Annotated in this window: 52 protein-coding genes and 1 pseudogene (2 of these 53 only partly in view); 32 read left to right on the top strand and 21 right to left on the bottom strand. The window is 73.4% G+C overall.

Annotation, left to right across the window (positions count from 1 at the left end; all coding sequences use genetic code 11):
* Window positions 1–282, top strand: partial view of a biotin carboxylase N-terminal domain-containing protein gene (locus ACH4E7_RS25480; RefSeq protein ID WP_396251353.1) — the end only. Its footprint begins 1,692 nt before the window's first position; 282 of the gene's 1,974 nt are visible here — the last part of the coding sequence; its start codon lies beyond the left edge, outside the window; the stop codon is at window positions 280–282.
* 13 nt (window positions 283–295) lie between these two features.
* Window positions 296–1,468 (top strand): acyl-CoA dehydrogenase family protein, encoded by a 1,173-nt coding sequence (locus tag ACH4E7_RS25475; protein ID WP_396251352.1) that lies wholly within the window; start codon window positions 296–298, stop codon window positions 1,466–1,468.
* A gap of 30 nt (window positions 1,469–1,498) precedes the next feature.
* Here the strand turns inward: ACH4E7_RS25475 and ACH4E7_RS25470 are convergent, their stop codons facing one another.
* Window positions 1,499–2,194 (bottom strand): class F sortase, encoded by a 696-nt coding sequence (locus ACH4E7_RS25470; protein ID WP_396251351.1) that lies wholly within the window; start codon window positions 2,192–2,194, stop codon window positions 1,499–1,501.
* A complete protein-coding gene (locus ACH4E7_RS25465) occupies window positions 2,181–2,585 on the bottom strand; it encodes a hypothetical protein (protein ID WP_396251350.1) in 405 nt (134 codons plus the stop codon). Before ACH4E7_RS25465 ends, ACH4E7_RS25470 begins: the two co-directional genes overlap by 14 nt.
* A 222-nt stretch (window positions 2,586–2,807) precedes the next feature.
* Between ACH4E7_RS25465 and ACH4E7_RS25460 the strand changes: the two genes are divergently transcribed.
* The 3 genes from ACH4E7_RS25460 (at window position 2,808) to ACH4E7_RS25450 (ending at window position 7,763) form a co-directional block, all read left to right on the top strand.
* Window positions 2,808–4,409, top strand: a complete 1,602-nt coding sequence (locus tag ACH4E7_RS25460; RefSeq protein WP_396251349.1) for a 4-coumarate--CoA ligase family protein — start codon at window positions 2,808–2,810, stop codon at window positions 4,407–4,409.
* A 122-nt stretch (window positions 4,410–4,531) separates the two neighbouring features.
* Window positions 4,532–5,152 carry a TetR/AcrR family transcriptional regulator gene (locus tag ACH4E7_RS25455; RefSeq protein ID WP_396251348.1) on the top strand — a complete coding sequence of 207 codons (621 nt, stop codon included), beginning with the start codon at window positions 4,532–4,534 and terminating at the stop codon, window positions 5,150–5,152.
* Window positions 5,153–5,297: 145 nt separating this feature from the next.
* Window positions 5,298–7,763 (top strand): SpoIIE family protein phosphatase, encoded by a 2,466-nt coding sequence (locus ACH4E7_RS25450; RefSeq protein WP_396251347.1) that lies wholly within the window; start codon window positions 5,298–5,300, stop codon window positions 7,761–7,763.
* 84 nt (window positions 7,764–7,847) lie between these two features.
* Here the strand turns inward: ACH4E7_RS25450 and ACH4E7_RS25445 are convergent, their stop codons facing one another.
* The 5 genes from ACH4E7_RS25445 to ACH4E7_RS25425 form a co-directional block, all read right to left on the bottom strand.
* Complete coding sequence (locus tag ACH4E7_RS25445) at window positions 7,848–9,413, bottom strand: MFS transporter (protein ID WP_396251346.1); 1,566 nt, start codon at window positions 9,411–9,413, stop codon at window positions 7,848–7,850.
* Window positions 9,410–10,036 carry a TetR/AcrR family transcriptional regulator gene (locus ACH4E7_RS25440; RefSeq protein WP_396251345.1) on the bottom strand — a complete coding sequence of 209 codons (627 nt, stop codon included), beginning with the start codon at window positions 10,034–10,036 and terminating at the stop codon, window positions 9,410–9,412. The genes ACH4E7_RS25445 and ACH4E7_RS25440 overlap by 4 nt, the downstream gene beginning before the upstream one ends.
* Window positions 10,037–10,186: 150 nt before the next feature.
* Window positions 10,187–10,579, bottom strand: coding sequence for a cell division protein SepF (locus tag ACH4E7_RS25435; RefSeq protein ID WP_396251344.1), 393 nt, complete (start codon window positions 10,577–10,579; stop codon window positions 10,187–10,189).
* Window positions 10,580–10,849: 270 nt separating this feature from the next.
* Window positions 10,850–11,365 (bottom strand): DinB family protein, encoded by a 516-nt coding sequence (locus tag ACH4E7_RS25430; RefSeq protein ID WP_396251343.1) that lies wholly within the window; start codon window positions 11,363–11,365, stop codon window positions 10,850–10,852.
* A gap of 52 nt (window positions 11,366–11,417) precedes the next feature.
* Window positions 11,418–12,137 carry a TVP38/TMEM64 family protein gene (locus ACH4E7_RS25425; protein ID WP_396251342.1) on the bottom strand — a complete coding sequence of 240 codons (720 nt, stop codon included), beginning with the start codon at window positions 12,135–12,137 and terminating at the stop codon, window positions 11,418–11,420.
* 299 nt (window positions 12,138–12,436) lie between these two features.
* On the opposite strand from ACH4E7_RS25425, the gene ACH4E7_RS25420 reads away from it, so the two are divergent.
* The 3 genes from ACH4E7_RS25420 to ACH4E7_RS25410 all read left to right on the top strand — a co-directional run bounded on the left by ACH4E7_RS25420 (window position 12,437) and on the right by ACH4E7_RS25410 (window position 15,227).
* Complete coding sequence (locus ACH4E7_RS25420; protein ID WP_396251341.1) at window positions 12,437–13,696, top strand: sensor histidine kinase; 1,260 nt, start codon at window positions 12,437–12,439, stop codon at window positions 13,694–13,696.
* Complete coding sequence (locus ACH4E7_RS25415) at window positions 13,681–14,328, top strand: response regulator (RefSeq protein ID WP_396251340.1); 648 nt, start codon at window positions 13,681–13,683, stop codon at window positions 14,326–14,328. Before ACH4E7_RS25420 ends, ACH4E7_RS25415 begins: the two co-directional genes overlap by 16 nt.
* A 92-nt stretch (window positions 14,329–14,420) precedes the next feature.
* Window positions 14,421–15,227, top strand: a complete 807-nt coding sequence (locus ACH4E7_RS25410) for a TIGR04222 domain-containing membrane protein (RefSeq protein WP_396251339.1) — start codon at window positions 14,421–14,423, stop codon at window positions 15,225–15,227.
* 6 nt (window positions 15,228–15,233) lie between these two features.
* On the opposite strand, the gene ACH4E7_RS25405 is transcribed toward ACH4E7_RS25410, so the two are convergent.
* Window positions 15,234–16,454 (bottom strand): MFS transporter, encoded by a 1,221-nt coding sequence (locus tag ACH4E7_RS25405; RefSeq protein WP_396251338.1) that lies wholly within the window; start codon window positions 16,452–16,454, stop codon window positions 15,234–15,236.
* 164 nt (window positions 16,455–16,618) lie between these two features.
* Between ACH4E7_RS25405 and ACH4E7_RS25400 the strand changes: the two genes are divergently transcribed.
* The 9 genes from ACH4E7_RS25400 to ACH4E7_RS25360 all read left to right on the top strand — a co-directional run bounded on the left by ACH4E7_RS25400 (window position 16,619) and on the right by ACH4E7_RS25360 (window position 25,987).
* Window positions 16,619–17,803 (top strand): ROK family transcriptional regulator, encoded by a 1,185-nt coding sequence (locus ACH4E7_RS25400; protein WP_396251337.1) that lies wholly within the window; start codon window positions 16,619–16,621, stop codon window positions 17,801–17,803.
* Window positions 17,804–17,888: 85 nt separating this feature from the next.
* Complete coding sequence (locus tag ACH4E7_RS25395; protein WP_396251336.1) at window positions 17,889–18,305, top strand: molybdopterin-binding protein; 417 nt, start codon at window positions 17,889–17,891, stop codon at window positions 18,303–18,305.
* A 56-nt stretch (window positions 18,306–18,361) separates the two neighbouring features.
* Window positions 18,362–19,144, top strand: coding sequence for a glycerophosphodiester phosphodiesterase (locus tag ACH4E7_RS25390; protein ID WP_396251335.1), 783 nt, complete (start codon window positions 18,362–18,364; stop codon window positions 19,142–19,144).
* Window positions 19,141–20,229 (top strand): winged helix DNA-binding domain-containing protein, encoded by a 1,089-nt coding sequence (locus ACH4E7_RS25385; RefSeq protein ID WP_396251334.1) that lies wholly within the window; start codon window positions 19,141–19,143, stop codon window positions 20,227–20,229. Before ACH4E7_RS25390 ends, ACH4E7_RS25385 begins: the two co-directional genes overlap by 4 nt.
* An 80-nt stretch (window positions 20,230–20,309) precedes the next feature.
* Window positions 20,310–21,392 carry an AI-2E family transporter gene (locus ACH4E7_RS25380; protein ID WP_396251333.1) on the top strand — a complete coding sequence of 361 codons (1,083 nt, stop codon included), beginning with the start codon at window positions 20,310–20,312 and terminating at the stop codon, window positions 21,390–21,392.
* Window positions 21,393–21,467: 75 nt separating this feature from the next.
* Window positions 21,468–22,340, top strand: a complete 873-nt coding sequence (locus tag ACH4E7_RS25375) for a virginiamycin B lyase (RefSeq protein ID WP_396251332.1) — start codon at window positions 21,468–21,470, stop codon at window positions 22,338–22,340.
* 257 nt (window positions 22,341–22,597) lie between these two features.
* Entirely contained in the window at window positions 22,598–24,355 is a 1,758-nt protein-coding gene (ctaD, locus tag ACH4E7_RS25370; protein WP_396251425.1) for a cytochrome c oxidase subunit I, read from the top strand.
* Between the two features lie 148 nt (window positions 24,356–24,503).
* Window positions 24,504–25,037, top strand: coding sequence for a hypothetical protein (locus ACH4E7_RS25365; protein WP_396251331.1), 534 nt, complete (start codon window positions 24,504–24,506; stop codon window positions 25,035–25,037).
* A gap of 233 nt (window positions 25,038–25,270) precedes the next feature.
* A complete protein-coding gene (locus tag ACH4E7_RS25360) occupies window positions 25,271–25,987 on the top strand; it encodes a response regulator (RefSeq protein ID WP_396251330.1) in 717 nt (238 codons plus the stop codon).
* Window positions 25,988–26,115: 128 nt separating this feature from the next.
* Here the strand turns inward: ACH4E7_RS25360 and ACH4E7_RS25355 are convergent, their stop codons facing one another.
* The gene (locus ACH4E7_RS25355) at window positions 26,116–27,819 is read right to left on the bottom strand and encodes a GAF domain-containing protein (protein ID WP_396251424.1); all 1,704 of its coding nucleotides are present in this window, start codon (window positions 27,817–27,819) and stop codon (window positions 26,116–26,118) included.
* Window positions 27,820–28,141: 322 nt separating this feature from the next.
* Between ACH4E7_RS25355 and ACH4E7_RS25350 the strand changes: the two genes are divergently transcribed.
* Window positions 28,142–29,005 carry a universal stress protein gene (locus tag ACH4E7_RS25350; RefSeq protein WP_396251329.1) on the top strand — a complete coding sequence of 288 codons (864 nt, stop codon included), beginning with the start codon at window positions 28,142–28,144 and terminating at the stop codon, window positions 29,003–29,005.
* A gap of 192 nt (window positions 29,006–29,197) precedes the next feature.
* Here ACH4E7_RS25350 and ACH4E7_RS25345 read toward each other — a convergent pair whose 3' ends face one another.
* The 5 genes from ACH4E7_RS25345 to ACH4E7_RS25325 all read right to left on the bottom strand — a co-directional run bounded on the left by ACH4E7_RS25345 (window position 29,198) and on the right by ACH4E7_RS25325 (window position 32,090).
* Window positions 29,198–29,320: a hypothetical protein gene (locus ACH4E7_RS25345; protein WP_396251328.1), complete on the bottom strand. Its 123-nt coding sequence runs from the start codon at window positions 29,318–29,320 to the stop codon at window positions 29,198–29,200.
* Window positions 29,320–29,466: a hypothetical protein gene (locus ACH4E7_RS25340; RefSeq protein ID WP_396251327.1), complete on the bottom strand. Its 147-nt coding sequence runs from the start codon at window positions 29,464–29,466 to the stop codon at window positions 29,320–29,322. The genes ACH4E7_RS25345 and ACH4E7_RS25340 overlap by 1 nt, the downstream gene beginning before the upstream one ends.
* Before the next feature lie 256 nt (window positions 29,467–29,722).
* Complete coding sequence (locus ACH4E7_RS25335; RefSeq protein WP_396251326.1) at window positions 29,723–30,124, bottom strand: NTP pyrophosphohydrolase; 402 nt, start codon at window positions 30,122–30,124, stop codon at window positions 29,723–29,725.
* A gap of 167 nt (window positions 30,125–30,291) precedes the next feature.
* On the bottom strand, window positions 30,292–30,702 hold the full coding sequence (locus ACH4E7_RS25330) for a PPOX class F420-dependent oxidoreductase (RefSeq protein ID WP_396251325.1): 411 nt from the start codon (window positions 30,700–30,702) through the stop codon (window positions 30,292–30,294).
* A 29-nt stretch (window positions 30,703–30,731) separates the two neighbouring features.
* Complete coding sequence (locus ACH4E7_RS25325; protein ID WP_396251324.1) at window positions 30,732–32,090, bottom strand: D-alanyl-D-alanine carboxypeptidase family protein; 1,359 nt, start codon at window positions 32,088–32,090, stop codon at window positions 30,732–30,734.
* 158 nt (window positions 32,091–32,248) lie between these two features.
* Between ACH4E7_RS25325 and ACH4E7_RS25320 the strand changes: the two genes are divergently transcribed.
* Entirely contained in the window at window positions 32,249–32,446 is a 198-nt protein-coding gene (locus ACH4E7_RS25320) for a hypothetical protein (protein WP_355673405.1), read from the top strand.
* A gap of 27 nt (window positions 32,447–32,473) precedes the next feature.
* Here the strand turns inward: ACH4E7_RS25320 and ACH4E7_RS25315 are convergent, their stop codons facing one another.
* Window positions 32,474–33,247 carry a TetR/AcrR family transcriptional regulator gene (locus tag ACH4E7_RS25315; RefSeq protein WP_396251323.1) on the bottom strand — a complete coding sequence of 258 codons (774 nt, stop codon included), beginning with the start codon at window positions 33,245–33,247 and terminating at the stop codon, window positions 32,474–32,476.
* Window positions 33,248–34,312: 1,065 nt separating this feature from the next.
* On the opposite strand from ACH4E7_RS25315, the gene ACH4E7_RS25310 reads away from it, so the two are divergent.
* Together ACH4E7_RS25310 and ACH4E7_RS25305 are read left to right on the top strand one after the other, a co-directional pair.
* The gene (locus tag ACH4E7_RS25310) at window positions 34,313–37,801 is read left to right on the top strand and encodes a S8 family serine peptidase (RefSeq protein WP_396251322.1); all 3,489 of its coding nucleotides are present in this window, start codon (window positions 34,313–34,315) and stop codon (window positions 37,799–37,801) included.
* A 184-nt stretch (window positions 37,802–37,985) separates the two neighbouring features.
* Window positions 37,986–38,954, top strand: coding sequence for an alpha/beta fold hydrolase (locus ACH4E7_RS25305; protein ID WP_396251321.1), 969 nt, complete (start codon window positions 37,986–37,988; stop codon window positions 38,952–38,954).
* Between the two features lie 20 nt (window positions 38,955–38,974).
* Here the strand turns inward: ACH4E7_RS25305 and ACH4E7_RS25300 are convergent, their stop codons facing one another.
* Both ACH4E7_RS25300 and ACH4E7_RS25295 read right to left on the bottom strand, forming a co-directional pair.
* Window positions 38,975–40,402, bottom strand: coding sequence for a VWA domain-containing protein (locus tag ACH4E7_RS25300; RefSeq protein WP_396251320.1), 1,428 nt, complete (start codon window positions 40,400–40,402; stop codon window positions 38,975–38,977).
* On the bottom strand, window positions 40,399–41,289 hold the full coding sequence (locus tag ACH4E7_RS25295) for an AAA family ATPase (protein ID WP_396251319.1): 891 nt from the start codon (window positions 41,287–41,289) through the stop codon (window positions 40,399–40,401). Before ACH4E7_RS25295 ends, ACH4E7_RS25300 begins: the two co-directional genes overlap by 4 nt.
* A gap of 203 nt (window positions 41,290–41,492) precedes the next feature.
* Here ACH4E7_RS25295 and ACH4E7_RS25290 point away from each other — a divergent pair, with 203 nt between their 5' ends.
* Window positions 41,493–41,855, top strand: coding sequence for a hypothetical protein (locus tag ACH4E7_RS25290; protein WP_396251318.1), 363 nt, complete (start codon window positions 41,493–41,495; stop codon window positions 41,853–41,855).
* Between the two features lie 79 nt (window positions 41,856–41,934).
* On the opposite strand, the gene ACH4E7_RS25285 is transcribed toward ACH4E7_RS25290, so the two are convergent.
* A complete protein-coding gene (locus ACH4E7_RS25285; RefSeq protein ID WP_396251317.1) occupies window positions 41,935–42,606 on the bottom strand; it encodes a Tat pathway signal sequence domain protein in 672 nt (223 codons plus the stop codon).
* A 446-nt stretch (window positions 42,607–43,052) separates the two neighbouring features.
* Here ACH4E7_RS25285 and ACH4E7_RS25280 point away from each other — a divergent pair, with 446 nt between their 5' ends.
* From ACH4E7_RS25280 to ACH4E7_RS25270, 3 genes are all read left to right on the top strand, one after another.
* Window positions 43,053–43,805: a TetR/AcrR family transcriptional regulator gene (locus ACH4E7_RS25280; protein WP_396251316.1), complete on the top strand. Its 753-nt coding sequence runs from the start codon at window positions 43,053–43,055 to the stop codon at window positions 43,803–43,805.
* Window positions 43,806–43,941: 136 nt separating this feature from the next.
* Complete coding sequence (locus tag ACH4E7_RS25275; RefSeq protein WP_396251315.1) at window positions 43,942–44,598, top strand: DUF6230 family protein; 657 nt, start codon at window positions 43,942–43,944, stop codon at window positions 44,596–44,598.
* Between the two features lie 2 nt (window positions 44,599–44,600).
* Window positions 44,601–45,140 carry a DUF6114 domain-containing protein gene (locus ACH4E7_RS25270; protein WP_396251314.1) on the top strand — a complete coding sequence of 180 codons (540 nt, stop codon included), beginning with the start codon at window positions 44,601–44,603 and terminating at the stop codon, window positions 45,138–45,140.
* A gap of 136 nt (window positions 45,141–45,276) precedes the next feature.
* On the opposite strand, the gene ACH4E7_RS25265 is transcribed toward ACH4E7_RS25270, so the two are convergent.
* Window positions 45,277–46,377 carry an NAD(P)-dependent alcohol dehydrogenase gene (locus ACH4E7_RS25265; RefSeq protein ID WP_396251313.1) on the bottom strand — a complete coding sequence of 367 codons (1,101 nt, stop codon included), beginning with the start codon at window positions 46,375–46,377 and terminating at the stop codon, window positions 45,277–45,279.
* Window positions 46,378–46,551: 174 nt separating this feature from the next.
* On the opposite strand from ACH4E7_RS25265, the gene ACH4E7_RS25260 reads away from it, so the two are divergent.
* Together ACH4E7_RS25260 and ACH4E7_RS25255 are read left to right on the top strand one after the other, a co-directional pair.
* Window positions 46,552–47,445: a helix-turn-helix domain-containing protein gene (locus ACH4E7_RS25260; protein WP_396251311.1), complete on the top strand. Its 894-nt coding sequence runs from the start codon at window positions 46,552–46,554 to the stop codon at window positions 47,443–47,445.
* 124 nt (window positions 47,446–47,569) lie between these two features.
* On the top strand, window positions 47,570–48,826 hold the full coding sequence (locus ACH4E7_RS25255) for a globin domain-containing protein (RefSeq protein ID WP_396251310.1): 1,257 nt from the start codon (window positions 47,570–47,572) through the stop codon (window positions 48,824–48,826).
* Between the two features lie 20 nt (window positions 48,827–48,846).
* Here ACH4E7_RS25255 and ACH4E7_RS25250 read toward each other — a convergent pair whose 3' ends face one another.
* On the bottom strand, window positions 48,847–50,250 hold the full coding sequence (locus ACH4E7_RS25250) for a selenium-binding protein SBP56-related protein (RefSeq protein WP_396251309.1): 1,404 nt from the start codon (window positions 50,248–50,250) through the stop codon (window positions 48,847–48,849).
* A 272-nt stretch (window positions 50,251–50,522) separates the two neighbouring features.
* Here ACH4E7_RS25250 and ACH4E7_RS25245 point away from each other — a divergent pair, with 272 nt between their 5' ends.
* From ACH4E7_RS25245 to ACH4E7_RS25235, 3 genes are all read left to right on the top strand, one after another.
* On the top strand, window positions 50,523–51,494 hold the full coding sequence (locus ACH4E7_RS25245) for an alpha/beta hydrolase (RefSeq protein WP_396251308.1): 972 nt from the start codon (window positions 50,523–50,525) through the stop codon (window positions 51,492–51,494).
* Window positions 51,495–51,547: 53 nt separating this feature from the next.
* Window positions 51,548–52,342 (top strand): spermidine synthase, encoded by a 795-nt coding sequence (locus ACH4E7_RS25240; RefSeq protein ID WP_396251423.1) that lies wholly within the window; start codon window positions 51,548–51,550, stop codon window positions 52,340–52,342.
* 178 nt (window positions 52,343–52,520) lie between these two features.
* The gene (locus ACH4E7_RS25235) at window positions 52,521–53,357 is read left to right on the top strand and encodes a class I SAM-dependent methyltransferase (protein ID WP_396251307.1); all 837 of its coding nucleotides are present in this window, start codon (window positions 52,521–52,523) and stop codon (window positions 53,355–53,357) included.
* A gap of 511 nt (window positions 53,358–53,868) precedes the next feature.
* Here the strand turns inward: ACH4E7_RS25235 and ACH4E7_RS25230 are convergent.
* Window positions 53,869–54,879 (bottom strand): hypothetical protein, encoded by a 1,011-nt coding sequence (locus ACH4E7_RS25230; RefSeq protein ID WP_396251306.1) that lies wholly within the window; start codon window positions 54,877–54,879, stop codon window positions 53,869–53,871.
* A gap of 16 nt (window positions 54,880–54,895) precedes the next feature.
* On the opposite strand from ACH4E7_RS25230, the gene ACH4E7_RS25225 reads away from it, so the two are divergent.
* Together ACH4E7_RS25225 and ACH4E7_RS25220 are read left to right on the top strand one after the other, a co-directional pair.
* Complete coding sequence (locus tag ACH4E7_RS25225) at window positions 54,896–55,153, top strand: hypothetical protein (RefSeq protein ID WP_396251305.1); 258 nt, start codon at window positions 54,896–54,898, stop codon at window positions 55,151–55,153.
* A pseudogene (locus ACH4E7_RS25220) lies at window positions 55,150–55,228 on the top strand (DUF6531 domain-containing protein) (its annotated part continues 2,102 nt past the right edge of the window); the annotation flags it as partial. The gene ACH4E7_RS25225 and the pseudogene ACH4E7_RS25220, both read left to right, overlap by 4 nt.

Here is a 55,228-nt window from a genome sequence, read left to right as displayed (position 1 = left end):
GGCGGCACCGCGCTCACCGCCCTGCCGCGCTTCCCCGACCCGACCGCCCAGACCGACCCCGGCGCCCTGCTCGCCCCGATGCCCGGCACCGTGCTCCGCACCACCGTCGCCGTCGGGGACGCCGTCACCGCCGGACAGTCGCTGCTCGTGCTGGAGGCGATGAAGATGGAGCACCGCGTCACCGCCCCCGCCGACGGCGTCCTCGTCGAACTCCTCGCCACCCCCGGCCGGCAGGTCGAACTCGGCACCCTGCTGGCCGTCGTCCAGACCACCGAAGCCTGAGGAAGGACCCCGCATGTCCGCCATCGGCAGTCAGCTCCTCGAAACCCCCGAACGCAAGGCCCTGCGTCAGGCCGTCGGCGACCTCGGCCGCCGCTACGGCTCCGCCTACTACCTCGCCAAGGCCCGAGCCGGCGAGCCCGCCGAGGAACTCTGGGCGGAGGCCGGGAAGGCCGGCTACCTCGGCGTCAACCTGCCCGCCGAGTACGGCGGCGGGGGCGGCGGCATCACCGACCTCGCCATCGTCCTGGAGGAACTCGGCACCGCCGGCTGCCCGTTGCTGCTGCTGATCGTCTCCCCGGCGATCTGCGGCACGGTGATAGCCCGCTACGGCACCGAGGAGCAGAAGCGGCACTGGCTGCCCGGACTCGCCGACGGCAGCCGCACGATGGCCTTCGGCATCACCGAGCCGGACGCCGGCTCCAACTCGCACCGGATCTCCACCGTCGCCCGCCGGGACGGCGAGGACTGGCTGCTCACCGGCCGCAAGGTGTTCGTCTCCGGCATCGACCACTCCGACGCCGTGCTGTTCGTCGCCCGCACCGAAGACGCTCGCACCGGCAAGCTCAAGCCCTGCCTGTTCGTCGTCCCGCGCGACACCCCCGGTTTCGAGTACCGGGCGATCCCGATGGAGCTGGTCGCCCCCGAGAAGCAGTTCCAGGTCTTCCTGGACGACGTCCGGCTGCCCGCCGACGCCCTGGTCGGCGACGAGAACGCCGGTCTGCTCCAGCTGTTCGCCGGGCTCAACCCCGAGCGGATCCTCACCGCCGCGTTCTCGCTCGGTCTCGCCCGGCAAGCCCTCGGCAAGGCCGTCGAGTACGCCAAGACCCGCACCGTCTGGTCCACCCCGATCGGCGCCCACCAGGGCCTGGCCCACCCGCTGGCCCAGTGCGCGGTGGAGATCGAGCTGGCCCGGCTGATGACCCAGAAGGCCGGGCTGCTCTACGACGCGGGCGAGGACCTGGCCGCCGGGGAGGCCGCCAACATGGCCAAGTACGCCGCCGGGGAGGCCGCCGCCCGGACGGTCGACCAGGCGGTGCAGACCCTCGGCGGCAACGGCCTGACCCAGGAGTACGGGCTGGGCGCGCTGCTGGCGGCCACCCGGGTCGGCCGGGTCGCCCCGGTCAGCCGGGAGATGGTGCTCAACTTCGTCGCCCAGCACACCCTGGGCCTGCCCAAGTCGTACTGACCGTCCCGAGGCACCGCTGTCCGGGCCGGGTCACCGCACGGAGCTCAGGTGGGCGAACACGACGGTGTTGGACTCGTACCCGGTGCGCGGGTCGAACCTCCCGCCGCAGGTGATCACCCGCAGCTCGGCCCGGTCGCCGGCGCCGCCGTACACCTGGGCGTCCGGGAAGTCCTTCTTCGGGAACACCCGGACGGAGTCGACGGTGAACACCGCGGTGCGCCGGTCCTTGCGGACCACCTCCACGGTGCCGCCCGGGCGCAGCAGCCCGAGCCGGTAGAACACCGCCGGCCCGCTGCGGTTGTCGGCGTGCCCGACCATGATGGCGTTCCCGGCGGCACCGGGCGCGGCTCCGTCCCGGTACCAGCCGGCCAGGTTGCGCTGCTCCATCGGAGGGGTGTTCAACTGCCGGGAAGCGTCCAGCCCGAGGCCGGTCACCGGTGCGTCGACCTTGATCGCGGGGATCCGGATCCGGGTCGGCGCGGAGGCGGCCAGCGGCGGGTGGACGGGCACCGGCGGGGTCGGCGTGGCGACGGGCGAGGCGGCCGCGGCCCGGGACGGTACGGCGGCCACCGGGGGTGCGGGCGGCAGCGGCGGCCCGTGCCGGTCGGCGCTGCCGTCGTGGACCAGCCAGAAGCCGACCGCCGCGAGCGCCAGCGCGGTGACCCCGGCCGTCAACGGGCTGGGGCCGCCGCGCGGCGCGCGGGTGGGGCGGTCAGGACTCGGCATTGCGCCCGGGGCGGCGGCGCATCGCGCGGACGGTCAGTCCGCCCGCTCCGGCGACCAGCGCGACGCCGCCGATCACCTCGGCGGCGTTGGCCCCGGAGGTGCCGCCGCCACCGGTGCCGACGCCGCCGTGCGGCTCGTGACGGGTCGGCGAGGCGCTCGGCGAGTGGCGGGGGGAGTGCGAGGGTGAGTACGAGGGCGAGTGCGAGTACGAGGGCGAGTGCCTGGGCGAGTGCGAGGGCGAGTGCGAGGGCGAGTGCGAGTACGTGACGTCGCCGTTGTCGTCCGGCGCGGCCAGCGCGGCCGGGGCCCCGCCGAGGGTGAGCGCGGCCGCCACCGCGGCGGCGGCGAACAGTCGGCGGGCGGACGGCAGGGAGGGGGAGGTGGGTCTCACGAGGGTTGCTCCAGGGTCCGGGGCCGCACTCGGGGGCGGGCGGCCGTGGTCCAAACCGTCCGGGCGGGCGCCCCTGGGAGCAACCGTGCCACGCGTGTTCCACCCCGGTTCCCCACAATGGCCCAGCCACCCCCCTGACTGTCCGTATGCTCCTGAGCACGCCCCCGAGTCGACCCAGAGCCGGTTTTGTTGCCGCATCAACTTCCTTGCTGGAGGCTTACCTTGGTGTTTCGAAGCGAGTTCCCGGACGTCCCCGTGGTCGACCTGCCGATCCATGACGCGGTGCTCGGCGCCGCCGCCGAGTACGGCGAGCGGCCGGCCCTGATCGACGGCCTCACCGGGGAGCAGGTCAGCTACGCGCGGCTCGCCGCCTCGGTCGAGCGGGTCGCCGCCGGGCTGGCCGAGGCCGGAGTGCGCAAGGGCGACGTGGTGGCCCTGTTCAGCCCCAACTCGATCGTGTACCCGATGGCCTACTACGGCGCCACCCGGGCCGGCGCCACCGTGACCACGGTGTCCTCCCTCTCCACCCCGACCGAACTCGCCGGCCAGCTCCGCGACAGCGGCGCCCGCTGGCTGATCACCGTCTCCCCGTTCCTGCCGACCGCCGGTGCGGCCGCCGACCTGCTCGCCGCCGACGGCCGCGCGCTGACCGAGGTCATCGTGCTGGACGGCGCCGACGGCCACCGCTCGCTCGCCGACCTGCTGGCCGCCACCGGCCCCGCCCCCGAGACCACGATCGACCCCGGCCGGGACGTCGCCGTACTGCCCTACTCCAGCGGCACCACCGGCCTGCCCAAGGGCGTGATGCTCACCCACCGCTCGATCGCCACCAACCTCGCCCAGACCGACGCCCTCTACCGCCCCGCCGTCGGCGAACGGGTGCTCGCCGTGCTGCCCTTCTTCCACATCTACGGCCTGGCGGCGCTGCTCAACCAGCCGCTGCGCTGCGGCGCCACCGTGGTCGTGCTGCCCCGGTTCGACCTGGAGCAGTTCTGCCGCGCGATCGAGCAGCACCGGGTGCAGGCCCTGGTGGTGGCCCCGCCGATCGCCCTCGCCCTGGCCAAGCACCCGGTGGTGGACGGCTTCGACCTCTCCTCCGTGGAGTACCTGCTGTGCGCGGCCGCCCCGCTGGACCAGGACCTCGCCGACTCCTGCGCCCGGCGCCTGGGCCTGCCGCACCTGCTCCAGGGCTACGGCATGACCGAGCTGTCCCCGGTCACCCACGTGGTCTCCCCGACCGAACGCGCCCCCTCGCCCGGCTCGGTCGGCCGGATGGTCCCCTCCACCGAACTGCGGGTCACCGCCCTGGACGGCACCGCCGAGGACCTCGGGCCCGGCGAGCGCGGCGAGCTGCTGATCCGCGGCCCGCAGGTGATGAAGGGCTACTTCGGCCGCCCCTCCGACACCGCCGCCGTGATCGACGCCGAGGGCTGGCTGCACACCGGTGACATCGGCTACGTGGACGAGCGCGGCTACCTGCACATCGTCGACCGGGTCAAGGAGCTGATCAAGTACAAGGGCTACCAGGTCGCCCCCGCCGAACTGGAGGCCGTACTGCTCGGCCACCCGCAGATCACCGACGCCGCCGTGATCGGCGTGCCGGACGCCGACGGCACCGAGTGCCCCAAGGCCTTCGTGGTCCGCGCCCCCGGCAGCGCCCTGACCGCCGAGGAGGTCACCGGCTACGTGGCCGGGCAGGTCGCCCCCTACAAGAAGGTCCGCGCGGTGGAGTTCGTCGACGCCGTCCCCAAGTCCGCGGCCGGCAAGATCCTCCGCCGCGAACTGCGAGCCCGCGAGGCCGCGCGCGCCGAGGCCGCCTCCTGACGCCCCTGGACCCCGATCCGACCTCCCCCGCCGGTCAGGACCCACCCGGCGGACGAGGACCGCGGCCCGTCTGTGAGGATCGAACCGCCGCGCCCCGACCGGAACAGGAACCGCCACCCGCCATGACCAGCCACCCCGTCGTCCGCACCCCCCAGCAGGACCGCAGCCGCGCGACCCGGGCCCGGCTGCTCGCGGCCGCCGTGGACTGCCTGGCCGAGCTCGGCTGGCAGGGCTCCACCGTCACCGTGGTCGCCGAGCGCGCCGGTGTCTCCCGGGGCGCCGCCCAACACCACTTCCCGACCCGCGAGGACCTCTTCACCGCAGCCGTCGAGTACGTCACCGCCGAGCGGCTGGCAGCCGTCCGCGCCCACGCGGACGAACTGCCGGCCGCCGGCTCCGACCGCACCCGGGCCGTGGTCGACATGATCGTCCGCCTCTACACCGGCCCGGCCTTCCGCGCCGCCCTGCACCTGTGGACCGCCGCCGCCACCGAGAACGCCCTGCGCGAGCGGATCGTCGCCCTGGAGGGCCGGGTCGGCCGGGAGGCCCACCGGGCCGCCGTGGAGTTCCTCGGCGCGGACGAGACCCGCCCGGGCGTGCGCGAATCGGTGCAGGCCACCCTCGACCTCGCCCGCGGACTGGGCCTGGCCAACCTGCTGACCGACGACAGTGTTCGACGTTCCGGAGTGATCCGGCAGTGGGCGGGCCTTCTGGAGAGTACGCTGCGCCCGGTACACCCATGACGCCCGTACAACCGAAGCGGCCGGACGCCCCTGACCAAGGGGTCGCCGGGCGGCCGATGTCCGTGCAGTCTGGAGAAGAAACCCGGCCGGCACGGACCGCGAGGCCCACCCGGCCGGGCACGAGCCGAACCGGGGTGCTGCCTGAATGCACGGACACGAGTGGGACGCGACCGACGCCGCCAGCCTCGCGCGTGGCGGCGCCTCCGCGCGCCCGGAGGGCCACCGCCTGGTCCCGCTCGCTACGGCCCTGCTGCAGAGCGACGGCCTGATCCTGCACTGGAGCGAGGACGCCGAGGCCCTGCTCGGCCACACCGCGGAGGAGGCCGTCGGCAGCTACGCCGCCGAGCTGCTCACCGACGACACCGACCGCCCCGAGATCCTCGGCCTGTTCCAGCAGATCATGTCCGGCACCGGCACCTCCTTCGTCTTCCCGGTCCGCCACCGCGACGGCCACCGGGTCGAGCTGGAGTTCCGCACCTATCCGATAGCCGGCCCCAACGGCACCCTGCTGCTGCTCGCCACCGCCTCCGACACCCGCGCCCTGCACGAGGTCGAGGCCGACCTCGCGGTGCTGGACGGCATCTTCGGCCGCTCACCGATCGGCATGGCCGTCTACGACACCCGGCTGCGCTTCGTCCGGATCAACGAGGCGCTCGCCCGGATGAACGGCGTCCCGGTCGCCGGCCACCTCGGCCGCCGGATATCCGTCGTCCTGCCCGGCATCAACAGCGTCGAGATCGAGCAGATCATGAGACAGGTCCTCAAGAGCGGCAAGCCCGTCGTCGACGCCCGCTCGCACGGCCGTGTCCCCGGCGACCCCAAGCGGGACCGGGCCTGGTCCGCCTCCTACTTCCGGCTGGAGGACTCCACCGGCCGGGTCTTCGGCGTCGCCTCGTCGATCATCGACGTCACCGAGCGCTTCCAGGCCGAGGCCCGCGCCGCCCGCGCCCAGGAACGCCTCGCCACCATCGCCGAGGCCACCGCCCGGATCGGCACCACCCTCGACCTCCAGCGCACCGCCGAGGAGCTGATCGAGGCCGTCGTCCCCCGGTTCGCCGACTTCGCCACCGTCGACCTGCTGGAGCCGGTGCTGCGTGGCGCCGAGCCCACCCAGATCCCCACCGACCGGCCGGTCACGCTGCGCGCGGTCGCGGTCGGCGAGTCCTACGAGACCGGCCTCGCGCACGCCGTCGACGTCGTCGGCGAGACCTCCGAGTACGCCCCCGACCGCAGCTACACCCAGTGCCTGCGCATCGGGCGGCCGCTGCTGCGCGCCCACGTGGACGAGGAGGTGCTGCGCGGACTGGTGTCCAGCGAGGACCGGGTCGCCCCCGGGATGGCGGCCGGCATCCACTCGTACCTGATGGTGCCGATCACCGCCCGGGGCATGGTGCTCGGCGGCTCCGAGTTCATCCGGATGCGCAACCCCGAGCCGTTCACCGACGCCGACGTCGCGCTCGCCGAGGAACTGGTCGCCCGCACCGCGCTGGCGCTCGACAACGCCCGGCTCTACCGCCGCGAGCGGGAGACCGCCCTCACCCTGCAGCGCAGCCTGCTGCCGCAGGAGATCCACCGCACCCTCGGCCTGGAGATCGCCTACCGCTACCTGCCCAGCAGCGTGGTCAGCGAGGTCGGCGGCGACTGGTTCGACGTGGTGCCGCTGTCCTGCGGCCGGGTCGCCCTGGTGGTCGGCGACGTGATGGGCCACGGCATCCGGGCCGCCGCCACGATGGGCCAGCTGCGCACCGTCGCCCGCACCCTGGCCACCCTGGACATGCCGCCCGAGCAGGTCCTCACCCGACTGGACGAGACCGCCTCGGGCATCGGCGAGGGCCAGTTCGCCACCTGCATCTGCGCGGTCTACGACCCGCTGGAGCGCACCGTCCAGGTCGCCTCGGCCGGGCACCTGCCGCCGGTCCGGGTCGGCACCGACGGCACCGCCCGCAAGGTCGAGGTGCCGCCCGGCGTACCGCTGGGCGTCGGCGGGGTCGCCTTCGAGTCGATCGAGTTCACCCTCCCCGAGGGCGGCATGCTCGCCCTCTACACCGACGGTCTGGTCGAGCGGCGCGGCGAGGACCTGGACGACGGCATCGACCTGCTCGCCCGCACCCTCTCCGAGAACGGCCGGACGCTGGAGGAGAGCTGCGACGCCGTGCTCGGCGCGCTGGTCACCGACGGCACCGAAGACGACATCGCGATGATCATGGCGCGGGCGCTGCCGGTGGCCGCCGACCGGATCGCCACCCTCCCGCTCGGCGGCGGCGGCAAGTTGCCCGGCAAGGCCCGCCGCTTCACCCGCACCACCCTGGAGGCCTGGGGCCTGACCGCGCTCTCCGACTACGCCGAACTGCTGGTCAGCGAGCTGGTCACGAACGCCCTGCTGCACGCCGAGGCACCGCGCCGACTGCGGCTGTTCCGCGACCGGGTGCTCACCATCGAGGTCTCCGACGCCGGCGGCCAGACCCCCCAGCTGCGCCCCTTCGCCGAGCAGGACGAGGGCGGGCGTGGAATGTTCCTGGTCAGCGAGATGGCCCAGCGGTGGGGCAGTCGGCTCACCCGGGACGGCAAGGTGGTCTGGGCCGAGCTGGAACTGCCCTTCGGGGTGGCGTAGGACTTCCCCGGGATCCCGGGGAACGGGTGTTCCGCATGCGAGAACGGCCGTTCCGGGTGGGAACGGCCGTTCTCGCCGGTGTTGTCAGGCGTCGACCTTCTGCGGCTCGGTGACCCCGACCGGCTCGGCCGCCGTCGGGGCGGACAGGCCGCGCAGCAGCCGCCAGGCCAGCACGGCCGCACCGACCAGCAGTACCCCGGCGACCAGCCCGGCGCTGTTCATGCCGTGCACGAAGGCGTCCTCGGCGCTCGCCAGCAGCGGCTGGGCCACCTCCGCCGGCAGCCCGTGCGCCGCCTCCACCGCCGAGCCCAGCGACTCGCCGGCCCGGGCGGCGGTCTCCGCGGAGGCCCCGGCCGGGACGGACAGCCCGTTCGCGTAGATCGAGCCGACCACCGAGCCGACCAGGGCGATGCCGAGCGCGGTGCCCAGCTCGTACGCCGTCTCGGAGACCGCCGAGGCGGCGCCGGCCTTGTCGACGGGCGCGGCGCTCAGCACCAGGTCGGCGCCGAGCGTGTAGACCACGCCCTCGGCCGTCCCGGTCACCAGGAAGGAGACGGCCAGCAGCAGGTAGGCGGTGTCCTGCTGGAACCAGCCCAGCGCGCCCGCGGCGAGGCCCATGGCGAGCAGACTGACCGTCAGCGCCTTGCGGGCGCCGAAGCGCCGGGCGGCCCGGGCGGTCAGCAGACCGCCGACCACCGAGCCGGCGAAGGCCGGCAGCTCCGCCAGGCCCGCCTGGAGCGGCTCGTAGCCGCGGACCAGCTGGAGGTACTGGGAGACCACGAAGATCACGCCGCTCAGGCCCACCAGGGAGATCAGCGAGGCCGTCACGGCCGCGGTGAACCGCCGGTCGCGGAACAGCCGGACGTCCAGCAGCGGGGTCTCCAGCCGCAGTTGTCGGCGGACGAAGGCGGTCAGCGCGGCGGCGCCCAGCACGAAGGTGACCGGGACGTCCCAGCGGGCGAGGCCGTGGGCCGCACCCTCCTTGACCGCGTACACCACGTCGATCACGCCGGTCATCGACAGCGCCACGCTCAGCACGTCCCAGCGGCCCGGCTTCGGGTCCCTGGACTCCGGCAGCAGCCAGGCGCCGAAGACCAGCAGCAGGAGCAGTACCGGGATGTTCAGCAGGAACACCGAACCCCACCAGAAGTGCTCCAGCAGCACCCCGCCGACCACCGGCCCGAGCGCGGCACCGGCGGTGGCGGCCGCGCCCCAGATGCCGATCGCGGTGGCCCGCTCCCGGTCGTCCGGGAACAGGCTGCGGATCAGCGACAGGGTGGAGGGCATGATCGTCGCCCCGGCGACGCCGAGCAGCGCGCGGGCCACGATCAGCCAGCCCGGACTCGGCGCGTAGGCGGCCAGCAGGGAGGCGGCGCCGAAGGCGGTGGCGCCGGACAGCAGCAGCTTCTTGCGGCCGATCCGGTCGCTCAGCGCGCCCATGCTGACCAGCAGGCCGGCCAGGACGAAGGAGTAGGAGTCGCTGATCCAGAGCAGCTGGGTGCCGCTGGGTTGCAGCGTCTCGCTGATGGAGGGGATGGCGAGGGACAGCACGGTCGCGTCCAGGGCGACCACGGTGACGGCCAGCACCAGGACGGCGAGGCCGGTCCAGCGCTGACGGGTGGTCGAGATGTGCGGAGCGTTCCTGCTCATGGGGTATCGGTTTCCGGTTTCCGGCCCGAGGTGCTGTGGGTCGGGCCGACGGGGATGGGAGCGGTGGGGGCGGGGGTGCTCGGGCGGCGCAGCGCGCCGCCGAGGAAGAGCTCGGCGAGTGAGAAGGCGGCCTCGCGCGGGGCGAGCCGGCCGTCCTGGATGGCCCAGCCGATCCCGGCCACCAGGTCGAAGAAGGCCTCGCTCAGCCAGGCGGCACTCAGCTCGATCCGGAAGACGCCCTGCTGCTGCCCGCGCAGGAAGAGCGCGTGCAGCCGGGCGATCTGGACCTCCCAGAGGTCGTTGATGTCGTCGTGGTCGTAGAGCTGGTTCTCGCCGGCCAGGAAGGCGCAGAGCATGGCGTCCGGGACGGAGGCGTCCACCAGCCGGCGCAGCGCCGCCTCGGTGTCGCCGTCCTCGATCGCGGCGGTGTCCAGGGCGGCGGCGAAGCGCTCCAGGCCGAGCCGGCCGACCTCGCGGATCAGCGCCTCGCGCCCCGGGAACAGCCGGTGCAGGGTGGCGCGGCTGATGCCGGCCGCGCGGGCGATCTCGTCCAGGTGGGCGGTGGGTCGGCGGGAGAGCACGCCGACGGCGGCTTCGAGGACGGTGTCGCGGTCGGTGGCCATGGATCGAGTCTAGACGAAGTGAGACATCCGTGTCTCAAAGTTCCTTCATGGGTCTCAGGTGATCCGCTGGCGCTCCGCGTCCGGGCGGCAAAAACCGGGGGCGGCGGGTGTGCCGTCCCCGGTCGGGGTGCTGGGGGCCGTGCGGCCGGTTCAGCTCTGGTTGTAGAACCCGGTCTCGTCGAGCGGGCGGTCGATCACCATGACCTCGACGTCGGCCGGGGTGAGCAGGAAGACCCGGCGGGCGATCCGCTCGATGCCGCCCCGGGTGCCGAAGATCAGACCGGAGGCGAAGTCGACCATGCGCTTGGCCTCCGCCTCCTCCATCTCGGTGAGGTCCATGACCACCGGGATGCTCGCCCGGATGTGCTCACCGACCGTGCGGGCCGCCTCGAAGCCCGTCGGCCGCAGGGAGACGATCTTCGCGGGCGCGGGGACGGAGGGCACCGTCTCCTGATCGACCCACTCGTCGTCGTACACAGCGGCCGGGTAGTTCCCCGAGGGCATCAGCCACCCGTTGTGGTGCTCGTCGCGAAGTGCTCCCATGCCGCGCCTCCCTGCCTCGTCCCGTCCTGGTCCCCCGGAGACGCGTGTCCTTCTTGACACGTCATCCACTCGTCGGAACTGTCCGAGTATCGCACTGTTCACCGGTCCCGTGCCCGCTCGCGACCCCCGTTCGAGTCATGCCGCGCCGGAAACCCGGGCGGACCCGGGCAAAGAGATCGACGCGGCGCAGCCCCGTACGGTTGCGCGCGTAGACCATATCGGTAGCGGTCCGTGCTTAATTGACCTTCTGTCAACAATGCGGAAACGATTTCACTCGCCAGTTGCGCCGTCCACCAGTTCACGCAACAAATCCGCGTGGCCGTTGTGCCGCGCGTATTCCTCGATCAGGTGGACGAGGATCCAGCGGAGCGTCACTTCCTCGCCGCGGCGCAGCCGCTTGCCGACGGTGTCCAGCGGCAGACCGGCCGAGGCGCGGCGGGCGGCCTCGATCTCGGCGCGCCAGGTGGCGAAGTCGGCGGCGACATCGGCGGTGTCGACGTTGTCGAAGTCGCCGTCCGGGTCCTGCTCGGTCCAGTAGTGGCCGGTGGCGACCTCCGCGCCGAGCAGGATGCCCTGGAACCAGTGCCGCTCCACCTCGGCCATGTGCCGGACCAGGCCGAGCAGGGAGAGCGTGGACGGCGGGACGGAACGCAGCCGCAGCTGATCGTCGGTCAGGCCCTCGCACTTGAGGGCGAGCGTGCTGCGGTGGTAGTCGAGCCAGGAGGTGAGCATGACGGCCTCGTCGGCGGCCATCGGCGGGTCCACCCGCGGGTTGAGTTCGGTCATGCCGGCCATCGTGGCCCCGGGAGGTTCGGCCGCGCGACCGATTTGTCGGCCGTCAGCCGGCCTGCACCCGGCGGCGGGCGGCGGCCGCGCGCCACAGACCGACCAGGCTGCCGAGCACCAGCAGGGCGATCACCCCGGCGGAGACCAGGAAGGCCGCCGAGCCCGGCTGGTCCGCGCTGGCGGCGGCGGTCACGTAGACGGCCGTGGTCGGTACCACGCCGATCGCGGTGGCGAGGAGGAAGGGGAGGAAGCGCACCCCGGAGAAGGCGGCGCCGTAGTTGCCGGCCTGGAAGGGCAGGCCGGGGAGCAGCCGCAGCACCAGCACGCTGCGGAAGCCCTGCTCGGTGAAGCGCTGGTCGAGGGCGCCGAGCACCTTGCCGCGCAGGTACGGCTTCAGCGCCTCCCGGCCGAGGCCCCGGCCCAGCGCGAAGGCCATGGCCGCGCCCAGGGTGGTGCCGAGCACGGCGAGCAGCACGCCCTGCTGGATGCCCAGCAGCAGACCGGCGACGGCGTTCAGTGCGGGGCGTGGGACGAAGGCGAGCGTGCCGACCGCGTAGACGAGGGTGAACAGCGGCGCGAACCAGTACCCGGGCATCCGGTCCGCCAGCCCGCCGGAGAGCAGGTCCGTCGGGCTCCACAGCAGCAGCGACCCGGCGCACGCCCCCAGCACCAGGACCAGCAGGCCGAACCGCCACCAGGGCGACCTGGTCGGTCGCTCGGCGGTGCTCTCGGCGGCGCTCGGCAGGGGGGACGTCGTCAGGGGTTCGGGCACGGCCCGAGCCTAACCGGTCCCCGGAGCGGGCCGGTCCGCCGGTCCGGTCGCGCGGGTCGGGGCGGGCTGAGGCGGGCACGTGCGGGCAGGAGCGGACGGTTCTCGGGGAACCGGTCGACGTCGATGATCACGATCGGCATGATGTCCCTCGGGGATCTCGACGCGGTCGCGTCGGGGGTGCCGGTGTCCGGCTGGACGCACGGTTGGGTGGGGCCAGCCACACTCCCCGCCCGAGCAGGGCTGATGCGGGCTCCGCGCGGTGCAGAGTGGAGAGCACCGACGGAAGGCGAGGAAGGGCCATGAGGCAACTGGGGGCGTGGGCGGCGGGGGTCGCGGTGGGGTTCTTGCGGGCGTGCGTCGTCGCGGCCGCGGCCCTGCTGGTGCCGGCCGTGTGGGCGGGCGCGGTGGCGCTGGGGATCCACTGGGGGCCGACCAACCCGTGGTCCTGGCTGCTGCCGCTGGTGGTGGTGTGCGCGGGCACGCTCGCGCTGTGCCGACCGGTGTGCCGGGCGGTGCGCGCCCTGGTCGCGCGGTGGGGCGGCACCGTTCTCGACGCCGGATACCGGCAGGCTCCGCCGGTGATCCGGATGTCCACCGGGTTCTGGTGGAACGGCTTCACCTACGAGAAGACCCGCCGCGACGCCGTGATGGACCAGCACTGGCGGATCCGCTGGCGCGACCCCGCCAACCTGCGGGACCTGCGGTTCGTCGCGATCGCGCCGTTCACCGCGGGCCCGGTCGCCGCGCTGCCGCCGGCCGGGGTGGCCGCGGCCGTGCTCGGGCTCGGCCGGCCGGAGACGGCGGCCCGGCTGGTCGGGGCGCTCGGCGTGCTGCTGGCCGTCGGCGGCGCCCCGTACGCCTGGCGGGTGGTGACCCCGGTGGCCGTCCGGTTCCTGCGGCCCTCCTCGGCGATGGCGCTGGCGGAGCGGGTGGAGGAGCTGACCGCCCAGCGCGCGGACGCGACGGTCGCCCAGGCCGCCGAGATCCGCCGGATCGAGCGGGACCTGCACGACGGGGCGCAGGCCCGCCTGGTGGCGCTCGGGCTCTCGCTGGCCACCGCGCAGCGGCTGGTGGAACGCGACCCGGAGCGGGCCAAGGCGCTGATGCGGGACGCCCAGGCCGGGGCGAAGGCCTCGCTGGCCGAACTGCGGGAGCTGATCCAGGGGATCAGCCCGCCGGTGCTGACCGAACGCGGGCTGGTGGACGCGGTGCGCGCGCTCGCCCTGGACCTGCGCCTGAAAGTGACCGTCGAGGCCGAGGCCCCGGTGCGGGTGGACGCGCCGATCGAGTCCGCCGTCTACTTCGGCGTCGCCGAGCTGCTGACCAACGCCGTCAAGCACGGCCGGGCGACCCGTGCGGGCGTGACCTTCCGTCAGGACGAACTCGGACTCGTCGTCGAGGTCGAGGACGACGGCTCGGGCGGCGTCCGGGAACGGCCCGGCGGCGGGCTCGCGGGCCTGCGCCGCCGCCTGGACGCCTTCGACGGTTCTTTGGAGATCACCAGTCCGCCCGGCGGACCGACCCACGTCAGGATGACGGTGCCATGCGAATCCTTGTAGCCGAAGACCTCTACCTGCTGCGCGAGGGGATGGTCCATCTGATCGAGGCGTGCGGGCACGAGGTGGTGGCCACCGCCTCCACCGGGCCCGAGACGCTGGCGGCGCTGCGGACCCACCGTCCGGACGCGTCCGTGGTCGACGTCCGGATGCCGCCGACCCAGTCCGACGAGGGCCTGCGGGCGGCGCTGGCCGCGCGCCAGGAGCTGCCCGGGCTGCCGGTCCTGATCCTCTCCCAGCACGTGGAGCAGCTGTACGCGCGGGAGTTGCTGGCGGATGGCTCCGGCGGGGTCGGCTACCTGCTGAAGGAGAGCGTGTTCGACGCCGACCAGTTCATCGGCTCGCTGGAGCGGGTCGCGGCCGGCGGGACGGCGATGGACCCGGCCGTCATCGCGAAGCTGCTGTCCGCGAGCCCGCCGGAGCGGGGGCTCAGCCAGCTCAGCGAGCGCGAGTACGAGGTGCTGGGCCTGATGGCCGAGGGTCTGTCCAACCAGGCCATCGCCCGCCGGCTGTTCCTCAGCGACAGCGCGATCAGCAAGTACACCACCTCGATGTTCGGCAAGCTCGGCATCGCCGACGACGATGACACCAACCGCCGGGTGCGGGCGGTGCTGACGTACCTGAACCAGCCGTGAACCGGTCCTGAACCGCCCCGCGCCGCGCGGGTGTTGCCGTGCGGCGCGGGTGTCCCCACACTGGGGTGACCTGGCGCGGAGGGGGTGGCACCGTGTGGGCGTTCCTGGGGTCCTTCCTCGCCTCGGCGGCGTACCTGGTCTGGACGGTCCGGTGGTGCCGGTCCGCGCGGGAGGAGCTGTGCCGGGTCGAACGGAGCATCGCCGAGCCGACCGGCCCTGAACTGGAGTCGTACGAACTGGCGGCGGTGGCCGATAACTTGACGGAGCTGCTGCTGTTCGAGGCGTATGAGCGCGGGGCCGTGGGCGTCCGCTCGTCCGGTCACCTGACGGCCGAGGGCCGCTCCGGCGGGCGCGGCTTCCACTCGGCGCTGCTGGCGGCGATCGAGGCCCGGCCGGGCGGCGATCTGCTCGCCGTGACGGCCGAGTTGAAGAGGCAGCCGACGCTGAAGGAGGTCCACCGTGAGCTCGCGGCGCGGGGGCTGGTCCGGGACGAGGAACTGCGCCGCCGGCTCAACCGGGCGGTGGGCTGGGGAACCGGCGTCTACCCGCTGATCGTGCTGCTCGGGCTGATCAGCGTCATCTGGACGGCGGGGGAGCACTGGAACGTCCTGATCCCGCTGGGGGTGTTCGCCCTGCTGCTCGGAGCCGCGGCGCTGGTCGGCAACCGGACGTTCGAGAACAGCTACCGGCACCGCACCGTGCACGGCGAGCGGGTGCTCCGCCTCGCCCGGACCGACGACCGCCGGCAGGGCGTCCCGGACCAGGTCGCCCTGCGTGGCTTCCACGGTCTGCCGGAGCGGCACCCGCGGAAGGTCGCCTGGGAGGCGTCGGACGCCCGGGAGGCGGAGCGGAGGCGCCAGGCCGAGGACAAGGGCGACGGGGGCCTCGGCGGGATCTGAGCCGGTTCAGGCGGCCTCGGCCGCAGTGCTCTCCGGTGACCGTGCGGCCACGTTCCCGGCGGCATCCGGTTCGGCCCGGCGCAGTGCCCCGGCGCTCAGCAGCAGGGCGAAGGCGAGCAGGGTGACCAGCCCGAAGGAGACGGTCAGCGAGGTGGCCTGGGCGAGGGCGCCGATCACGGCGGGGGCGATCAGGCCGGAGGTGTAGGTGACGGTGGCGACGCCCGCGATGGCCTGGCTGGGGTTGCCGCCGATCCGGCCGGCGGCCGCGAAGGCGAGCGGGACGATCACCGCGACGCCGACGCCGATCAGCGCGAAGCCCGGGATGGCCACCGCGGGGTGGTCGGCGGCCACCACCAGCACCCCGCCGATGGTGGCGATCGCCCCGCCCAGCCGGGTGGTGCGGACGGCGCCGAGCCGGCGGATCACCGCGTCCCCGGCGAGCCGGCTGACCGCCATGGTGAGCGAGAAGGCGGTGTACGAGGCGGCGGCGACGGTGGCGGAGGCGCCGGTGATGTCGCGCAGGTAGACGCCGCTCCAGTCCATCGAGGCGCCCTCGCCGAACACCGCGCAGAAGCCGACCAGTCCGATCACCAGCGAGCTGCGCGGCGGCAGCGCGAAGCGCGGCGGCGCCTCCGCCTCCTCGGGCGCCCGCAGCTCGGGCAGGCCCCGGCAGACCGGCTGGGCGAGGGCGAGCAGGACCAGTGCGGTGACGGCCAGCTGGAGCCGGGCGTCGAGGTCGAGGTGGGCGGCCAGGATGCCGAAGCCGGAGGCCAGCAGGCCGCCCGCGCTCCACATCCCGTGCAGCCCGGACATGATCGAGCGCCCGAGCCGCTGCTCGACCTCCACGCCCTGCGCGTTCATCGCGACGTCCGCCGTGCCCGCCGTGGCGCCGTACGCCAGCAGCACCGCGCACAGCGTCGGCAGCGAGGGGGCGAGCGCGGGCAGGGTCAGGGCCAGGCACCAGAGCGAGATCAGCCCGCGTACCGCCGCCCGGCCGCCGTAGCGGTGGACGAAGCGCCCGGCCAGCGGCATCGCGAGGGAGGAGCCGATGGCGGGCATGACGAGGGCCAGGCCGAGCTGGCCGGGGGAGAGGTCCAGCCGGTGCTGGATCCACGGGATGCGGGTGGCGAAGGTGCCGCCGACGGCGCCGTGCACGGCGAAGACCAGCGCGATGCTCGTCCGGGCCCGGCGCGGGGCGGCGAGTGGTTCGAGTGTCCTGGCGGTCATACGGCATTCCCTCCCGGTCGCGCGTGGTGGGGCGCGACGGTGCCCTGTGGGTGGTCTACGTGCAGGCCGATCGGTCCGCGTGGCGGATGCGGCCGTCCGGCGGATGGTTCGATAAATTATCAGGAAGGGACCCTGATAGAAACACTCTGGAAGGATGAGCTGCCATGACCACCGCGCGTACGGCCACGCCGAGCACCGCCCGGGCCATCAACGACCGGCTGGCGCTCAACCTCCTGCTCGAACAGGGCCCCCTGACCGCGACCGAGCTGCGCGACCTCACCGGCCTGTCCCGGCCGACCGTCGCCGACCTGCTCGACCGCCTCCAGCGCACCGGCCTGGTCGCCGTCGTCGGCGAACGCGGCGAGCAGCGGCGCGGCCCCAACGCCCGGGTCTACGCGCTGGTCGCCTCCCGCGCCCACATCGCCGCCTTCGACGTCCGCTCCGGCGGCGTCAGCCTGGTCGTCGCCGACCTGGCCGGGCGCACCCTCGCCACCGCCGAGGTCCCGGTCGAGGGCGACGGCACGCCCGACACCGCCGGGGCGATCGTCGCCACCCTGCTGGAGAGCGCGCGCGGCGCCGGCGTCGAGCGGCTGCACACCGTCGCGGTCGGCGCTCCCGGCCTGGTCGACCCCGCCACCGGCCGCCTCCACAGCACCGGCAAGCTCCCCCGCTGGCACGCCGAACTCCTCGCCGCACTAAGGGAGTTGCCCGGTGTCGAGGTGATCCTGGAGAACGAGGTCAACCTGGCCGGCCGGGCCGAGTACCGGGTCGGCGCCGCCCGGGAACGCGACACCTTCGTGCTGATGTGGCTCGGCCACAGCGTCGGCGCCGCCGTCATCCTGGACGGGCGGCTGCGCCGCGGCTTCTCCGGCGGCACCGGCGAGATCTGCTTCCTGCCCGTCCCCGGCACCGTCGGCCTGCCCAGCGCCGACAGCTGCGAGGGCGGCTTCCACGGCCTGGTCGGCAGCGCCGCGATCTGCGAACTCGCCCGCGCCCACGGGCTGCCCGCCGACCCGGCCGGGGACGCCGGCGCCGCCGAGGCCGCCGTGCGCGCCGCGCTCGCCGCCGAGGCCGAGGGCGAACCGTTCCTGGACGAGCTGGCCGAGCGGATCGCGCTCGGCGCGGCGAGCGTCTGCGTGGTGCTCGACCCCGGCTGCGTGGTGCTCGGAGGCGAGATCGGCCGGGCCGGCGGTGCCGGGCTGGCCGGACGGGTCGAACGGCGGCTCGCCGGGTTCTCCCCGCTGCGCACCGAGGTGCTGGCCGGCACGGCGGGCGGCGGCGCGGTGCTCGCCGGGGCCGTCCTCACCGCGGGGGACGCGGTCAGACGGGACCTGTTCGGCGAGTCGTAGGAGTTTCCCGTTGGTGTTCCCGGTACGGCAGGATGGCGGCGGGGGCGCGTACCTCCGTACCTCGAACCACCGTCAGGAGTCGCACATGGGCCAGCCCGAGGTGCCGGTCAACCCGTACCGCATCGGCGAGGCCGCGGCGCTGCTCGGCGTCAGCGCGGACACCATGCGGCGCTGGGTGGACGCCGGGAAGGTCGCCGCCGTGCGGGACGAGCACGGGCACCGGATCATCCCCGGCGCCGACCTCGCCGCCTTCGCCCGCGAGCTGGCCCGGCCGGAGATCGCCGAGGCCGAGGGGCGGCCGTCCTCGGCCCGCAACCGCTTCCCCGGGATCATCACCGACGTGGTGCTCGGCGATGTGGCCGCCCAGGTGGAGGTGCAGGCCGGGCCGTTCCGGGTGGTGTCGCTGATCAGCCGGGAGTCGGCGGAGGAACTGAACCTCGTCCCCGGCGCACCGGCCACGGCGGTCATCAAGTCGACCAATGTCATGATCGAACGGCGCTAGCCCCGACCTACCGATCCCCAGCCCCACCGACGACGAGTTCCGACCGAGAGGCCCGGATGCCCCCTTCGCACCTGCCGACCACCCAGGCCACCGTGCCGGCGAGCGAGGCGGTGGTCGCCCGCCCCGCCTCCGCCCCCGCCGACCGCCGCCCGGTGCTCGCCGTCGCCCACCGCGGCGACCCGTACCGGTACCGCGAGAACACCCTGCCCTCCGTCGAGTCCGCACTCGCCGCCGGGGCCGACGCCGTCGAGGTGGACGTCCAGCTCACCCGCGACAAGGTGCCCGTGCTGCTGCACGACCGCACCCTGGAGCGGCTCTGGGACGACCCGCGCTCCATCGAGCGGGTCACCGTCGAGCAACTGGACGAGTTGCGCCGGGGCGACCTGGCGATCCCCACCCTCGCCGAGGCGGTCAAGGCCGTCGCGGCCGCGAACGGCCCCCGGCTGCTGATCGACCTGGACGACCCCGGCCCGGCCGCCGCCACCTGGTCCGTCGTCACCGGGCTCGGCGCGGAGCGGCAGGTCTCCTTCTGTGGCCCCATCGCCGCCATGCTGGCCGTACGCGAGCTTGCCCCGGACGCCTCGATCGCGCTCACCTGGAAGCAGCCCCGGATGCCCGCGCCCGCCCTGCTCAAGGACCTGCGCCCGACCTTCCTCAACCCGCCGTTCGGCCTGGTCACCCCCGAGTTCGTGGACGCCGCGGCCGACTCCGGACTCGCCGTCTCCACCTGGACGGCCGACCTGCGCCGCACCATGCGCCGGCTGCGCGACACCGGGGTCGCCTCCATCACCACCAACCGGATCTCCCTGCTGCGCTCGGTGCTGGACGGCCGCCGGTGACGGTGCTCAGCACCCGGGCGCTCGGCCGGGCCCTGCTGGCCCGTCAGCACCTCCTCGCCCGGACCGACCTGGAACCCGCCGCGCTGGTCCACCACCTCGGCGGACTCCAGGCCCAGGCCGTACCCCAGCCGCCCTACCTCGGGCTGCTCGCCCGGCTGGACGGCTTCACCCCGGAGCAGCTCACCACGCTCATCGAGCAGCGCGCGGTGGTGCGCATCGCCCTCCAGCGCGGCACCATCCACCTGGTCACCGCCGAGGACTGCCGTACCCTGCGCCCGCTCCTCCAGCCCGTCCTGGACCAGGCGCTGCGCACCACCTTCGGCAAGCGGCTCGCCGGGCTGGACCTGACCGCGCTGGCCGCCGAGGCCCGGGCCCTGGTGGAGGAGGAAGCGCGCACCTTCCAGCAGCTCGGTGCGCTGCTGGCCGCAGGCCGTCCCGACCGGGACCCGGCCGCGCTCGCCCAGGCGGCCCGGTGTCTGCTGCCGCTGGTCCAGGTGCCGCCGCGCGGTCTGTGGGGGCGCAGCGGCCCGGCCGCGCACACCACCGCCGAGGCCTGGCTCGGCCGCCCGATGGACCCCTCGCCCTCGCCGGACGACCTGGTGCTGCGCTACCTCGCGGCCTTCGGCCCGGCCGGCGCGGCCGACCTGAAGAAGTGGTGCGGCCGCACCGGGCTCGGCCCGGTGCTGCGTCGGCTCGCGCCGCGGCTGCTGACCTTCCGGGACGAGCGGGGCCGGCCGCTGTACGACCTTCCGGAGGCGCCCCGGCCGGGGTCGGACGTCCCGGCGCCGGTGCGGCTGGTCGCGCCCTTCGACAACCTGTTGCTCTCGCACGCCGACCGCAGCCGGGTGCTGCCGGAGGAGTACAAGGGGCGGGTCATGAGCCAGAACGGGATCGTGCTCGGCACCCTGCTGGTGGACGGGCTGGTCGCCGGGACGTGGCGGCTGACGGGGGAGCGGGAGGTCACGGTCCAGCCGTTCGTGCCGCTGGCGCGGGCCGACCGGGAGGCGGCGGAGGCCGAGGCGCGGCGGGTGCTGGCCTTCGCGGGCGAGGGCGGCGGGGCGGTGCGGATCGAGGAGGTCGCTTAGCCGCACAACGGGCAGATCGTCAGATTCTCTGTTGAGATGGGGCGGTTCGGACTCAACGACGATCCCCGGCGGAGGCTGCCGTGTCCGTGGAGCGTCCGCCCGGAGGGCGGCCCGACCACCGCAGGCCGTACCTGATGCTGCCGCCGGCCGTGCGGCGGGCGGCGGCCTGGTCGGTGGCGGTGATCCTGCTGATCACCGTCGGCTCCCTGGTGGTCTTCGCGCTGGTCGAGCTGCGGGCGGCGACCGTGCCGTTCATCCTGGCGCTGCTCGGGGCCTCGCTGCTCCAGCCGGTGGTGCCCTGGCTGGTCCGCCGGGGCGTGGGCCGCAGCCTGGCGGCCGGGCTGACCTGCGTCGTGCTGGTCGTGGCGGTCGCCGGGGTGATCGTCCTGCTGGTCAACTCCCTGGTGCACAGCGCCCCGCAGATCGCCGCCTCGCTCCCGACGGCCGGCAGGCGGCTGGCCGCCTGGCTGGGCCCGTTCGGGGGGAAGATCCAGCACGCCCTGGCCAACGCCAAGGGCGAGACCAACTCGTTGGTCTCGACGCTCACCAGCGGGGTCCTCTCGGGCCTCGGCCTGCTCACCCAGCTGATCGCCGGCGGGGTGCTGGCCCTGGCCCTGGTCTTCTTCTTCCTCCGCGACGGCCACCGCACCGGCGACGCCATCCGCTCCTACCTGCCCGGCCGCAGCGCCGAAACCGTGGTCGCCTGCGCCGACCGCGCCTTCCAGGCGATGGCCGGCTTCATGCGCGGCACCACCCTGATCGCCCTGATCGACGCCAGCTTCATCACCATCGGTCTCGCCGCGCTGGGTGTCCCCGGCGCACCCGGCCTCGGCGCGCTGGTCTTCATGGGCGCCTACATCCCCTTCGTCGGCGCGTTCCTCTCCGGCACGGTGGCGGTGCTGGTCGCCCTCGCCGACGGTGGCCTGGGAACGGCGCTGTGGGCGCTCGGCGTGGTGCTGACGGTCCAGATGATCGAGGGCAACATCCTGCAACCCGTCATCCAGAGCCGCACGGTGGAGCTCCACCCGGCCACGATCATGGTCGCCGTGGTGGCCGGCTCCGGTATCGCGGGCATCATCGGCGCCCTCCTCGCCGTCCCGGTCTGCGCGGCGGGCAGCGGAGTGATCTCGGTGCTTCGGGGGCTGGCGTCCGGCCGCGAATAGGCGGGTTGCTCTTGGGGGGCGGACGTGCGAGCATCGCTAATGCGACACCAGTCGCAATAATGCTCGGGGGTGTGGATGGAACTGTTCGAGGTGGCCGAGGCGGGCGCCGGGCCGTACGGGGTGGCCGTGGGGCCGGACGGGGGTGTGTGGTTCACGCTGGTGCATGCCGGGGAGGTCGGGCGGCTGTCGGCGGACGGCTCGGTCGAGCGGTTCGGGCTGGGGGCGCCGGGGTGTGGGCCTTCGGTGATCACCGTGGGGCCCGATGGGGCGTTGTGGTTCACCCGGATGCGGGACAACCGCATCGGGCGGGTCACCGTGGAGAGGGGCGTGAGCTCGTTCGCGGTGCCGACGGCGAACGCCGGACCGTACGGGATCGCCGCCGGGCCCGACGGGGCGCTGTGGTTCACCGAGCTGAACGTCGACCGGGTGGGGCGGATCACCGTGGACGGGGAGGTGACGGAGTTTCCGCTGCCGCTGTCCGGGGCGTTCCCGTCGTTGATCGCCGCCGGGGCGGACGGGGCGCTGTGGTGCACGCTGAACCGGGCGGACGCCGTCGCCCGGGTGGGCGTCGAGGGCGAGGTGACCGTCCATCACCTGCCCACCGGGGGCACCGCGCCGGTGGGGATCGCCGCCGGGGCGGACGGGGCGCTCTGGTACGTGGGGATCGGCGGCGGGCTGGTCGGGCGGATCACCGTGGACGGGCAGGTGACCGAGTACCCGCTGGCCGACCGGGCCGCCAAGCCGCACGCGATCGCCGCCGACGGGGCCGGGCGGCTCTGGTTCACCGAGTGGGGCGCCGGCCGGATCGGGGTGCTGACCCCGGACGGGCGGCTGGACGGGTACCCGATCCCGGGCCCCGGCGCCGAGCCGCACGGGATCGCCGTCGGCCCGGACGGCGCGGTGCACGCGGCGCTGGAGCGCGGCCAGATCGCCCGGTTGGCGGGCTGAGCGGCCGCGCCCGGCCGGCGGGCGCGCCGGCGTAGGCGGGAGGAGGCGGCTCCCGATCGGGAGGTCCCGGTCGGGAGGTCCCTGGCGGGGCCCGGGAACTCGGGCCCAGCGGCCCCGGCCGGGCGGGCCCAAGGGCCCTGGGGCGCGGAGGCGGTGCGTTCGGATCATGGATCGCCATCATTCGCACGACGTTCCGAAGGAGTGCGTCCTTGAGCGCCACCCAGGCACAGGGCGACCCCATAACCCCGCCAACGCCCATACCGGAAGGGGAGGTTCGGTCCCGCCGACCCGGCTCGGCCCTGGTCGATCTGCTGACCACCACCGACCACAAGACGATCGGCACCATGTACCTGGTGTCCTCGTTCGCGTTCTTCCTGATCGGCGGCATCCTGGCCCTGGTCATGCGCGCCGAACTGGCTCGTCCCGGCACCCAGATCCTGTCGAACGAGCAGTACAACCAGGCCTTCACCATGCACGGCTCGATCATGCTGCTGCTGTTCGCGATGCCGCTGTTCACCGGCTTCGCGAACTGGATCATGCCGCTGCAGATCGGCGCCCCGGACGTGGCCTTCCCCCGGTTGAACGCCCTGGCCTACTGGCTGTTCATGGGCGGCTCGCTGATCGCCGCCGCCGGCTTCCTCACCCCGCAGGGTGCCGCCGACTTCGGCTGGTTCCTCTACGCGCCGCTGTCCGACGCCGTCCACTCGCCGGGCGTCGGCTCCGACATGTGGATCATGGGCGTGGCCCTGTCCGGCTTCGGCAGCATCTTCGGCGCGGTCAACTTCATCACCACCATCATCTGTATGCGCGCCCCCGGGCTGACCATGTTCCGGATGTCCATCTTCTGCTGGAACGTGCTGCTCACCTCGGTGCTGGTGCTGCTGGTCTTCCCGGTGCTCGCGGCCGCGCTGTTCGCGCTCGAGGCGGACCGCAAGTTCGGGGCCCACGTCTTCGACCCGGCCAACGGCGGGGCGATGCTGTGGCAGCACCTGTTCTGGTTCTTCGGGCATCCAGAGGTGTACATCCTGGCGCTGCCGTTCTTCGGGATCGTCTCCGAGGTCATCCCGGTGTTCAGCCGTAAGCCGATGTTCGGCTACGCGGGCCTGATCGCCGCGACGGTGGCCATCGCGGGCCTGTCGGTGACGGTGTGGGCACACCACATGTACGTCACCGGGCAGGTGCTGCTGCCGTTCTTCTCGTTCATGACCTTCCTGATCGCGGTCCCGACCGGGGTGAAGTTCTTCAACTGGGTCGGCACGATGTGGAAGGGCTCGCTGAGCTTCGAGACGCCGATGCTATGGACGGTCGGCTTCCTGGTCACCTTCCTCTTCGGCGGTCTGACGGGCGTGCTGCTCGCGGCGCCGCCGATCGACTTCCACGTCTCCGACTCGTACTTCGTCGTCGCGCACTTCCACTACACGCTGTTCGGCACGGTGGTGTACGCGATGTTCGCCGGGTTCCACTTCTGGTGGCCCAAGATGACCGGCAAGATGCTGGACGAGCGCCTCGGCAAGATCACCTTCTGGACGCTCACCGTCGGCTTCCACGCGACCTTCCTGGTGCAGCACTGGCTGGGCGCCGAGGGCATGCCGCGCCGGTACGCCGACTACCTGGCCTCGGACGGCTTCACCACCCTGAACACCGTCTCCACCATCGGGTCCTTCCTGCTCGGGCTGTCGATCCTGCCGTTCGTCTACAACGTCTGGAAGACCGCCAAGTACGGCGAGAAGGTCACCGTGGACGACCCGTGGGGCTGGGGCCGCTCGCTGGAGTGGGCGACCTCCTGCCCGCCGCCCCGGCACAACTTCGTCAAGCTGCCGCGGATCCGCTCCGAATCCCCGGCCTTCGACCTGCACCACCCGGACATCGCGGCCCGGGACGTGCTGGTGCACACCGGGAAGCCGGCCAAGCACCTGGGCGACGTGGAACCGGTGAAGTACGACCGGCCGCTGCCGCGGGCGGAGCGGGGGCGGGTGTCGTCCTCCTCCTCTCCTTCGTCCTCCACTGACGGCTGACGCCGTACCCCCTGAACGCCGTCCCCGCCCGCGTCGCTGCCCCCGGGCGGGCGGGGACGGCTCCGTGTCCCCCCTCCGTGAAATTCGCGTGATCTCCGCGATCTCCGCGGTCTCCGCGCGATCCCCGTGCGATTAGGAAGGCCGGCCCGTGACCCACACCGTCCTCGCCATCGGCACAGCCGCCCTCACGGCCAGCGGCTGCGTCTGGTACCTGCCCGCCATCGCCGACCTCCAGGCCGGCGCCGACCGGCCCCGCTCCACCCGTACGGCCGCCGCTGCCTGCGTGATGTGGTGGGCGGGGCTGGCGCTCGCGGGCGGGCTGCTGCTCGCCCTGTCCGACTGGCGGCCCGCCGCCCAGGCCGCCCTCACCGGGCTGGTCGGCGGCACGGCCCTGCGGATGCGGGCCCGGTGGGACCGGCGCGGCGAGCAGCGGGAGACCGCCGCCCGCTGGGCCGCCCTGGACGTCGGCCCGGCCCCGCGCACGGGCCGCCCGGTCGCGGTGGCGCTGGCCGGCTGGCTGGTGGTCGGGGCGGCGGTCGCCTCGCTGGGGGCGGTGGCGATCCTGCTGTCCGGTGGGGGCGCGGTGGTGCCCAGGGTGGCGCTCGCGGCGGTCAGCGGCGCGGGGGTGGCGCTCGCGTTCCTGCTGGTGGGGCTGGGGAACGTCCGGCGGCAGGGCCGCTGAGGGGGCTTCGTGCCTGCTCCGCGGCGCGCAACGCGTCGCGGAGGGTGGCGCGTACCGGGTCGAGGCGTACCAGGATGGCGGCGGGAGCACTGAGAGCTCCCGCCGCCGTCCACCGGGTCCTCCGTCCCGCCCCGATTGGGGCCGTTGGGCCCTGGGCCCGTGCCTGCGGGCGGGGGATGATGCCCTGGGCCCCGCTGGGAGTGTGCGGGGGTTGATGAAGGTGGAGCCGCGTGATGGCGACCAAGGTGGAGGGTGTCGAGGGTTCGGCGCCGGTTCGGGTGTTCCTGCTGGACGACCACGAGGTGGTGCGCCGTGGGGTGCACGACCTGCTGGACGGCGAGCCGGACCTGGAGGTGGTCGGGGAGGCCGCGACGGCCGAACAGGCGCTGGTACGGGTGCCGGCGCTGCGGCCCGATGTGGCGGTGCTGGACGTCCGACTGGGCGACGGGGACGGCGTGTCGGTCTGCCGTGAGCTGCGCTCGCGGATGCCCGACCTGGCCTGTCTGATGCTGACCTCCTTCGACGACGAGGAGGCGCTGCTCGACGCCGTGATGGCGGGCGCCGCCGGCTATGTGCTGAAGCAGATCAGCGGCACCGACCTGGTCGCCGCCGTCCGTACCGTCGCCTCCGGCCGGTCGATGCTCGACCCCGGTGCGGCGACGCGGCTGCTGAACCGGCTGCGCAGTGACGCCGAGCCCGCCCAGCCGGTCACCGCCGGACCGGGGCTGACCGCGCGCGAGCAGGAGGTGCTGGCGCTGATCGGCGAGGGCCTGACCAACCGGCAGATCGGCGAGCGGCTCTACCTGGCCGAGAAGACGGTGAAGAACCACGTCTCCCGGCTGCTCGCCAAGCTCGGCGTGGAGCGCCGGGTGCAGGCGGCGCTGATCGCCACCGAGCTGCGGCAGTCCGCCGCCGCGCAGCCGTCCACGCTGCGGATCGGCCGGGGCTGACGGCCCGCCCGCCCGCCCCGGGCCCGTCGGCGGGACCATCGGCCCTCGCGACCCCGCCCCGCCCGGGCGAGCATCGCAGGCATGAAGAGCGATGGCGACGGGACCACCCCGATGCCCCGGTCGGCCCCTCAGGACCCGAGCGGTGCCTCCCACACCAGCCGGGTGCCGCCGCCCTCGCCGTCCGCCGGGCCGAGGGTGAAGGCCCCGCCGACCCGCTCGGCACGCTCGGCGAGGTTGCGCAGCCCGCTGCGCCGGCCGCCCTCGGGCACGCCCACCCCGTCGTCGGCCACCGTGAGCACCACCTGCCCGGCCAGGGCGCGCAGGGTCACCTCGACCCGGGTGGCGCGGGCGTGCCGGGCGGCGTTGCTGAGTGCCTCGGCGAGGACGGCCACCACATGCTCGGCCAGCTCCTGCGGCACGTCGGTGTCGAGCAGGCCCTCCATGCTCAGCCGGGGCGCGAAGCCGAGCGGCCCCTGCGCGTCGGTGACCACCCGGGTCGCGCGGGCGCGCAGGCCGCGGTCGGGTTCGCTGTGGGCGCGCAGGCCGAAGATGGTCGAGCGGATGATCTTGATGGTCTCGTCCAGGTCCGCCACCGCGCGGGCCACCCGGTCGGCGGCGGCCGGGGACTCGATCAACCGGCCCGCGCTCTGCAGGGTCATCCCGGTGGCGAACAGCCGCTGGATGGCCAGGTCGTGCAGGTCCCGGGCGATCCGGTCGTGGTCCTCCAGCAGGTTCAACTGCTCGGCGTCGCGCCGCCGTTCGGCCAGCTCCAGGGCGAGTGCCGCCTGGTCGGCGAAGCCCAGCAGCGGGCCGGTCTCCTCCGGCCCGAAGGCCGGCCGCCCCTGCGCCCGGGCCAGCAGCAGCACGCCGCGCCCGTACCCGGCGCCGGTGCCCAGCGGCACCGCGACGGCCGGGCCCAGCCCGTCGAAGCGGCCCGCCGGACCGGCCGGGAAACGGGCGTCGCAGGCCAGTTCGTCGCTGGTCACCGGCGAACCGGAGGCGTACGCGGCGCCGGACAGGGTGCCGTCCACCGGCACCGTCACGCCCAGCCGGGCGGCGGGCGCGCCACCGAGCGCGACCTCGACCGTCAGCTCCTCGGCTCGCTCCTCCGGACCGGCCAGCGCCACCGAGACGTCCGCCAGTTCGGCGCCGGAGATCTCCCGGGCCCGGCGGGCGATCAGCTCGACCACCTCCAGCCGCGGCGCGCCCGACAGCAGGCTGCGGGTGATCTCGGTGCTGGCCCGCAGCCAGCGCTGGCGCAGCTGCGCCTCCTCGTACAGCCGGGCGTTGTCGATCGCCACCCCGGCCGCGACCGCCAGGGTGGCGATCACCGCCTCGTCGTCCTCGTCGAAGTCCAGCCCACCGCGCTTGTCGGTCAGGTACAGGTTGCCGAACACCTCGCCGTGCACCCGCACCGGCACCCCCAGGAAGGTGTGCATCGGCGGGTGGTTCGCCGGGAAGCCGACCGAGGCCGGGTGGTCGGACAGCACCGGGCAACGCAGCGGCTGCGGATGGCGGATCAGCTCGCCGAGGATGCCCCGGCCGGAGGGCGGCGGGCTGATCTCGGCGATCTCCTCGTCGGACAGACCCACCGTCAGGAACTGCGACAGCGAGTGCCCGTCCGGCCCGATCACCCCCAACGCGCCGTACCGGGCGTCCACCAGGTCCGCGGCGGCCTCCACGATCCGGTGCAGCGCCTGGGAGAGGTCCAGCTCACGGCCGACCGCGAGCACCGCCTCCAGCAGGCTGTGCACCCGGTTCTGCGTCCCGCGCGCCGCGTCGATGCGCCACTGGAGCTCCTCCAGCAGCTCGTCCAGGCGCAGCCGGGGCATCCGCGCGCCGCCGCCCGCCGCACTGCCGTCCGCTCCGCCCACCGCTGTCCTCCTCGTCCTCGCCCTGAGCGTCCACCGCTGCGGGCCCGGGCGGCTTCGGCGCCGTCCGACCAGCGGGAATGCCGTGTTTACACGGTAGTGCCCGGGTGTCGACGGGGTGGAGACCGGGGTCGTCCGTAATCTTCGGCCGGCGGGTCTTTCGTCCCGCGGGAGGGGGCTTGCGGCCTCTGGTGGGGGCCGTACCCGGACGTCAGGGTGGGAACAGGAGCGGACGGGGCGTCAGTGCGCACCGCTTCCGGCACCGAGACATGGAGGAACTCTCATGACATCAACCGTTGCGGCCGGGGTCGACGGCTCGCCCGCCAGCACCGCCGCCGCCCACTGGGCCGCCGAGGAGGCGGTACGGTGCGGGGCTTCGCTGCGACTGGTGCACGCCTGGCCGTGGCTGACCGACGGCGTGTCCTCCTTCGCCGAACCGGACGACCTCCCGGAGGCCGCGCAACGCACTCTGGCCGCCGCCGCCGAGGAGATCCGCGGCCGCCACCCGGGCCTGGCCGTGCACACCGACGCCGTCCTGGACGCGCCCGTGGACGGGCTGGTGGCCGCGGCCGCCGACGTCGACCTGCTGGTGCTCGGCTCGCGCGGGCTCGGCGGCTTCACCGGGCTGCTGCTCGGCTCGGTGAGCATGGCGGTGGCCGGGCGCAGCGGCACGCCCGTCGTCGTGGTGCGGGAGTCCCGCGAGGGCCGGACCGGGACCGGTTCGGGCGAGGTGGTGGTCGGCGTCGACGCGCACAGCCCCGAGGAGGAGGTGCTCGCCTTCGCCTTCCGCGAGGCCGCCCTGCGCGGCGCCCGGGTCCGGGCGGTGCACGGCTGGGACCTGCCGCCGCTGTTCGGTTACGCGGGCGGCGCCGTACCGGCGGGGGAGATCGCCCAGCTGGAGGCGCTGGAGGCCAAGCTGCTGTCGCTCGCCCTGGCCGGGCAGCGCGAGCAGCACCCCGAGGTCGAGGTGGTCGAGGACGTCCGGCTCGGCGCCGCCCGCGGCCTGGTGGAGACCTCCGCCGGGGCTGCGCTGGTCGTGGTCGGCCGGCGCCGCCGCCCGATCGAGTTCGGCCCCCGGCTCGGCCGGGTCGCCCACGCGGCACTGCACCACGCCGAAGCGCCGGTCGCGGTCGTCCCGCACGGCTGACCGACCTGCGGACCGCCCGGCGCGGCCACACCCCGGCGGCGGGTCGGGGACACGCTCGACCGGGCGGTCGGCGGCCCGCCCGCGTGAAGGTCGTGAAGGTGGTGCGCGGCCGCGCCCCACACACGAGCCGCCCACCATCAGGTCCAACGCGGCCCGGCGCCGCCGGGGTTCACCCGACCCGGCGCCCGGGCCTCAGCGCGGCCGCGCACCCGGCGGCAGGACCCGGGCGACCAGCCGCAGGGACGGGCTGTGGCGGAAGGTGAGGGTGAAGCCCACCCACTGGCCGGGCTTGAGCGGGGGCGGGGCCGCGATCATCAGGTCGGCGTCCTCGGGGGCCCCGGCGCCACCGGCCCCGCCTGCCGCCCCACCGCATACGCCACCACGAACACCACCACCACCAGCAGCAGGACGAACCCCACCAGCACACTCAACGGCCGGACACCCGGCGACTTCGTACTCACCCCACGGCAGTCGGACGACCGGAGTGGTCGGTTCCCGCACGCTCTGAAATCGCCGGATTCGGTTCGCCGACGCGGTTCGGCGGTGGGGCGTGGGCCGGGTCGGTTGACGGGCCGTGCCGTACTGCGCCGGTCCGCGGTGGTCTCGGACGGGTGTTGTCGGGGGGGCGAAGATCCTCAGCGTGGCATGCGTCACCCGCATGCGGCATTGTCCGGCGTCGTACGGGCCGCCTCGCAGGACCACCGACCCCGGGCCCGGTCAGGGCCGTACGCTGCGTGGGCCTGTGGTCGAGGCGCCCAACGCGGCCACGCGGGTGCGGAGTTCACGATCGGCGGTGACGACCAGGCAGGCCCGCTCCGGGTGTTCGGCGCGGGCCTCGCGGACCAGCTCGACGATGCGGTCGTCGCCACTGCCGCCCGCCGCGACCACCCGCACCTCGGGCAGGGCGGCCACGCCCCGTGCGGCGCCCTCCACCACGAGGACCACCTCCACCGGGCCGGGCAGATCCGGCAGCCCCCGGGCGGCGAGCGGGACCAGCGAGTCCCGCAGCCGCTCGGCGGCGCCGCGCCGGTCACGCCACCAGCCGTCGGGCACCGACCCGACCACGTTCGCGCTGTCCACCACCAGCAGCGGTGCGGGCTCGACCTCGTTCTCTTCCATGACCGCCAAGCTTGCCAGTGCGGGCTGGTCGCTGAACGTCCGTCCCGGTGCGAGGAGCGCTTCGGCGCGGAGCCGGAGTCCGTCGGCCCGCCGAGCGTGCCGGCGGACCCGCGCCCCCGCTGAGGGCCGGCAGCCCCGCTGAGGACCGGCAGCCCCGCTCCAAGCGATCAGGCCAGCGTGATCCGGATCCCGACGGTCCCGCGCTCGCCGCGCCGCAGCCGACTGCCGAGCAGGGTGAGCACCCCGAGCAGGCCGTACTTCTGTCGCAGCAGGGTCCGGTACGCGGCGGTCCGCTCGGGGCCGAGGATCTCGGCGGTGGCCGGGTACTGCTCGCCGGTCGGCCGCCCCTTGACGTCGCAGGGGCCGACCAGGACGTCCGCGCGGTTGCGGATCCGCTTGACCTTCCAGGAGTCCGCGACGGTCCAGACGCCGAGCGCCTCCCCGTCGCGCACCACCCACACCGGGGTCGGCACGGCGGAGCCGTCCTTCTTGTACGTGGTGACGAGCAGGTAGCTGCCGGAGGAGAGGCTGACGATCCGGGCGAGCCGGTCCGCGGCGGCGGGGTCGGGCGTGGTCATGGCCGGAAGTCTAGAGGCAACCCCGCAGCTCAGCGCGTCCGGCGGTGGCGGTCACCGTGGAGCAGGGTACGGGCGCGGCGGGCCAGGCGGCGGGGGCTGTGGCCGCTGACACCGTAGGAGCTGACGTCGGGGGCGTCGGGGGCCGGGGCGGACGTGGCGTCGGGGGCCGGGGCGGACGTGGCGGCGGTGCGGCGGCGGACGGCGGCGCGGGCGGTGCCCCAGACGGCGAGGGCGGTGCCGAGGATGCCGGCCGACCAGAGGGCGGGGGCGAAGCCGGCGCCGCTGTTGTGGAGAACCGGCGGGCGGGACCAGGGCGGCAGCTGGGTGGCGTCCGCAGCCTCCGAGGCGGCGTCGGGGGAGGCGGTCTCCGAGCCGCCGAGGTCCTCGACCAGCTGCCCGACCGGCTGGACCCTGCCCGCTGCCGCGAAGCCCCAGTCGAGCAGGCTGGCGGCCTCGTCGTAGACCCTGCCCTGCGCCTCGGGGTGCATCACCGTCACCAGCAGAGTGCGGCCGTTCCGTTCCGCGGCGCCGGTGAAGGTGGCGCCCGCGTTGGTGGTGTAGCCGTTCTTGACGCCGATCAGGCCCGGGTACTTGCCGAGCAGCCGGTCGGTGTTGGCGATGTCGAAGGAGATGCGCTGGCCGGTGGTCTTGTCCAGCCCGCCGGGGAAGCGCGCGGTGCGGGTGGAGCAGTAGGAGCGGAAGTCGGCGTTGCGCAGCCCGGCGCGGGCGAACAGGGTGAGGTCGTAGGCGGAGGAGACCTGGCCGGGCATGTCGTAGCCGTCGGGGGAGACCACCTTGGTGTCGTTCGCCTGCAGAGACCGGGCGCGGGCCTGCATCTCGGCCACGGTCTGCTGGACGCCGCCGTTCATGTGCGCCAGGACGTGCACGGCGTCGTTGCCGGAGCTGAGGAAGACGCCCCGCCAGAGGTCCTCGACCCGGTACGGCAGGTTCTCCTTGACGCCGACCAGGCTGCTGCCGACGCCGACGTCGGCGAGCTCGTCGGGGGTGACCTGGTGCTCGATCGAGCGGTCGAGCTTGGGCAGCACGGTGTCCGCGAACAGCATCTTGAGGGTGCTGGCCGGGGGCAGCCGCAGATGGGCGTCGCGGGCGGCGAGCACCTCGCCGGTGCCGGCGTCGGCCACCAGCCAGGAGCGGCCGCTCAGCCCGGAGGGCAGGGCGGGCGCCCCGGCCAGCGGCGCGACCTGGACGGCCTGGAGGCCGAGCCGCTCGCCGCCGACGGCGGAGCCGGCGTCCTGCGTGACGGCGGCGGGGGCGCCGACGGCGAACACCACCGGGACACCGATGCCGAGCACCAGTGCGGAGGCCGCCGAGGCGGCGGCGAGCCGGGTGCCGGCCGGTGACTTCTGCTGCACATGCTGTGGTTGCACACCGCGAACGTACCGGCGCCGCCGCCGGGCCGCCGTGCCTGCTGCTCCGTCCGGAGCCACCCCGGGACGAGGTCACCGAAAGGGACCGAGACTTTGGTGGCCCCGGTCCGCGCCGAAAGTCGGATGAACCGGCGGCCGGGGATTCCTAGGCTCGGGACATGAAGACCCTGCTCGGCTACCTCGGTTTCGTGCTGATCCTCGGCGGCGGCTCCGGCCTGCTGGCCGACCGGCTCGGGGGCTTCCGGCTGTTCGGCTTCGTCCGCGTCCTGGTGCCGGACGGCCACGAGACCGTCGGGTACGCCGCCCTGCTGGTCCTCGGCGTGCTGCTGGCCATTCCGTCCGCCCGGCGGGGTTAGGGGCCTGTCCGGCGGATCTTGCCGGACCTAAGGCCCACCGTGAACGGAGACCCCGGCCGCGATGCCGTCGAGCAGCACCGCGAGCCCGGTGCGGAAGGCGTCCTGGCCGCTCTCCTCGGGCGCGGCGCCGGTGGCGCTCTGCAGCGCGGTCAGCAGTGGGAATCGATCCTGGAAGTCCGGCGCCAGCTCGGCGAGTCGGGCCGAGCGGGCGTTCCACCAGTCCTCGTCCGTGACACCGGTGGCGGCCGCCGCCCCGCGCGCGTCGGCGGTCGTGGCGGCCGTGCCGCGGACGAACTGCCAGAGTGCGGCGACCGCCCCGCGCAGCCGCTCCGGAGCCAGCTCGGCCGGCCGTAGCGCGGTCAACAGGCTCTCCATCGTGGCGAGTTCGGCCGGTCCGAGCACCGGGCGGGCCTGGGAGATCCGGAGTACCCAGGGGTGGCGCAGGTAGCAGGCGTACAGTTGCTCGGCCCAGGCTTCGACGGCGGCCCGCCAGCCCTCCAGCAGCGGTAGTTCGCCGGGGAGTTCGGCGAGTGCGCGGTCGTGCATCAGGTCGAGCAGCTCGGCCTTTCCGGGTACGTACGTGTAGAGCGCCATCGCGGTGCGGCCGAGCCGTTCGCCCACGGCGCGCATCGAGAGTGCGGCCATCCCCTCGGCGTCGGCCACCGCGATTCCGGCGGACACGATCGCGTCCACACTCAGGCCCGGTTTGGGGCCGCTGCGCCCGGTGCGCGGTCCCGCGGGTGCGCCCCAGAGCAGGGCGAGCGAGCGGTGGGCGTCGCCCTGCCCGGCGTAGACGGTCATCCAACTTCTCCTTACGGCGTAAAACATCCCCGCGACGGCAATTCTTTATGCCGTAAGATTATCAATCGAAGGGGTTTCGCGACGAGGCCGCCCGCCACCTTCGTCGAGGTCGTGGCGGTCCGTCGGATCATGCGGCGCACCGCCCGGATCGACTGCGAGGCCGAGGCCCTGGCCGGCACCGGCGGTACGGCGCCCGACCGGCGGCCTGGGCCCCGCGCCCCGCCTCTCGCCTCCCGCCTCCCGCGCCCCGGGCAACGCGAACCGGTGCCGCCGGCGCGACAGGGCGATCCGATGGGCCGATGCCAGGCCTACCTGGCGGTTCCCGAGGCCGAGCGCCGCTCCGGCCGGGGCGTTCCGGGACGCCGTACTGCCGACGAGTGAGCCCTTCGTTCGGCTGGCGACCGGCCGCCGGGGCGGGGCGGTGCGGAGGATCCGCCGGCGCCTGGTCGACGAGTGGGGGTGTCGCAGCCGGGCATCGACTTCGCCGGGTACCGGCACCGCCGGCCGATCCGGGACGACGCGCCGACCGCCGGGGGCCTGGCGGGCGCTCAGAAGTGGCCGGCGGCTTCCTCCTGAAGTCCCCTCCGGGAAAAGCGCCTCGCGGAAAGTGCCCGAGTGGCCGGCGGGTGGTCGAACTCGCCGGCCGCCCGGGCGTTGTCGTCGCCGCGTGTTGTTTCGATCCCGGTCGACGGGGAAGGAAGGGTCGAAGTGTCGACAAGTAGGTAGCGCGTAGGAGGCCGCCGGGTGGCCGGGTGGCGATGTTTCGCCACTGTCGAGAGTTCGCCACCGGCATTTCCGCTGCCTCGGAGGCCACTTCCGACCGTCCCTGACCGGCTCTGATCGGTGAAAAAGGGACGGACGCGGCGCGATTTATACTGTGAATTTTACTTTCCGATGGTCATTTTTACTTTCTGATGGGGATTTTGCCCCTTGTCGTGGTCGTGTCGGATGCGCTGGAATGCGTCCGCTGTCGGGATGCGCGGTCCGGAGCAACCACGCGTCCGATCAGGATTCGCGTATGCTCGGCCGTGCAACCTGACGTCTCATCAGACGAAAGGATGTCCATTGATCGGCTGGCGGAAGACCCAGCTTGCAGCCGCCGTCACGGTCACCACCGCGTCCATGGTCCTGACTCTCGGGACCATCGCCAACGCAGCCCCGCTCCAGGACCCGCAGAACGCCCAGGCGGCGTCCGCGGACGGCGCGCCGGCACCGGTGATCGTGATCCTGAAGGACCAGATAGCGGACGCCCCGGCCGACCACGGCCACCTGGGCGACCGTCAGCAGAAGACCGCGCACTCGCAGGCGCCGCTGCTGGACAAGGTCAAGGCCAACGGCGGCACCAACGTCAAGAGCTTCGTGGTCGGCAACGCCTTCTCGGCCACGGTCAGCCCGGCCCTGCGCGCCAAGCTGCAGGCCGACCCGGCGGTCGCCGCCGTGGTGGCGGACACTCAGGTCCAGGTGGCTCCGATCGCCGCGACCAAGGCGAAGAAGGACACGGACACGGCCGCCGCCGGTTCGGCCAAGGGCAACGGCGCTCCGGAGGCCGTTTCGGGCAGCAACGGCCAGCCCGAGGAGAACGCGACCAACACGGTCTGCCCGTCCGACCCCTCCAAGCCGCTGCTGGAGCCGGAGGGCCTCTACTCGGTCCGTGGCGTGACCGGCAACGGCAAGCCCGGCGCGGCCGACCTGGCCACCGGCAAGGGCGTCAAGGTCGCCTACATCGCCGACAGCCTGGACCCGAACAACCCGGACTTCATCCGGGCCGACGGTTCGCACGCCGTGGTCGACTACCAGGACTTCGCGGGTGACGGCTGGGGCGCGCCGAGCGGTGCCGCCGAGGCCTTCGGCGACGCCTCGGCGGTCATCGCCCAGGGCCGTCAGACCTACGACGTCTCGAAGTTCGTCAACTCCTCGCACCCGCTTCCGGCCGGCTGCAACATCCGCATCAAGGGCCTCGCCCCGGACGCGGACCTGGTCGCCCTGAAGGCCGGCGGCGAGATGATGTCGAACTCGTCGATCCTGCAGTCCATCGACTACGCGGTGCGGGTCGCCCACGTCGACGTGCTGAACGAGTCCTTCGGTGGCAACGTCACCCCGGACAGCGGCGCGCACGACACCATCTCGCTCTTCAACGACCAGGCCGTCAAGGCCGGTGTCACGGTCTCCGTCTCCTCCGGTGACGCGGGCCTGAGCGGGACGATCGGCACCCCGGCCACCGACCCGAACGTGATCGCGGTCGGCGCGTCGACGGACAACCAGAACTACCAGCAGACCGGGTACGCGGCCTCCCAGTTCTCCAACAAGACCTGGAGCAACAGCCGTATCTCCGCGCTGTCCTCGGGTGGCTTCACCCAGGCCGGCCGGACCGTCGACCTGGTGGCCCCGGGTGAGTCGGACTGGGCGCTCTGCACCCCCGACACCACCAAGTTCACCGAGTGCACCGACTTCAACGGCAAGCCCTCGGCGATCCAGCCCTTCGGTGGCACCAGCCAGGCCGCCCCGTTCGTCACCGGCGCCGCGGCCCTGGTCATCCAGGCCTACCGCGACACCCACGGCGGCGACTCGCCGTCCCCGGCCCTGGTGAAGAAGTTCATCACCGGTACCGCCACCGACCTCGGCGTCCCGGCCGAGGAGCAGGGCGCCGGTCTGCTGAACGTCCGGGCCGCCGTCGAGGCCGCCCGCGGCTACGACGACGGCGACGGCACCGACGGTGCCCAGACCGTCGTGGTCAACACCGGCCAGCTGAACATCTCCGGCACCCCGGGCTCGACCCACACCGCCGACGTCTCCGTCACCAACACCGGTGACGAGACCCAGACGGTGAGCGCCGCGACCCGCAGCTTCGCGCCGCTGTCGAACAACCAGCAGACCGTCAAGCTGGACACGGCCGCCACCGACACCTTCAAGTACGCCACCAACGGCGCCACCTGGGTGCAGAAGCAGGTCAAGTTCACCGTTCCGGCCGGTGCCGACCGCCTCGCGGCGTCGATCGCCTGGCACGGCGGCCCGAACCCGGTCACCAACGGTCCCGTGGTCCGCATGACGCTGCTCGACCCGTCGGGCCGCTTCGAGACCAACACCCGTCCGCAGGGCGGCGCCACCCCGGCCAACTACGGCCTGGTCGACGTCCCGCACCCGGTCGCCGGTGAGTGGACCGCGATCATGTACACCCCGGCGGGCAAGGCCGGTTACAACGGCGACGTCCAGTTCGGCACCTCCACCCAGCGCGCGGTCCCGGCCGGCGCGGTGAGCCCGAACACCACCGACGTCAAGCCGGGTGAGACCAAGACCCTCAAGGTCCAGCTCACCGTCCCGGCGACCAGCGGCGACTCGAGCGAGGCGGTCACCGTCTCCAGCTCGAACGGCAACACCACCAGCGTTCCGGTGATCCTGCGCAGCCTGGTCCCGGTCGCCAACGGCACCGGCACCTTCACCGGCACCATCACCGGTGGCAACGGCCGCGGCTCCTCGCCGACGCAGAGCTTCACCTACGGCTTCGACGTCCCGAAGGGCCAGAAGGACCTCCGGGTCGGCGTGACCGTCGCCAAGGACGCCAACCTGCTCATGCAGGGCGCGCTGATCAGCCCGAACGGCACCCCGATCGACATCGAGGGCAACGCGCTGTTCGACGCCCAGGGCAACCTGACCGGCAGCTCCAACGGTGTCTCGGCCACCACGGTCAACCCGGCCGAGGGCCACTGGCGGTTCGTCCTGAACGTGCTCGGCCCGGTCAGCGGCCAGGAGCTCTCGCAGGACTTCACCGGCACCATCGCGTTCAACCAGAACCAGGCCACCGCGGCCGGTCTGCCGAACGACGCGAAGGCCAAGCTGGAGGCCGGCAAGCCGGTCACCGTCCAGGTGAACTACACCAACAACACCGCCGCCACCCAGCGGATCGCGGCCGACGGCCGTCTGGACAAGCGGGTCGACCTTCCGCTGGTGCCGCAGGGCGCCTCGGCCTCGGTCGCCCTGCCGCTGAGCCTCACCTCCTCGGTGCCGGGCTTCCTGGTGCCGCCGGCGACCGACCAGCTCAAGGCCGTGGCGGCGTCCTCGACGCCGGCCCAGGTCGAGCTGAACGCCACCACCGGCTCGCCGGACCTGTTCGGTGACCTGAAGAAGGCCCAGGACGGCTCGACCATCTCGGTCGCCACCGACAAGGGCAGCGCCGAGCAGCCGGTCGTCCCCGGCTCCTGGGGCACCTTCGTCCAGCAGATCGGCCCGTTCGGCAACGGCACCGCGCCGGCCGGTACCTCCACCATCACCGCCACCGCGCACACCCTGGCGTTCGACCCGGCGCTGGCCTCCAGCACCGGTGACCCGTACGCCTCCGGTGTCAACGCCTCCGCTCCGGCCGCCAACCCGGTGACCGTCGCCCCGGGCGCCACCGGCTCGCTGCAGGTGACCGTGACCCCGACCGGCCCGAAGGGCAGCACGGTCAAGGGTGTTCTCTACCTGGTGTCCGGCCCGACCTTCGTGCCGACCGCCAACAACAGCCTGGGCACCACCGGTTCGGTGCTCGCGGCGATCCCGTACAGCTACACGGTGAGCTGATTCTCCATCAGTTCAGCGCACTAGGCTGAGGCCGAGGCCGTCCCGGAACACCGGGGCGGCCTCGGCTGCTTTGGTGAGTGGACATGACGGGAAGGGGAACCCGCCGGGGGTTGGGGGAGCGTCGGGCTGGGCAGGGGGTCGCAGGGGCCCACCCGGGGCCCATCGGACCGAACCGGGAGCGGAGTTGAACGACGCGATCAAGCACAGCCACGTCGAGGTGAACGGCGTCCGGCTGCACCTCGCGGAGCAGGGCGAGGGGCCGCTGGTCCTGCTGCTGCACGGCTTTCCGGAGAGCTGGTACTCCTGGCGGCACCAGTTCGCGCCGCTCGCCGAGGCCGGGTACCGGGTGGTCGCCCCCGACCAGCGCGGGTACGCCCGCAGCTCACAGCCCGAGGACGTGGACGCGTACACCCTGCTGCACCTGGTCGGGGACGTGACCGCGCTGATCGGCGCGCTGGGCGCGGAGCAGGCCGTGGTGGTCGGGCACGACTGGGGCGCGCCGGTCGCCTGGGCCACCGCCGCGCTCCGGCCGGACCTGGTGCGCGGGGTGGCCGGGCTGAGCGTTCCGCCGCTGCCGGTGGGCGGGCCGCCGCCGCTGCAGTCCTCCCGGGCCGCCTTCGGCGAGGGCTTCTACCAGGTCTACTTCCAGGAGCCCGGCCGGGCCGACGCCGAGCTGGCCGCCGACATCAAGTCCAGCCTGCGGCGCATCCTGTGCGGAAAGCAGCCGGACGGCGTGCCGCGGCCGTGGATCGTGCCCGAGGGCAAGACCCTGCTGGACACCCTCCCCGAGCCGGAGACGCTGCCGGACTGGCTCACCGACGCGGACCTGGACGCCTTCACGGCGGACTACGCCACGCACGGCGAGCGCGCCTTCACCGGCGGGCTCAACTGGTACCGCAACCTGGACCGCAACGCCGAACTGCTGGCCGCCTTCACCGGGGTGACGGTCGAGGTGCCGGCGCTGTACGTGGCCGGCGAACAGGACCTGGTGAACGCGATGGTCCCGCCGGAGGTGCAGGCCCACCTGCTGGGCCGGCTGCCCAAGCTGCACCGGCACGTCCGGCTGCCGGAGACCGGGCACTGGACGCAGCAGGAGCGGCCGGCCGAGGTGACGGAGGCGCTGCTGGACTTCCTGAAGCACCTCGAAGGCTAAGGCCTGTCCGGGGCCGCTCGTCAGACCGGCAGCAGGCGGGAGATCAGCTCGCCGAGTCGGCGGGCGTTGCGGCAGGAGTGCATCTCCACGACGTCCGCGTACGCGAGTGCGGCGGAGTCGCCGGTCGGCCAGAGCGCGGGTTGTTCGGGGTTGAGCCAGAACACCCGCCGGGCCCGGCCGGCGATCCGGCGCAGCGCGTCCAGGTTGGGGTCGCGGTGGTTGTTGCGGGCGTCGCCGAGGACGAGCACACAGGTGCGCGGGCCGACCGCGTCCAGGTGGCGGTCGGCGAACTCGCCGAGCGCGGAGCCGTAGTCGCTGTTGCCGTGGTAGCCCATCACCTTGGCCTCGGCGAGGATCCGGGCGGCGAGCCGGGCCGGGTCGGCGCTGTTCTCCCGGAGCAGGTCGGTGATCTCGGCGGTGCGGTTGACGAAGGCGAACACCCGGACCTTGCTGAACTGTTCGCTCATCGCCCGCACCAGCAGCATGGTGAAGTCGGCGAAGCCCGACACCGAGCCGGACACGTCGCAGAGCAGCACCAGCTCCGGCCGGGCCGGGCGGCGCAGCCGGTACGCCGGGCGCAGCGGCACCCCGCCGGTGGAGAGCGAGCGGCGCAGGGTGCGGCGCAGGTCGATCTGCCCGCGGGCGGCGCGGCGGCGCCGGGCGGCCAGCCGGGTGGCCAGCTTGCGGGCCAACGGGTGGACGGTGCGGCGCAGTTCGGCGAGCTGCTCGCGGCCGGCGTAGAGGAAGTCGATCCGGTCGGCGGTGGGGGCGACGGCGCGCTCGGCGATCCGCTCGGCGCCGCGCAGTTCGGCGACCCGGCGGCGGGCCTCGGTGGTGACCTGGGCGCGGAAGTCCCGGATGCGGCGGCGGATCTCGTCGGCCAGGACACGGTCGGAGAGGTCCTCCCGTCCGGGGTTCTCGCGCAGGGCGGCGAGGATCCGGGCGAGCAGGGTCTCGGGGGAGAGCCGGCCGAGCGCCTGGTGGGCGGACCAGCCGTCCGAGCCGGGGGTGCTACCGGTGCCGTACCGGCCGAAGGCCTCGACCACCTCGCCGGCCAGCCGGGCCTGGGCGGCCCGGTCGTCGGCGGCCAGGGCGGCGGCGAGGCGCTCGCGCAGCTGGTCGCGGAGCGGGTCGGGGCGGCCGAAGCGCGGCGGCTCCGGGTCGTCCGGTACCGGTGGCGGGTCGGTGCGCAGGGCCTCGGGGGTGCCGACGCCGAGCGGGAAGAACAGGTCGAAGGAGGCGTCGAAGACCGCCCGTTGGCCGTCCGAGCGCAGCAGGGCGGCGGCCAGCCCGGCCCGCATCTGCTCGCGGTCGGCGAAGCCGAGCACGTCGAGCACGGCGGCCGCGTCCACCGTCTCGGCCGGGCCGATCCGCAGGCCGTGTCCGCGCAGGGCGCGGACCAGGCCGGTCAGCCGGGCGGCGGTGTCGGTGGGGCCCGGGGCGGTCATGCGAGGGTGAGTTTCTGGGCGGCCTTCCGGACGTCGTCCTGGTGCTTGAGGATCACCCCGAGGGTGTCCCGGACGACCGTCTCGTCCAGGGTGTCCGCGCCGAGGGCGAGCAGGGTGCGGGCCCAGTCGATGGTCTCGGCGACGGACGGCGCCTTGCGCAGTTCCATCGCGCGCAGCGCGCCGACCACCCGGACCAGCGAGGCGGCCAGCGTGTCGTCCAGGCCGGGCACCTTGAGCCGGACGATCCGGCGCTCCAACTCGGCGTCCGGGTAGTCGAGGTGGAGGAAGAGGCAGCGGCGGCGCAGCGCCTCGGAGAGCTCGCGGGTGGCGTTGGAGGTGAGCAGGACGAAGGGGCGGCGGCTGGCGGTGATGGTGCCGAGCTCGGGGACGGTCACCTGGAAGTCGCTGAGCACCTCCAGCAGCAGCGCCTCCACCTCGACGTCGGCCTTGTCCATCTCGTCGATGAGCAGCACGGTGGGCTCCTCGCCGCGGATGGCGGTGAGCAGCGGGCGGGTGAGCAGGAACTCCTCGCCGAAGATGTCGGTCCGGGCCTGGTCCCAGCCCTCGTCGCGGCCGGCGGTGATCCGCAGCAGCTGCTTGGCGTGGTTCCATTCGTAGAGCGCGCGGGCCTCGTCGATGCCTTCGTAGCACTGCAGCCGGACCAGGCGGGCCCGGCCGAGTTCGGCCACCGCCTTGGCGAGTTCGGTCTTGCCGACCCCGGCGGGGCCCTCGACCAGCAGCGGCTTGCCGAGCCGGTCGGCGAGGAAGACGGTGGTGGCCACGGCGGTGGAGGCCAGGTACCCGGTCGTGGCGAGTCGCTCGGCGGTGTCCGCCACCGATGCGAAGAACCCCGTGCCGTCGCCGTTCGCGCTGTTGCCGCTGGCCATCTGCCCGCCCCGTTCCGGTTCGCCGTGTCCGTGCGGCGCCACCCTACCGGCCGGTCACTTGCTTGTCTCGGGTCCTTGTACCGGGGGCGCCGGGCTCGGGTTCCGCAGGGGTGGCTAGGGTGCTGGGCAGTGGACGTGCGTGAGCGAACGTCCGTTGTGCAAGGGGGGTAGGGGGAATGACTCCACTGGGGCTGAGTGTGGCCATGTGGTGGTGGATCGCCGTCCTGGTGACGGCGCTGTTCTTCGCGGTGTTGGTGATTCCGCAGCCCACGCGGAAGTACCGGATCATGGCGGCGCTGGCGCCGTTCGGCGGGGCGCTGTTCCTGCTGGGCCACTACAAGATGAGGGGCATGGATCCGGCCGATGCTCTGATGATGTACTCGTTCGCGATCCTGAGCATCTCGCTGGGGCTGGTCGGCCACGTTCGGAAGCTGTCGCTACGGACACTGGAGGCGGAGCGGGAAGGCCGCTCGGCGGATCAGGGCGTCTGGACAGCGGGCGCGCTGGTGCAGCTCTTCGTGGCGTTGGTCGTCGGGATGACGGCTTACTTCGTGCTCAAGCCGTAGGCGCCCGGGCGCGGAGGAGCGGCGCACGGCGGGCTGCCGCCCGCCGTACGCCGCTCGCGCAGGTCCAGTGGCCGGGCCGTCAGTTGACCCAGAGGACCGGGCTGCCCGCGGCCGAGGTGTCGGTGACCGGGCCGTAGCTGGCGCTGAAGTAGCCGGTCGAGAAGCACAGACCCGGGCCGGAGACCAGGGTGGCCGCTTGGTTGGCGAAGCCGATGGTGTTGCCGCTGTTCGAGGTGGAGCCGGAGATGCCGTTGGGGCTCTGGTAGTCGCACTCGACGCTGCCGAGGAGGGTGTTCAGCACCACCGTGATCCCCACCGGGCCGGCGGTGCCGCCGTTGAGCGCGACGTTGTTGCCGGAGTCGGAGGTGACGGTGTTGGTGTACGGCAGGCTGGTGGCGGTGACGCTCTGCACGCCCATGACGCCCATGACGGTGGAGGTGCAGGAGTCGAAGGACTGGCTGTTGAGCTGCTCGGTCGCGCTGCCGGGGGCGGCCGGGTTGGACGTCACGGTCGCGGAGAAGGAGGAGCTGGCGCAGCTGACGCCGTTGGTGCTGCCGGGGCCGTCGGTGAAGGTCGCGGCGGTGCCGGAGACCAGATTGGCGGTGAGGGTGTCGCCGACGGAGACGGCGGGCCCGGAGGCGCTGCCGGTGGTCAGTACGGCGCCGGCGTCGGCCTGGGCCGGTGCCACGGCGGCGCCGGTGAGGGCGATGGCGGCGAGGGATGCGGCTGCGAGAGTGCGACGGATGCGCATGAGGGTGCCTCTCTCCGTCCGGGGACGGGTGGGGGGAATCCCCGCGTGCGGGTGTGGTGGTGTGCACGACGGGGGAGGTGTCGGCGTACCGAGGGCTCCGGCGGACCGCGGTACGGGCGGGCCCGGCGCCACGGGCCCACGCGTGCGGTACGGCGGTGTGCAGGTGCGACTTCGCGGAGGTACGGCGGTGCTGTACGAGGCGGTTCGGATCACAGCGGCACGGAGCCGGATCGGTGCGGACGTGCGGTGCTGTGGGGGTGCACGTCGGCGGCTGCCACCGCCGCGGCCCGAGGGCCTGTCTTCGAACTCCCCTCTGCGGGGCGCCGCCGGGGCCGTCGGAGCCCTGGAGGTCGACCGGTGGTGGCCTGCTCACCCACCGGTTGGAAACCTGCCAGTGTTGTAAACCCGCTCTTCCGTCAATGTCAATACAGGACACAGGAGTTGGGATGGGTCGGAAGTACTTCCGGAGTGCCGATGTGATCCTGCTGCCGGGGGCCCGGACCGGCCGGGATCCGGCCAGATCGATCAAGCCCGGCCCGCGCCGACTGCCCGCCGGGGTGGTCGCCGCGACCCAGCGCGAGCGGCTGCTGGACGGGCTGGTCCGGACGGTGGCCGAACGCGGCTACCAGCACGCGACGGTGAGCGACATCTGCCGCTCGGCGGGCGTGACCAGGCCGGTGTTCTACGAGCTGTTCAGCGGCAAGGAGGACGCCTTCCTGGCCGCCCACCGGCACGGCACCGGGGTGGTGATCCGGCGGATGGCGGCGGCCTTCGCGGCCGAATCCGACTGGTGCGCCGGGATTCGCCAGGCGCTCGGCACGATGCTCCAACTCCTCGCCGGGACACCGTCCTTCGCGACCATGGCGGTGATCGAGATCGAGGCGGTCGGCCCGGCTGGGCGGCATGAGCGGGACCAACTCCTCACCCGCTTCCGGGCGTTCTTCGCCGATGTGCCCCAACTGCCGGGTGGGGTAGGGGTGGAGGAGATGGTGGACGCCGTGGTGGGCGGCGTCTACAGCGCGCTCTACCGGCGGATCGCCTCCGGCCGCACCGCTCAACTTCCGGAACTGCTGCCGATGTTGAGCATGTTCTGTCTCTCGCCGTTCCTCGGCCCGGCGGGGGCGGCCGAGCGGCTCGGGGTCGGGAACGGTGAAGATCCTTCGTGCACCTCTCTTGACCCGGCCAATACCGGGCAGTAGCTTCCCAGTTACTTCGCGCTCCGACCGGACCCGCCCCGCTGCCGAGGGGCGGACGGCCCGGTCGGGCCGCGCAACGCTGTCCGCGCCAGGGCAACGTGCCAGTGCCTGCACACCCATCCATCCAGAGGGAGCACACATGGCCATGTCCGAGGACGCCGCCGCCGCGGCGGAAACCCCGCAGACGCCGACCGGAACCAGAAGAGGCCGGGTACGGCTGAAGCGCTCCGTCCTGATGGCCGTACCGGCCGTCGCGATCGGGGGCGTCCTGATGACCCTCACCGCCCAGGGCGTGCTCGCCGCGCAGTTCTCCATCTCCGGCATGCCGTTCACGATCACCGCGGACAAGCTTGAGGGAGACGGCTTCGCACAGTTCGGCGACCTGGACAAGATGATCCCCAACAGCCCCAACAAGGGGAACACCGGCGGCCAGGTGCTGGTCGCGGTGTCGGCGATCAAGACCGCCGAGATCACCAATCTGTGCCAGAGCGTCGACCTCGGCGGCGTCAACCTGGTGATCCACGCCGGCGACAACGGCACCCCGGTCTCCGCCTCCGACCTCACCACCGACTCCGATCTGCTGTCCGGTGACGCGGAGTTCAAGAAGATCGAGATCGGCGGCGACGCCAGCACCTTCGAGAAGGCCGGCGACATCGGCAAGGGCAAGCGGGGCGTCTTCGGCCAGCAGGCCGACCACGTCCAGCTGACCCACCTCAAGCAGCACAACTACGCGAGCACCGCCGCCGGGTTCAAGCTGCCCAACCTGCGGCTGAGTTTCAGCTCCAAGGGCTGCTGAGCATGACGGAGTCCGTACCGGAGCCGGCCGGAACCGGCGACGGCGGCGTTGCGCGGACCGAGGGGGTGACGGCCGAGGGGACGGCCGCCGCGCCCGCCGCCACGCCCCCCGTCGCGGTTCCATCGGGCCCGGTCAAGCGCGACTGGCGGGGCAAGAGACCGTTCTGGGGCGGGCTGCTGGTGACGCTCGGCGGCGCCGAGATCCTGTTCACGTTGTGGGCCCCGCTGCCCGTCCTGCTGCACATCGGGATGGCGGGACTGGCCGGGTACCTGGTGCCGGTGGTGATGCTGCTGTGCGGCCTGCTGATCCTGTTCAACCCGGCGCAGCGGCTGTTCTACTCCGTCCTCGCGGTGCTCGCCTCGCTGGCCAGCTGGGTGACCTCCAACCTGGGCGGCTTCCTGATGGGGATGCTGCTCGGTGTGGTGGGCGCCTGCCTGACCTTCGGCTGGATGCCCGACCAGCCGCTGCGCCGTGGGCGGCAGCGGCGGGAGGACCGGCGCGCGGAGCGCCGGGCGGCGGCCGGGGCCGAGGCGGGGGTCTGACGCCTTCCGGGGCCCGACCCGCAGCAGGGGATCCACGGCGGCGCCCCGCGCCCCGGTGGTGGGAGAGCACCGGGGACGCGGGGCGGTCCGTCAGCCGGTCGGCCGATCAGGAGGTCCGCCGACCAGAAGCTGCCGGTCAGATCGTCGAGGCGTCGATCACGAAGCGGAACCGGACGTCGCCGTCCAGCAGCCGCCGGTAGGCCTCGTTGATCTGCTCGGCCCGGATCAGCTCGATCTCCGCGGTGATGCCGTGCTCACCGCAGAAGTCCAGCATCTCCTGGGTCTCCGGCAGCCCGCCGATCATCGAACCGGCGAGCGAGCGGCGCCCGATGGCCAGCGGGAACGGGTGCATCGTGACCGGCTTCTCCGGCATGCCGACCTGCACGATGGTGCCGTCGGTGCGCAGCAGGCCCAGGTAGGCGCTCAGGTCGAGGTCGGCGGAGACGGTGTTGACGATCAGGTCGAAGCTGCCCGCGAGCTCGCTGAAGGTCGCCGGGTCGGAGGTGGCCCGGTAGTGGTCGGCGCCGAGCTTGAGGCCGTCCTCGCGCTTGCGCAGCGACTGGCTGAGCACGGTGACCTCCGCGCCCATCGCGTGGGCGATCTTCACACCCATGTGGCCGAGGCCGCCGAGGCCCACGATCGCGACCTTCTTGCCCGGGCCGGCGCCCCAGTGGGCGAGCGGCGAGTACAGCGTGATGCCCGCGCACAGCAGCGGTGCGGCGGCGTCCAACGGCAGGTTGTCGGGGATGCTCAGCGCGTACGCCTCGTCCACCACCAGCTCCGCGGCGTAGCCGCCGTAGGTCGGCAGGCCGTCCTTGCCCATGGCGTTGTAGGTGAAGACGACGCCGCCCTCACCGGTGCAGTACTGCTGCAGGCCGGCCTTGCAGTTGTCGCACTCCCGGCAGGAGTCGACGAAGCAGCCGACCCCGACCCGGTCGCCGACCTTCCAGCGGGTGACGCCCGGGCCGACCTCGCTGACCACACCGGCGATCTCGTGGCCCGGGACCATCGGGAAGATCCCGGTGCCCCAGTCCTCGCCGACCTGGTGGATGTCCGAGTGGCAGATGCCGGAGTACTTGATGTCGATCACGATGTCGTGCTCGCCGACGGCCCGGCGGGTGACGGTGGTCTTCGCCAGCGGGGCGTCGGGCTGCTGCGCCGCGTAGGCGGCGACGGTGCGGGTGGTGCCGTTCGTGCTCTGCGTCGTCGTGTCCGTCGTGTTCGTCTCGTTCGTCATGACCACAAGACTGCGACGGCGCCGGAAGGCCAACCAGACCAGAGATCGTCGTACGAAGGCGGGACGTACGACCGCGAGGCGTAGGGAAGCGGAACGTACGACTGCGGAACCTACGCACGGCAGTATCACCTTCCCCCGCCCCCGGCCGCGCCGGATCGCCCGCATACTGCAGTCATGGACCAGCGCACCGAACTCAGCGAGTTCCTCCGATCCCGCCGCGCCCGGCTGCGGCCCGAGGACGTGGGCCTGCCGGACACCACCACCCGTCGGCGGGTGCCCGGACTGCGCCGCGAGGAGCTGGCCCAGCTGGCCGGAGTCAGCACCGCCTACTACACCCGGCTCGAACAGGGCCACGGCGAGAACGTCTCCGCCGCCGTCCTGGACGCGATCGCCCGGGTGCTGCGGCTCAGCCCCGCCGAGCGCGACCACCTCGGCCGGCTCACCAAGCCCGCCCGCCGCCGCCCCGGCCGCGCCGCCGCCCGCCCGCAGCGGGTGCGGCCCGCGCTGCAGCAACTGCTGGACGCGATGGAGGGCGTGCCCGCGTACGTGCTCGGGCGGCGGCTGGACATCATCGCCTGGAACCGGCTCGGCACCGCGCTGCTCGGCGACTTCGCCGCGATGGCGCCCGAGCAGCGCAACATGGCCTGGCAGGTCTTCCTCGACCCGGCCGCCCGCGAGCTCTACCAGGACTGGGAGAGCAAGGCCACCGACGTGGTCGGCATCCTGCGCCTGGACGCCGGACGTGACCCGGACGACCCCCGGCTCGCCTCGCTGATCGGCGAACTCTCCGTCAAGAGCGACGACTTCCGCCGGCTGTGGGCCACCCACCGGATCCAGGACAAGGGCCACGGCGTCAAGCAGCTGCACCACCCGGTGGTCGGGCGGCTCAGCCTGCAGTACGAGACGCTGCGCCCGGCCGGGGACGGCGACCAGGTGCTGGTCACCTACCACGCCGAACCGGGCTCCCCCTCCGCCGAGTCCCTCCGGCTGCTGGCGAGTTGGGCGGCCACCGAGCTGCGGGCGGAATCGGGGGAGGCGGCTGGGCGGGCCGCCGAGCAGCGCCGGTAGGCGTCGGGCGGGTTCGTCTGCTGGTCCGTCGACTGGTTCGTCGACGGAGGGCCGATGGTCCCGGGTCCGTCCGGGGCGATCGGCCCTTCTCGCGTCCGGTGGGCGGCAGTTGACTGGGCATGTCATGGACAACAGCAGCAGCAAGGCCACCGCCACCGCCATCGGCACCGCCGAGTACGACCGTCTGATCGCCCGCCACCACGCGATGAGACTGCGGCGCCAACTCCTCACCCCCGCCTCGCCGTCGGGGTCCGAGCCCGGATCCGACTACGGCTTCGGCGGCAGCGAGGGCTACGACGGCGCGAGAGACCAGCACCTGATCCGCGATGACCTCGACCAGGTCGCCCCGCTCGCGGAGCTGATCGACCACCTCTACGCGGCCATGTTCCGCCGCCGCCCGTACCTGCGACCGCTCTTCCCCGCCTCGATGGAGTTCCAGCAGGCCCACCTGGAGCGGATCTTCCAGCATCTGATCGACCATCTGCACCACCCCGCAGACCTGGAGCAGATGCTCCGTCAACTCGGACGTGACCATCGGAAACTGGGTGTCCGGCCGGTCCACTACGAGGCTTTCGAGGAAGCCCTGTGCGCGGCGATCCGGCACCGGGCCGGCGAACGCGGGACCGAGGAACTGGAAGCCGCCTGGGTGCGGATGCTGCGCTTCGCCGTCGGTGCGATGGTCGCCGGCGCCGACTCCGCGCTCACCGAACCCCCGTACTGGCACGCCGTGGTGACGGGCCACGAACGCCGCCGCCCCGACCTCGCCGTGCTACGGGTGCGCACCGGCGAGCCCTACCCCTACCGCGCCGGACAGTACGGCACCGTCGAGCACCCGGCGCTGCCGCACACCTGGCGGCAGTACTCGATGGGCTGCGCCCCGCGCACCGGCAACGAGCTGGAGTTCCACGTCCGCCGCACCGGCCCCGGCGGCGTCAGCGCGGCCCTGGTCGAGCACACCGCCGTCGGTGACCGGCTGCGCCTCGGCCCGCCGCGCGGCAGCCTGCTGCCCGACGGTGACGCCCGCGACCTGCTGCTGATCGCGGGCGGCACCGGGCTCGCCCCGATGAAGGCCATCGTCGAGCAGCAGGCCGCCCGCCGGCCGCCCGGCCGCCGGGTCCACCTCTTCGTCGGCGCGCGCGACCGGTCGGACCTCTACGACTGGCCGGCGATGGCCGAACTCGGCCTGCACAAACCGTGGCTGTCGCTCACCCCGGTCACCGCCGGCCGGCTCGCCGACACCGTGGCGGCCGCCGGGGACTGGCGCGAGCACCTCGCCTGCGTCAGCGGACCGGCCGGGATGGTCGCCTCGGTGCGCTCCGAACTGCTGTCGGCGGGGCTGCCGTTGGCGCAGGTGCGGTACGACCAGGTGCTCCACCGGTAGCCCGGTAGCCCGGTAGCTCGCTACCGGTAGCAGTAGGAATCCGAGGAGGCGTCGCCGCCCGCCAGGTGGGTCTGGTGGACGCGCAGGCCCCGGAAGTCCGCGCCGTTCGGGAAGAAGCGCTCGTCGATGCTGAGCCCGCCGGCCTCGGGGTCGGCGTCCAGCTTCACCAGCCAGGGGTCGATGCCGTCCGGGTAGAACTGGTCGTCCCAGGCGCCGTAGAGGGAGTTGGTCAGGTACAGCCGCCGCCCGTCCCGGCTGATCTCCACCATCTGCGGCGCCCCGCTCAACGGCCGCCCGGGCTCGGCCGGGTGCGGCGTCCGGGCGACCACCCCGCCGAGGCGCACCGAGGAAGCCAGCCGGGGGTGGAACGGGTCCGAGACGTCGTACTGGAACAACTCACCGGTGCCCCAGGCCGACACGTACAGCCAGCGGTCGTCCACCGACAGGTTGATGTCCGTCACCAGCGGCGGCACCGCCCCGAACGGCCGGAGCGCCGGCGGCAGCTCCTCGGCCTTGGCCGGCTCGGCGGGGATCTCGATCACCTTGCGCGCGGTGAACGCCGGCCCCTCCCGGCACCAGAGCCACACCGAGGAGGAGAGGTCCTCGACATTCGTCACCACCCCGGCGAACCCCCACTCCGCCTGCGGATCGTGCGCCGGGCGCAGCTCCAGCACCATCTGGTACTGGTCCCCGAAGTCGATCCGCTGCAGGTGCCGCCCGGTGCCCAACTCCCAGAAGTGCAGCGCATGCCCGTACTTGCGGGCCAACAACTGCTCGGGCAGCACCCCGTCCTCGACCATCCACGGGGTGCCCCACTCGCTGGTCACCCCGACATCGGTGCCGAGGTGCCACCACACGTCGTACGCGAAATGCTGCGGACCGCGCTCGGTCTCCCAGGGCCGGAGCACCTCGAAGGTGTTGTGGTCGAGCAGCGCCACCCCGCCCGGCCCGTCGTCGCCGTCCCCGGAGCCGAGGCAGGACAGGAACACGCCGTCCGGTCCGCAGTGCAGGGTGTGGGGCCGCGAGTAACCCGCCTTGGCGGCCAGCTCCTTCGCCTCCACGGTCTTCACCAGCCGCGGCCGGACCGGGTCGGGCCGGGTGTCCATCACGTGCAGCCGGGACGACCGCAGCCCGGGGAGGAGCAGATAGCGCCGCTCCGGGTTCTCGTGGCAGGCGTGCGCGAGCGCACTGGAGCAGGCATTCCACCCGAAGTGGTGCAACTCATCGCCCAGGGTGGGAAGCTCGGCGAAGTTGAGCACCTTCCCGTAGCTCGCCGACGCCGGATCGGTGTCGACCGTGAGCAACGCGTCCGGCTGCTGCGCCGACCGGTCGAACCCCGCCACGTACGCCAGCTTCTCCGGCGGCGCGGCGATCGCCTCGGACGCCGAACGGTAGAGCGACGGATCGGTATGCCCGTGCTGCATGCAAACTCCCCAACTCGCCTTGTCTGTCCGGGAAGCGTTCCACATGACCACCGGCGCACAGCAGGCGCACGAGAAGTGGTCAGGAGGCGCGGGCGGCTACCCCGGGCGGGTATTCGACCCCGGATCGTCCGATCGGGCCGAACGGGGGAGTCCCCGTCCGGTGGCACCCGCCGCCGCACGCCCCGCACCTACCGGCCGGTATCGTCGTGGCTCGGAACGGGTGGTCACCCGCCGTAAAGGGCGGGCGGAGCAGAGGGACGGGTTCAGGGCAGATGGAGTTTCGGGAAGACATCCTCGGTGCCCCCTATGAGGCGGCGGAGCTGACGCTGCGGTCCGACGGCGAAGGGACGGTCTGCGCGACCCTCGTGCGGCGGCCGGTGCCGGGGGCGGACCGGGCGGTCCTGTACATCCACGGGTACAACGACTACTTCTTTCAGACCCACCTGGCCGATCACTACACGGCGCTCGGGTTCTCCTTCTACGCCCTGGACCTGCGCAAGTACGGGCGCTCGCTGCAGCCGCACCAGTCGCCGAACTTCGTCCGCGACCTCGCCGAGTACGACGAGGAGATCGACGAGGCGGTGCGGATCATCCGGGAGGTGGACGGCCACGGGCAGCTGCTGGTGAACGGGCACTCCACCGGCGGGCTGGTGGCCGCGCTGTGGGCGGGGCGTCGGGCCGGGCGCGGGGTGGTGGACGGGCTCTTCCTGAACAGTCCGTTCCTGTCGATGCCGGCCGCGCAGGCCGTCCGGACCGCCGGCGGTCCGGTGGTGACGGCGCTCGGGAGGCTGGCACCGACCCGGGTCCTGCCGTCCGCGCTGAACCCGCACTACACCCACAGCCTGCACAAGGACCACCAGGGCGAGTGGGACTTCGACCTCACGCTCAAGCGGGCCGAGGGCTTCCCGCTGTTCGCGGGCTGGCTGGCGGCGATCCACCAGGGGCACCGGCAGCTGCGGCGCGGGCTCGGGATCGACGTGCCGGTGCTGCTGATGGCCTCGACGCGGTCGATCTCCACCACCAAGTGGCACAACGCCCTGCACCACGCCGACGCGGTGCTGCGCGCCGACGACATCGCCGCCGAGGCGCCGAGGCTGGGCCGGCACGTGACGGTCGTGCGGATCAAGGGCGGCATGCACGACCTGGTGCTCTCCGGCGAGGCGGCCCGCGACCAGGTGTTCGCCGAGCTGGACCGCTGGCTGGCCGCCTACCTGGACGTGCAGCCGGTGGGGGAGAACGCGTGACGGACGAGCCGGTGCCGGTCGGTCGGCGGACGGACCTCGGCTTCGCCAAACTGATGCCGGACATCGACCGGGACGGCGGCTGGCTGCTCACCCTGGACGGCACCCCGCAGTCGTACGTCGACCTCGCCGACCCGACCCACCTGGAGTTCGAGTACACCCGCAGGCTCGGCCACCTCGCCGACGCCCTCGCCCCCGCCGGGCGGCCGCTGGACGTGCTGCACCTCGGCGGTGGCGCGCTGACGCTGCCGCGCTACCTGGCCGCCACCCGGCCGGGCTCGCGGCAGCGGGTGGTGGAGGTGGACGGGCCGCTGCTCGACCTGGTCGCCGAGCACCTGCCCTGGCAGGGGCTCGGTGCGGACATCACCGCGACGGTCGGCGACGCCCGGGAGGCGCTGGCCGCGACCCCGGCGGGCAGCCAGGACCTGGTGATCGCGGACGTCTTCCACGGCTCCCGCACCCCGGCGCACCTCACCTCGGTGGAGTTCCTGCGGCTGGCCGCGACCGCGTTGCGCGAGGGCGGCTGCTACGCCGCCAACCTGGCGGACGGCCCGCCGCTGGCCTTCGCCAAGGCGCAGGCGGCGACGGTGCGGGCGGTGTTCCCGTACGTCTGCCTGGTGGCGGAGGCCCCGGTGCTGCGCGGGCGCCGGTACGGCAACATCCTGCTGGCCGGTTCGACGGCGCCGTTGCCGACGACGGAGCTGAGCCGGCTGCTGGCGGGCGACATCTTCCCGGCCCGGCTCACCGAGGGCGAGGACCTGTCCGCCCTGGTCGGCCGTACCGCCCCGGTGACGGACGCGGACGCCACCGACTCCCCGCCCCCGCCGGACGGCGCCTTCAGCATCGGCTGAGGCACTGTCGGCGGACGCGCCTGCGGAGCGGTGGCGCAGGCGGGGAGCCGGCCCGCGGTGAGGGCGGGCCGGCGATCCGTATCGGGCCGTGGCATCGGCGCGTCGGCGGGACGGGGTGTGTGGCCGGGGTGTCAGAATCGGCGGGTTCATGCCGGGGCTGTCCACGGAGGAGTCTGTAATGAGCGGCGGGGAGCGGCCGGAGTTGGGGCAGGTGCCGGAGACGGCACTGTGGACGCTGTGGCACCGGGCGCTGGAGGCGCGCCGGCCGGACACCGTGCTCCACGACCCCAAGGCCGTCGAGTTGGTCGACCGGATCGACTACCCCTTCGCGGAGCGGTTCGGCACAAGCGGTACACAGGCCCAGCTCCAGGCCCTGCGCGTGGCCTGCTTCGACCGCGAGGTGGCGGACTTCCTGGCCCGGGAGCCGCGCGGCACCGTGGTCTGCCTGGGGGAGGGGCTGGAGACCCAGTACTGGCGGGTCGACAACGGGCGAGCCCAGTGGCTCACCGTGGACCTGCCCGAGTCGGTGGCGCTGCGTGAGCGGTTGCTGCCGCCCGGGCCCCGGCAGCGCTACCTGGCGGCCGACGCCACCGCACTGGGCTGGGTCGACGAGGTGGACAAGAGCCGTGGCGTATTCGTCACTGCAGCAGGCTTGTTGATGTACATTCAACCTACTCAGGTGCGAGCTCTGATCGCGGGCTGTGCCGAGTGCTTCCCGGGCGGCTCGCTAGTGCTGGACGCTGTGCCGCGCTGGTTCGGCAGGCTGACCCGCACCGGCAAGCTGCGCACCCACGGCTACCAGGTGCCGCCAATGCCCTGGGCGATGGACGCGGGCGAGCGGGCCAAGCTGCGCACCGCCAGCCCCGCGGTGGTTGATGTGCGGGATGTCCGGCCGGTCGGCGGGCGCGCGCTGGTCGGCGCGCTGCTGCCGCTGGCCCTGGCCGTCCCGCCGCTGGCCGCGCGGCTGCCCTCGGTCACCGTCCTGGACTTCGCCGAACAGCCCATGCGGTCGTAAACGATAGGCAGTGGGTTGCCGCGCTCGGGACTTGTCTCCGCCCGCGAACATGAAGGTGTGTCTGCTCCAGACGCCATGGGACATCGACCACGTCGCCACACAGCTCGGTGTCGTCGGCGGCGGGCGAACGCCTTGACCGGCATGATCTGCCCAGGTTCAACCGGTCGTTGCAACACTGCCTTGTTGGACCAACAGTAGCCAGGGGCGTTTCAAAGTCCTACTCATTTTGTAGGTGGGCTGCTCAAGGGATGTCCAGGAGGTCGAGCGGCCAGTCGAAGGGGTCGCAGGGGACATGGCGGAGCCCGGCGGCGACATTGTGGTGTCTGTGTCGGCGGGGGGACACAGACCATCAGCCCAGCGATCACGGATGTCCTGGCCCTCGATGGGTCCAGGTGAGGCCCGGCTTGTGGAGAGAGTCCGGCAGCGCGGAGGACGACGCGAAAGGGGGGCGGGTTCAACTCCACCCGGTCGAGTGAAAAGGTCGGCAGTGGCGGCGCATTGACCAGGTGGGTCAGCGCCGCCGTTTGCCCTTGGATCGTGCGGTACTCCGGCGGGCGCGGGCAGCGTTCAGGCGGCCGAGCTGTGCCGAGCGCTCGCGCAGCGGGCCGTCGGCCAGGGAGCGGAGGGCGGCGAGGCCGGCCTGGTCCGGATGCCCGGAGGCGACGGCGGCGGCGATGGCTTCGCTGGCCTTGCTGCGGCCTTGGGAGAGCAGCGAGTCGATGGTGGCATCCTCCCTTCCGGCCTCGAGCAGCTGGAGGAGGCTCTCGGCGAGCACGAGCAATGACTCGGGGCCGGTGAGGTCGTCGGGGTGGAGGATCTCGCGGTGGGTGAGGACGCTGAGTGCGGTCGGGGCGAGCTGCGAGTCGCCGCGCAGACTCCGCAGGAGCCGCTCGCCTTCGCCATCCGGCAGGGCAACGGTGAGGACGTCGAGCAGGGCGGCAGCACGGGTGCGCCACGGGGTGTCGCGTACGGCCTGGACGAGTTCGGCCAGCGCGGCCTCGGGTCCGCCGCGTGCCCGGGTCCAGGCGGCGAGTTCGAGGCGCGCGGATGCGGGGTCGTAGTGCTCGGCCAGGACGCCGAGCAGCCCGGCGGCCGGGGCGTGGGTGAGTTCGCCGACGAGGGGTGCGTTGCGGCCCTCGGCGAGCAGCCGTAGCCGTACGGCGTGGGTGCCGAGGTCGGTGAGGCGGATCAGTTCGACCGGGCCGGCGGTGAGTTCGCCGCGCAGTTCCTCGGCGCGGCGCGGTGCATCGGGAGCCGGGGGGCCGAGAAGGGCGGCCAGCTCCGGCGGCATGCCCGGCGGCAGGGCCGGTGCGGGCGGTGCGACCGGCAGGTCGAGGAAGCCCGGATGGGCCATGCCCTGTTCGCGAGTGATGACGCCGAACTGCTCCAGGGTGTCGAGGACCTCGCGAAGGTCGGCGTCGGCCTGCCGCAGCCAGAACTGCTCCTGGGCCAGTTCCTCGCCGGTGAGGAGGAAGCGGGTGTCATAAGCCAGGTGGGTCGAGACCGCGAAGCGGCTGGTCAACGGCCTCGTGCAGCAGTTGGAGCAGCACATCATCGCGGAGGTCGTCGAAGCGGCGATCGGCCCGCTGGTCGAGACCGTCGCGAAAGCGGTCGGCGGGCTGGTCTTCGACGCGGCGTCGGCCGCAGCCGGCGCGAACGGCGCCCCCGGGACTGGCTTCCAGGTCGACCTGGCGGCACTGGAGGCCCACGCCCACACGATGCATGAACATGCGGAGACCGTCGCCGGACACGCTCAGACCTTCCAGACCAAGATCGCGGGGTTGAGCTTCGAATGAGCAACCCGATCGTCAAAGCCCTTGAGCACAGCGCGCAGAAGCTCGGCAAAACCCTCGCGAAGGACGCCGGCAAGG

Source organism: Kitasatospora sp. NPDC018058 (assembly GCF_044327205.1).
Classification (GTDB): Bacteria; Actinomycetota; Actinomycetes; order Streptomycetales; family Streptomycetaceae; genus Kitasatospora.
This window is presented reverse-complemented; position numbering and strand designations above follow the sequence as displayed.

Excerpts from the sequence above, each read along its gene's own strand:
- ACH4E7_RS25315 (WP_396251323.1), bottom strand. The coding sequence starts at position 33,247 with ATGACCGTCTACGCCGGGCAGGGCGACGCCCACCGCTCGCTCGCCCTG.
- ACH4E7_RS25275 (WP_396251315.1), top strand. The coding sequence starts at position 43,942 with ATGGCCATGTCCGAGGACGCCGCCGCCGCGGCGGAAACCCCGCAGACG.
- ACH4E7_RS25430 (WP_396251343.1), bottom strand. The coding sequence starts at position 11,365 with ATGACCGAACTCAACCCGCGGGTGGACCCGCCGATGGCCGCCGACGAG.
- ACH4E7_RS25270 (WP_396251314.1), top strand. The coding sequence starts at position 44,601 with ATGACGGAGTCCGTACCGGAGCCGGCCGGAACCGGCGACGGCGGCGTT.
- ACH4E7_RS25320 (WP_355673405.1), top strand. The coding sequence starts at position 32,249 with ATGAAGACCCTGCTCGGCTACCTCGGTTTCGTGCTGATCCTCGGCGGC.
- ACH4E7_RS25300 (WP_396251320.1), bottom strand. The coding sequence starts at position 40,402 with ATGACCGCCCCGGGCCCCACCGACACCGCCGCCCGGCTGACCGGCCTG.
- ACH4E7_RS25450 (WP_396251347.1), top strand. The coding sequence starts at position 5,298 with ATGCACGGACACGAGTGGGACGCGACCGACGCCGCCAGCCTCGCGCGT.
- ACH4E7_RS25360 (WP_396251330.1), top strand. The coding sequence starts at position 25,271 with ATGGCGACCAAGGTGGAGGGTGTCGAGGGTTCGGCGCCGGTTCGGGTG.
- ACH4E7_RS25355 (WP_396251424.1), bottom strand. The coding sequence starts at position 27,819 with ATGCCCCGGCTGCGCCTGGACGAGCTGCTGGAGGAGCTCCAGTGGCGC.
- ACH4E7_RS25280 (WP_396251316.1), top strand. The coding sequence starts at position 43,053 with ATGGGTCGGAAGTACTTCCGGAGTGCCGATGTGATCCTGCTGCCGGGG.
- ACH4E7_RS25445 (WP_396251346.1), bottom strand. The coding sequence starts at position 9,413 with ATGAGCAGGAACGCTCCGCACATCTCGACCACCCGTCAGCGCTGGACC.
- ACH4E7_RS25375 (WP_396251332.1), top strand. The coding sequence starts at position 21,468 with ATGGAACTGTTCGAGGTGGCCGAGGCGGGCGCCGGGCCGTACGGGGTG.
- ACH4E7_RS25345 (WP_396251328.1), bottom strand. The coding sequence starts at position 29,320 with ATGATCGCGGCCCCGCCCCCGCTCAAGCCCGGCCAGTGGGTGGGCTTC.
- ACH4E7_RS25260 (WP_396251311.1), top strand. The coding sequence starts at position 46,552 with ATGGACCAGCGCACCGAACTCAGCGAGTTCCTCCGATCCCGCCGCGCC.
- ACH4E7_RS25235 (WP_396251307.1), top strand. The coding sequence starts at position 52,521 with ATGAGCGGCGGGGAGCGGCCGGAGTTGGGGCAGGTGCCGGAGACGGCA.
- ACH4E7_RS25475 (WP_396251352.1), top strand. The coding sequence starts at position 296 with ATGTCCGCCATCGGCAGTCAGCTCCTCGAAACCCCCGAACGCAAGGCC.
- ACH4E7_RS25415 (WP_396251340.1), top strand. The coding sequence starts at position 13,681 with ATGCGAATCCTTGTAGCCGAAGACCTCTACCTGCTGCGCGAGGGGATG.
- ACH4E7_RS25265 (WP_396251313.1), bottom strand. The coding sequence starts at position 46,377 with ATGACGAACGAGACGAACACGACGGACACGACGACGCAGAGCACGAAC.
- ACH4E7_RS25455 (WP_396251348.1), top strand. The coding sequence starts at position 4,532 with ATGACCAGCCACCCCGTCGTCCGCACCCCCCAGCAGGACCGCAGCCGC.
- ACH4E7_RS25245 (WP_396251308.1), top strand. The coding sequence starts at position 50,523 with ATGGAGTTTCGGGAAGACATCCTCGGTGCCCCCTATGAGGCGGCGGAG.
- ACH4E7_RS25250 (WP_396251309.1), bottom strand. The coding sequence starts at position 50,250 with ATGCAGCACGGGCATACCGATCCGTCGCTCTACCGTTCGGCGTCCGAG.
- ACH4E7_RS25240 (WP_396251423.1), top strand. The coding sequence starts at position 51,548 with ATGCCGGACATCGACCGGGACGGCGGCTGGCTGCTCACCCTGGACGGC.
- ACH4E7_RS25330 (WP_396251325.1), bottom strand. The coding sequence starts at position 30,702 with ATGACCACGCCCGACCCCGCCGCCGCGGACCGGCTCGCCCGGATCGTC.
- ACH4E7_RS25435 (WP_396251344.1), bottom strand. The coding sequence starts at position 10,579 with ATGGGAGCACTTCGCGACGAGCACCACAACGGGTGGCTGATGCCCTCG.
- ACH4E7_RS25470 (WP_396251351.1), bottom strand. The coding sequence starts at position 2,194 with ATGCCGAGTCCTGACCGCCCCACCCGCGCGCCGCGCGGCGGCCCCAGC.
- ACH4E7_RS25295 (WP_396251319.1), bottom strand. The coding sequence starts at position 41,289 with ATGGCCAGCGGCAACAGCGCGAACGGCGACGGCACGGGGTTCTTCGCA.
- ACH4E7_RS25400 (WP_396251337.1), top strand. The coding sequence starts at position 16,619 with ATGACCACCGCGCGTACGGCCACGCCGAGCACCGCCCGGGCCATCAAC.
- ACH4E7_RS25285 (WP_396251317.1), bottom strand. The coding sequence starts at position 42,606 with ATGCGCATCCGTCGCACTCTCGCAGCCGCATCCCTCGCCGCCATCGCC.
- ACH4E7_RS25420 (WP_396251341.1), top strand. The coding sequence starts at position 12,437 with ATGAGGCAACTGGGGGCGTGGGCGGCGGGGGTCGCGGTGGGGTTCTTG.
- ACH4E7_RS25440 (WP_396251345.1), bottom strand. The coding sequence starts at position 10,036 with ATGGCCACCGACCGCGACACCGTCCTCGAAGCCGCCGTCGGCGTGCTC.
- ACH4E7_RS25335 (WP_396251326.1), bottom strand. The coding sequence starts at position 30,124 with ATGGAAGAGAACGAGGTCGAGCCCGCACCGCTGCTGGTGGTGGACAGC.
- ACH4E7_RS25255 (WP_396251310.1), top strand. The coding sequence starts at position 47,570 with ATGGACAACAGCAGCAGCAAGGCCACCGCCACCGCCATCGGCACCGCC.
- ACH4E7_RS25390 (WP_396251335.1), top strand. The coding sequence starts at position 18,362 with ATGCCCCCTTCGCACCTGCCGACCACCCAGGCCACCGTGCCGGCGAGC.
- ACH4E7_RS25350 (WP_396251329.1), top strand. The coding sequence starts at position 28,142 with ATGACATCAACCGTTGCGGCCGGGGTCGACGGCTCGCCCGCCAGCACC.
- ACH4E7_RS25405 (WP_396251338.1), bottom strand. The coding sequence starts at position 16,454 with ATGACCGCCAGGACACTCGAACCACTCGCCGCCCCGCGCCGGGCCCGG.
- ACH4E7_RS25395 (WP_396251336.1), top strand. The coding sequence starts at position 17,889 with ATGGGCCAGCCCGAGGTGCCGGTCAACCCGTACCGCATCGGCGAGGCC.
- ACH4E7_RS25290 (WP_396251318.1), top strand. The coding sequence starts at position 41,493 with ATGTGGTGGTGGATCGCCGTCCTGGTGACGGCGCTGTTCTTCGCGGTG.